The organism is Bacillus sp. SSR7 (assembly GCF_055902415.1).
Map to the genome: position 1 here is coordinate 1 of NZ_JBVVXV010000023.1, position 56600 is coordinate 56600.

At 39.1% G+C, this 56600-nt stretch carries 72 protein-coding genes and 2 other annotated features (1 of these 74 running past the window's edge); of the genes, 2 read left to right on the forward strand and 70 right to left on the reverse strand.

From position 1 onward, the window contains the following. Nucleotides 1-182: 182 nt before the first annotated feature. Nucleotides 183-401 carry a hypothetical protein gene (locus AC0NJG_RS26575; protein ID WP_000900296.1) on the reverse strand — a complete coding sequence of 73 codons (219 nt, stop codon included), beginning with the start codon at nt 399-401 and terminating at the stop codon, nt 183-185. A gap of 170 nt (nt 402-571) precedes the next feature. On the opposite strand from AC0NJG_RS26575, the gene pdaB reads away from it, so the two are divergent. Beyond that, nucleotides 572-1336: a polysaccharide deacetylase family sporulation protein PdaB gene (gene pdaB / locus AC0NJG_RS26580; protein WP_000464710.1), complete on the forward strand. Its 765-nt coding sequence runs from the start codon at nt 572-574 to the stop codon at nt 1334-1336. 103 nt (nt 1337-1439) lie between these two features. Here pdaB and kbaA read toward each other — a convergent pair whose 3' ends face one another. Continuing rightward, nucleotides 1440-2051 carry a KinB signaling pathway activation protein KbaA gene (gene kbaA, locus AC0NJG_RS26585; protein WP_048553548.1) on the reverse strand — a complete coding sequence of 204 codons (612 nt, stop codon included), beginning with the start codon at nt 2049-2051 and terminating at the stop codon, nt 1440-1442. A 139-nt stretch (nt 2052-2190) separates the two neighbouring features. On the opposite strand from kbaA, the gene gerD reads away from it, so the two are divergent. Further along, a complete protein-coding gene (gene gerD, locus AC0NJG_RS26590) occupies nt 2191-2808 on the forward strand; it encodes a spore germination protein GerD (protein WP_087951336.1) in 618 nt (205 codons plus the stop codon). A 56-nt stretch (nt 2809-2864) separates the two neighbouring features. On the opposite strand, the gene AC0NJG_RS26595 is transcribed toward gerD, so the two are convergent. The 68 genes from AC0NJG_RS26595 to AC0NJG_RS26930 form a co-directional block, all read right to left on the reverse strand. Next, the gene (locus AC0NJG_RS26595) at nt 2865-3932 is read right to left on the reverse strand and encodes an Mrp/NBP35 family ATP-binding protein (RefSeq protein WP_087951335.1); all 1068 of its coding nucleotides are present in this window, start codon (nt 3930-3932) and stop codon (nt 2865-2867) included. 144 nt (nt 3933-4076) lie between these two features. Further along, on the reverse strand, nt 4077-4790 hold the full coding sequence (gene cwlD, locus AC0NJG_RS26600; protein WP_000822436.1) for an N-acetylmuramoyl-L-alanine amidase CwlD: 714 nt from the start codon (nt 4788-4790) through the stop codon (nt 4077-4079). Between the two features lie 66 nt (nt 4791-4856). Beyond that, nucleotides 4857-5285 (reverse strand): DUF2521 family protein, encoded by a 429-nt coding sequence (locus AC0NJG_RS26605; protein ID WP_087951334.1) that lies wholly within the window; start codon nt 5283-5285, stop codon nt 4857-4859. Nucleotides 5286-5447: 162 nt separating this feature from the next. Beyond that, nucleotides 5448-5840 (reverse strand): 30S ribosomal protein S9, encoded by a 393-nt coding sequence (gene rpsI / locus AC0NJG_RS26610; RefSeq protein ID WP_000079986.1) that lies wholly within the window; start codon nt 5838-5840, stop codon nt 5448-5450. A gap of 21 nt (nt 5841-5861) precedes the next feature. Beyond that, on the reverse strand, nt 5862-6299 hold the full coding sequence (gene rplM / locus AC0NJG_RS26615; protein ID WP_001260793.1) for a 50S ribosomal protein L13: 438 nt from the start codon (nt 6297-6299) through the stop codon (nt 5862-5864). A gap of 152 nt (nt 6300-6451) precedes the next feature. After that, nucleotides 6452-7195: a tRNA pseudouridine(38-40) synthase TruA gene (gene truA, locus AC0NJG_RS26620; protein WP_087951339.1), complete on the reverse strand. Its 744-nt coding sequence runs from the start codon at nt 7193-7195 to the stop codon at nt 6452-6454. 14 nt (nt 7196-7209) lie between these two features. After that, nucleotides 7210-8004 (reverse strand): energy-coupling factor transporter transmembrane component T family protein, encoded by a 795-nt coding sequence (locus AC0NJG_RS26625; RefSeq protein ID WP_001186532.1) that lies wholly within the window; start codon nt 8002-8004, stop codon nt 7210-7212. Then, the gene (locus AC0NJG_RS26630) at nt 7992-8873 is read right to left on the reverse strand and encodes an energy-coupling factor ABC transporter ATP-binding protein (protein ID WP_087951333.1); all 882 of its coding nucleotides are present in this window, start codon (nt 8871-8873) and stop codon (nt 7992-7994) included. The genes AC0NJG_RS26625 and AC0NJG_RS26630 overlap by 13 nt, the downstream gene beginning before the upstream one ends. Beyond that, nucleotides 8849-9691, reverse strand: a complete 843-nt coding sequence (locus AC0NJG_RS26635) for an energy-coupling factor ABC transporter ATP-binding protein (RefSeq protein WP_139869733.1) — start codon at nt 9689-9691, stop codon at nt 8849-8851. Before AC0NJG_RS26635 ends, AC0NJG_RS26630 begins: the two co-directional genes overlap by 25 nt. A gap of 103 nt (nt 9692-9794) precedes the next feature. Further along, on the reverse strand, nt 9795-10157 hold the full coding sequence (rplQ, locus tag AC0NJG_RS26640) for a 50S ribosomal protein L17 (protein WP_000331490.1): 363 nt from the start codon (nt 10155-10157) through the stop codon (nt 9795-9797). Nucleotides 10158-10192: 35 nt separating this feature from the next. Further along, a complete protein-coding gene (locus AC0NJG_RS26645) occupies nt 10193-11137 on the reverse strand; it encodes a DNA-directed RNA polymerase subunit alpha (protein WP_000569643.1) in 945 nt (314 codons plus the stop codon). A gap of 180 nt (nt 11138-11317) precedes the next feature. Beyond that, nucleotides 11318-11707, reverse strand: coding sequence for a 30S ribosomal protein S11 (gene rpsK / locus AC0NJG_RS26650; RefSeq protein ID WP_000101799.1), 390 nt, complete (start codon nt 11705-11707; stop codon nt 11318-11320). A 24-nt stretch (nt 11708-11731) separates the two neighbouring features. Next, a complete protein-coding gene (gene rpsM / locus AC0NJG_RS26655; protein ID WP_000090788.1) occupies nt 11732-12097 on the reverse strand; it encodes a 30S ribosomal protein S13 in 366 nt (121 codons plus the stop codon). 21 nt (nt 12098-12118) lie between these two features. Beyond that, the gene (gene rpmJ, locus AC0NJG_RS26660) at nt 12119-12232 is read right to left on the reverse strand and encodes a 50S ribosomal protein L36 (protein ID WP_000868344.1); all 114 of its coding nucleotides are present in this window, start codon (nt 12230-12232) and stop codon (nt 12119-12121) included. A 35-nt stretch (nt 12233-12267) separates the two neighbouring features. Next, nucleotides 12268-12486 carry a translation initiation factor IF-1 gene (infA, locus tag AC0NJG_RS26665; RefSeq protein ID WP_001029884.1) on the reverse strand — a complete coding sequence of 73 codons (219 nt, stop codon included), beginning with the start codon at nt 12484-12486 and terminating at the stop codon, nt 12268-12270. A 68-nt stretch (nt 12487-12554) separates the two neighbouring features. After that, complete coding sequence (gene map, locus AC0NJG_RS26670) at nt 12555-13301, reverse strand: type I methionyl aminopeptidase (RefSeq protein ID WP_000582539.1); 747 nt, start codon at nt 13299-13301, stop codon at nt 12555-12557. Next, nucleotides 13301-13951 (reverse strand): adenylate kinase, encoded by a 651-nt coding sequence (locus AC0NJG_RS26675; RefSeq protein ID WP_001048992.1) that lies wholly within the window; start codon nt 13949-13951, stop codon nt 13301-13303. Before AC0NJG_RS26675 ends, map begins: the two co-directional genes overlap by 1 nt. 56 nt (nt 13952-14007) lie before the next feature. Then, nucleotides 14008-15309: a preprotein translocase subunit SecY gene (gene secY / locus AC0NJG_RS26680; protein ID WP_474063639.1), complete on the reverse strand. Its 1302-nt coding sequence runs from the start codon at nt 15307-15309 to the stop codon at nt 14008-14010. Beyond that, on the reverse strand, nt 15309-15749 hold the full coding sequence (gene rplO, locus AC0NJG_RS26685) for a 50S ribosomal protein L15 (protein ID WP_000766080.1): 441 nt from the start codon (nt 15747-15749) through the stop codon (nt 15309-15311). The genes secY and rplO overlap by 1 nt, the downstream gene beginning before the upstream one ends. Before the next feature lie 33 nt (nt 15750-15782). Then, the gene (gene rpmD, locus AC0NJG_RS26690; RefSeq protein WP_001085234.1) at nt 15783-15965 is read right to left on the reverse strand and encodes a 50S ribosomal protein L30; all 183 of its coding nucleotides are present in this window, start codon (nt 15963-15965) and stop codon (nt 15783-15785) included. A gap of 13 nt (nt 15966-15978) precedes the next feature. Further along, nucleotides 15979-16479 carry a 30S ribosomal protein S5 gene (rpsE, locus tag AC0NJG_RS26695; protein WP_000554646.1) on the reverse strand — a complete coding sequence of 167 codons (501 nt, stop codon included), beginning with the start codon at nt 16477-16479 and terminating at the stop codon, nt 15979-15981. A gap of 21 nt (nt 16480-16500) precedes the next feature. Beyond that, nucleotides 16501-16863 carry a 50S ribosomal protein L18 gene (gene rplR, locus AC0NJG_RS26700; protein ID WP_000628816.1) on the reverse strand — a complete coding sequence of 121 codons (363 nt, stop codon included), beginning with the start codon at nt 16861-16863 and terminating at the stop codon, nt 16501-16503. Nucleotides 16864-16894: 31 nt separating this feature from the next. Next, nucleotides 16895-17434 carry a 50S ribosomal protein L6 gene (rplF, locus tag AC0NJG_RS26705; protein ID WP_000086558.1) on the reverse strand — a complete coding sequence of 180 codons (540 nt, stop codon included), beginning with the start codon at nt 17432-17434 and terminating at the stop codon, nt 16895-16897. A gap of 32 nt (nt 17435-17466) precedes the next feature. Continuing rightward, nucleotides 17467-17865, reverse strand: a complete 399-nt coding sequence (gene rpsH / locus AC0NJG_RS26710) for a 30S ribosomal protein S8 (protein WP_000245511.1) — start codon at nt 17863-17865, stop codon at nt 17467-17469. 29 nt (nt 17866-17894) lie between these two features. Further along, a complete protein-coding gene (gene rpsN, locus AC0NJG_RS26715; RefSeq protein WP_001085700.1) occupies nt 17895-18080 on the reverse strand; it encodes a 30S ribosomal protein S14 in 186 nt (61 codons plus the stop codon). Between the two features lie 33 nt (nt 18081-18113). Further along, a complete protein-coding gene (gene rplE, locus AC0NJG_RS26720; RefSeq protein WP_001080831.1) occupies nt 18114-18653 on the reverse strand; it encodes a 50S ribosomal protein L5 in 540 nt (179 codons plus the stop codon). Between the two features lie 26 nt (nt 18654-18679). Continuing rightward, nucleotides 18680-18991 carry a 50S ribosomal protein L24 gene (gene rplX, locus AC0NJG_RS26725; protein WP_000558200.1) on the reverse strand — a complete coding sequence of 104 codons (312 nt, stop codon included), beginning with the start codon at nt 18989-18991 and terminating at the stop codon, nt 18680-18682. Between the two features lie 38 nt (nt 18992-19029). Next, nucleotides 19030-19398 carry a 50S ribosomal protein L14 gene (rplN, locus tag AC0NJG_RS26730; protein ID WP_000615912.1) on the reverse strand — a complete coding sequence of 123 codons (369 nt, stop codon included), beginning with the start codon at nt 19396-19398 and terminating at the stop codon, nt 19030-19032. 43 nt (nt 19399-19441) lie between these two features. Further along, nucleotides 19442-19705: a 30S ribosomal protein S17 gene (gene rpsQ / locus AC0NJG_RS26735; protein WP_000004106.1), complete on the reverse strand. Its 264-nt coding sequence runs from the start codon at nt 19703-19705 to the stop codon at nt 19442-19444. 20 nt (nt 19706-19725) lie between these two features. Beyond that, nucleotides 19726-19926, reverse strand: a complete 201-nt coding sequence (gene rpmC, locus AC0NJG_RS26740; protein WP_000855718.1) for a 50S ribosomal protein L29 — start codon at nt 19924-19926, stop codon at nt 19726-19728. Then, complete coding sequence (rplP, locus tag AC0NJG_RS26745) at nt 19916-20350, reverse strand: 50S ribosomal protein L16 (protein WP_000928971.1); 435 nt, start codon at nt 20348-20350, stop codon at nt 19916-19918. Before rplP ends, rpmC begins: the two co-directional genes overlap by 11 nt. Nucleotide 20351: 1 nt before the next feature. Beyond that, nucleotides 20352-21011, reverse strand: a complete 660-nt coding sequence (gene rpsC, locus AC0NJG_RS26750) for a 30S ribosomal protein S3 (RefSeq protein ID WP_000529956.1) — start codon at nt 21009-21011, stop codon at nt 20352-20354. 3 nt (nt 21012-21014) lie between these two features. Next, complete coding sequence (gene rplV, locus AC0NJG_RS26755) at nt 21015-21356, reverse strand: 50S ribosomal protein L22 (RefSeq protein ID WP_001148024.1); 342 nt, start codon at nt 21354-21356, stop codon at nt 21015-21017. A gap of 17 nt (nt 21357-21373) precedes the next feature. Next, nucleotides 21374-21652 carry a 30S ribosomal protein S19 gene (gene rpsS, locus AC0NJG_RS26760; protein WP_000124453.1) on the reverse strand — a complete coding sequence of 93 codons (279 nt, stop codon included), beginning with the start codon at nt 21650-21652 and terminating at the stop codon, nt 21374-21376. A 60-nt stretch (nt 21653-21712) separates the two neighbouring features. Then, nucleotides 21713-22543 carry a 50S ribosomal protein L2 gene (gene rplB, locus AC0NJG_RS26765; RefSeq protein ID WP_000511580.1) on the reverse strand — a complete coding sequence of 277 codons (831 nt, stop codon included), beginning with the start codon at nt 22541-22543 and terminating at the stop codon, nt 21713-21715. Between the two features lie 28 nt (nt 22544-22571). Further along, entirely contained in the window at nt 22572-22862 is a 291-nt protein-coding gene (gene rplW / locus AC0NJG_RS26770; protein ID WP_001205558.1) for a 50S ribosomal protein L23, read from the reverse strand. Next, a complete protein-coding gene (rplD, locus tag AC0NJG_RS26775; protein WP_001127258.1) occupies nt 22862-23485 on the reverse strand; it encodes a 50S ribosomal protein L4 in 624 nt (207 codons plus the stop codon). The genes rplW and rplD overlap by 1 nt, the downstream gene beginning before the upstream one ends. A 25-nt stretch (nt 23486-23510) precedes the next feature. Next, nucleotides 23511-24143, reverse strand: coding sequence for a 50S ribosomal protein L3 (rplC, locus tag AC0NJG_RS26780; RefSeq protein ID WP_000160207.1), 633 nt, complete (start codon nt 24141-24143; stop codon nt 23511-23513). Between the two features lie 34 nt (nt 24144-24177). Further along, the gene (gene rpsJ / locus AC0NJG_RS26785; RefSeq protein ID WP_001040596.1) at nt 24178-24486 is read right to left on the reverse strand and encodes a 30S ribosomal protein S10; all 309 of its coding nucleotides are present in this window, start codon (nt 24484-24486) and stop codon (nt 24178-24180) included. A gap of 400 nt (nt 24487-24886) precedes the next feature. Beyond that, nucleotides 24887-26074: an elongation factor Tu gene (gene tuf, locus AC0NJG_RS26790; RefSeq protein WP_001029614.1), complete on the reverse strand. Its 1188-nt coding sequence runs from the start codon at nt 26072-26074 to the stop codon at nt 24887-24889. A 117-nt stretch (nt 26075-26191) separates the two neighbouring features. Beyond that, on the reverse strand, nt 26192-28270 hold the full coding sequence (gene fusA / locus AC0NJG_RS26795; protein ID WP_087951331.1) for an elongation factor G: 2079 nt from the start codon (nt 28268-28270) through the stop codon (nt 26192-26194). A 209-nt stretch (nt 28271-28479) separates the two neighbouring features. Beyond that, nucleotides 28480-28950, reverse strand: a complete 471-nt coding sequence (gene rpsG / locus AC0NJG_RS26800) for a 30S ribosomal protein S7 (protein ID WP_001137493.1) — start codon at nt 28948-28950, stop codon at nt 28480-28482. Between the two features lie 29 nt (nt 28951-28979). Continuing rightward, on the reverse strand, nt 28980-29402 hold the full coding sequence (rpsL, locus tag AC0NJG_RS26805) for a 30S ribosomal protein S12 (RefSeq protein ID WP_001142340.1): 423 nt from the start codon (nt 29400-29402) through the stop codon (nt 28980-28982). Nucleotides 29403-29516: 114 nt separating this feature from the next. After that, a complete protein-coding gene (locus AC0NJG_RS26810; RefSeq protein WP_087951330.1) occupies nt 29517-29765 on the reverse strand; it encodes a ribosomal L7Ae/L30e/S12e/Gadd45 family protein in 249 nt (82 codons plus the stop codon). Nucleotides 29766-29878: 113 nt separating this feature from the next. Beyond that, entirely contained in the window at nt 29879-33490 is a 3612-nt protein-coding gene (rpoC, locus tag AC0NJG_RS26815) for a DNA-directed RNA polymerase subunit beta' (RefSeq protein ID WP_000567937.1), read from the reverse strand. 37 nt (nt 33491-33527) lie between these two features. After that, nucleotides 33528-37061 carry a DNA-directed RNA polymerase subunit beta gene (gene rpoB, locus AC0NJG_RS26820; RefSeq protein ID WP_474063640.1) on the reverse strand — a complete coding sequence of 1178 codons (3534 nt, stop codon included), beginning with the start codon at nt 37059-37061 and terminating at the stop codon, nt 33528-33530. Between the two features lie 293 nt (nt 37062-37354). Next, a complete protein-coding gene (locus AC0NJG_RS26825) occupies nt 37355-37954 on the reverse strand; it encodes a class I SAM-dependent methyltransferase (RefSeq protein WP_000763282.1) in 600 nt (199 codons plus the stop codon). Between the two features lie 76 nt (nt 37955-38030). Beyond that, the gene (gene rplL / locus AC0NJG_RS26830) at nt 38031-38390 is read right to left on the reverse strand and encodes a 50S ribosomal protein L7/L12 (protein ID WP_000159736.1); all 360 of its coding nucleotides are present in this window, start codon (nt 38388-38390) and stop codon (nt 38031-38033) included. Between the two features lie 67 nt (nt 38391-38457). After that, on the reverse strand, nt 38458-38958 hold the full coding sequence (gene rplJ / locus AC0NJG_RS26835) for a 50S ribosomal protein L10 (protein ID WP_000048716.1): 501 nt from the start codon (nt 38956-38958) through the stop codon (nt 38458-38460). Between the two features lie 39 nt (nt 38959-38997). Then, nucleotides 38998-39141 (reverse strand) — a sequence feature (ribosomal protein L10 leader region). 49 nt (nt 39142-39190) lie between these two features. Beyond that, a complete protein-coding gene (gene rplA, locus AC0NJG_RS26840; RefSeq protein ID WP_002020168.1) occupies nt 39191-39883 on the reverse strand; it encodes a 50S ribosomal protein L1 in 693 nt (230 codons plus the stop codon). A gap of 177 nt (nt 39884-40060) precedes the next feature. After that, nucleotides 40061-40486, reverse strand: a complete 426-nt coding sequence (rplK, locus tag AC0NJG_RS26845) for a 50S ribosomal protein L11 (RefSeq protein WP_001085872.1) — start codon at nt 40484-40486, stop codon at nt 40061-40063. 167 nt (nt 40487-40653) lie between these two features. Continuing rightward, a complete protein-coding gene (gene nusG, locus AC0NJG_RS26850) occupies nt 40654-41187 on the reverse strand; it encodes a transcription termination/antitermination protein NusG (RefSeq protein ID WP_000415794.1) in 534 nt (177 codons plus the stop codon). Between the two features lie 131 nt (nt 41188-41318). Then, nucleotides 41319-41498 (reverse strand): preprotein translocase subunit SecE, encoded by a 180-nt coding sequence (gene secE, locus AC0NJG_RS26855; protein WP_001241321.1) that lies wholly within the window; start codon nt 41496-41498, stop codon nt 41319-41321. A 32-nt stretch (nt 41499-41530) separates the two neighbouring features. Continuing rightward, nucleotides 41531-41677 (reverse strand): 50S ribosomal protein L33, encoded by a 147-nt coding sequence (gene rpmG / locus AC0NJG_RS26860; RefSeq protein WP_002070160.1) that lies wholly within the window; start codon nt 41675-41677, stop codon nt 41531-41533. Between the two features lie 128 nt (nt 41678-41805). Then, nucleotides 41806-42465 carry an RNA polymerase factor sigma-70 gene (locus tag AC0NJG_RS26865; RefSeq protein WP_000387198.1) on the reverse strand — a complete coding sequence of 220 codons (660 nt, stop codon included), beginning with the start codon at nt 42463-42465 and terminating at the stop codon, nt 41806-41808. Between the two features lie 67 nt (nt 42466-42532). Beyond that, entirely contained in the window at nt 42533-43045 is a 513-nt protein-coding gene (locus AC0NJG_RS26870; protein WP_000997883.1) for an NYN domain-containing protein, read from the reverse strand. Between the two features lie 3 nt (nt 43046-43048). Beyond that, complete coding sequence (gene rlmB, locus AC0NJG_RS26875) at nt 43049-43792, reverse strand: 23S rRNA (guanosine(2251)-2'-O)-methyltransferase RlmB (RefSeq protein WP_000093759.1); 744 nt, start codon at nt 43790-43792, stop codon at nt 43049-43051. Beyond that, nucleotides 43789-44196 (reverse strand): Mini-ribonuclease 3, encoded by a 408-nt coding sequence (locus AC0NJG_RS26880; protein ID WP_086384897.1) that lies wholly within the window; start codon nt 44194-44196, stop codon nt 43789-43791. The genes rlmB and AC0NJG_RS26880 overlap by 4 nt, the downstream gene beginning before the upstream one ends. Before the next feature lie 2 nt (nt 44197-44198). Beyond that, nucleotides 44199-45596 (reverse strand): cysteine--tRNA ligase, encoded by a 1398-nt coding sequence (cysS, locus tag AC0NJG_RS26885; RefSeq protein WP_001979540.1) that lies wholly within the window; start codon nt 45594-45596, stop codon nt 44199-44201. Beyond that, complete coding sequence (cysE, locus tag AC0NJG_RS26890) at nt 45577-46242, reverse strand: serine O-acetyltransferase (RefSeq protein ID WP_000476500.1); 666 nt, start codon at nt 46240-46242, stop codon at nt 45577-45579. Before cysE ends, cysS begins: the two co-directional genes overlap by 20 nt. A 291-nt stretch (nt 46243-46533) precedes the next feature. Next, nucleotides 46534-46777: a binding site (T-box leader), on the reverse strand. Nucleotides 46778-46824: 47 nt separating this feature from the next. Continuing rightward, a complete protein-coding gene (gltX, locus tag AC0NJG_RS26895) occupies nt 46825-48282 on the reverse strand; it encodes a glutamate--tRNA ligase (RefSeq protein WP_000415154.1) in 1458 nt (485 codons plus the stop codon). A gap of 89 nt (nt 48283-48371) precedes the next feature. Then, a complete protein-coding gene (gene ispF / locus AC0NJG_RS26900; RefSeq protein WP_000488386.1) occupies nt 48372-48848 on the reverse strand; it encodes a 2-C-methyl-D-erythritol 2,4-cyclodiphosphate synthase in 477 nt (158 codons plus the stop codon). Nucleotides 48849-48963: 115 nt separating this feature from the next. Continuing rightward, entirely contained in the window at nt 48964-49644 is a 681-nt protein-coding gene (ispD, locus tag AC0NJG_RS26905; protein WP_474063641.1) for a 2-C-methyl-D-erythritol 4-phosphate cytidylyltransferase, read from the reverse strand. A gap of 16 nt (nt 49645-49660) precedes the next feature. Continuing rightward, nucleotides 49661-50770, reverse strand: a complete 1110-nt coding sequence (locus AC0NJG_RS26910) for a PIN/TRAM domain-containing protein (RefSeq protein ID WP_000919684.1) — start codon at nt 50768-50770, stop codon at nt 49661-49663. A 160-nt stretch (nt 50771-50930) separates the two neighbouring features. After that, a complete protein-coding gene (gene disA / locus AC0NJG_RS26915; RefSeq protein WP_000392168.1) occupies nt 50931-52004 on the reverse strand; it encodes a DNA integrity scanning diadenylate cyclase DisA in 1074 nt (357 codons plus the stop codon). Nucleotides 52005-52007: 3 nt separating this feature from the next. Continuing rightward, nucleotides 52008-53384, reverse strand: coding sequence for a DNA repair protein RadA (gene radA, locus AC0NJG_RS26920; protein ID WP_001085212.1), 1377 nt, complete (start codon nt 53382-53384; stop codon nt 52008-52010). Nucleotides 53385-53480: 96 nt separating this feature from the next. Further along, a complete protein-coding gene (gene clpC / locus AC0NJG_RS26925) occupies nt 53481-55916 on the reverse strand; it encodes an ATP-dependent protease ATP-binding subunit ClpC (protein ID WP_000971179.1) in 2436 nt (811 codons plus the stop codon). Between the two features lie 12 nt (nt 55917-55928). Beyond that, on the reverse strand, nt 55929-56600 hold the 3' portion of the coding sequence (locus tag AC0NJG_RS26930; RefSeq protein ID WP_087951327.1) for a protein arginine kinase. The gene runs 402 nt beyond the window's last position; only the last 672 of its 1074 coding nucleotides appear in the window; the start codon falls outside the window, past its right edge; its stop codon occupies nt 55929-55931.

The window sequence follows — 56600 nt, forward strand, 5'->3', positions numbered from 1 at the left end:
GTTGTTTGTTTCGTTCAGTTTTCAAAGAACTACTTGGTCGCTCATTTGCGACTTCCTTATGTTAACATCTTCATTTTTCAATGTCAACTAAGTTTTTTAATTTCTTTTTTGTCGTCTTTTGCGTTTCCGCATCAGCGACGGTTATTAATTTATCATATAATAACCATTAGCGTCAACACTTTTTAATAAAAAGTTCTTTTTCTTACATAACGAATACATTCCTCTGCATTAGCGACTCTTCGAAACAAACAAAAAATGATTTTATATCTTTCTTCCATTGCCTTTTTTACAACGTCATGAATACGTTCATCTTCAAAATCAAATAAAAGTTCTTCTAACTCTCTCTTCAATATGTATTCCATTTCTTTTTTCTCTTCTTTCGTTAACATAAACCCAAGCAAATCATCACCTCAGTCATTTCTTACAGAGCAATAAGTATTAAGCCCATTTTCATTTAACAAAATCCTACCATCCATTATATCCACTACTTACGATATTAATCCCTTGTTCTCTTTTTTATATTTACAGCATATATGTAACTGAAAAGGATTGGACAAAGGGGCGTAATATTATGTTTTTCTTTTTTATTACGAGTAAAAGAAACTTTAAACACATTAGCTTAATAGTGATACTTTCCTTATTTACAGCATGGCTACTCTTTTTGAAAACATATTCACACGAGTCTGCTTTTTCAACCGCTACAGGACCTAAAGTTATTTACAAAGGCGACACCTCTAAAAAACAAGTTGCATTCACGTTTGATATTAGTTGGGGAGACAAAAAAGCAATTCCAATCCTTGATACACTTAAAGAAAGAGATATTAAGAATGCAACCTTCTTCCTTTCTGCTGCATGGGCAGAAAGACACCCTGATGTCGTTGAACGCATCATAAAAGATGGACATGAAATTGGTAGTATGGGTTATAATTACACGTCCTACACTTCTCTAGAGACAAATGAAATACGAAGAGATCTTCTGCGAGCACAAGATGTTTTTACAAAACTCGGTGTGAAACAAATCAAACTATTACGTCCACCTAGTGGAGACTTTAACAAGGCAACACTTAAAATAGCAGAATCACTCGGATACACTGTCGTTCATTGGAGTAATAACTCAAACGATTGGAAAAACCCTGGCGTAAACAATATCGTTTCCACCGTCTCTAATAATTTAAAAGGTGGAGATATCGTCTTATTACATGCATCCGATTCTGCCCTTCAAACAAATAAAGCTTTGCCACTGCTTCTACAGAAATTAAAGAGTGACGGCTATGAGCAAATATCCGTATCACAACTTATTTCCAACACAAGTACGAAAAGTAAAGATGTTCAATAATTCTTTACACATAAAAAGCTCTACTACCTTTCATTCAGGTAATAGAGCTTTTTCATCCCGATATTTTCATTCGTACAACTATCCTGCGTAAAAACTCTCCTAATTAGGCCGACTTACTCGTCTTTCCAATTAAACGATGTAATATAAGTAACTGATATGCATTACATAATAAAAGTGGTATCACCATTAAATATAACCAATCTGTATCATTAATTCGAAGCGCTGGTACCCACTCAAGAATTGTTACAACGACCATAAAAAACAAAGCTGGCACAAATGCCTTTTTATTCGTTTCCTTACTTTTTACATAAGCAACGATGGCTCCAAACATAAATAACACACCAGCAACAAGTATGTTATTCCCTAATGAAACTTCCCCATTTGCAATCAATACCGATCTTAAATACACGAAATCAAATAAAACGAATGCAATAAAGAAGAGCTGGACTATATTCCATAAAGAAGACGACCGGAACATTCCTAGTCCAAAACGGTGGATTGTTAAATAAGCAAAGAACCCCATTTGACTTATCACACTAAAAATAAATCCTACACCCATCAACCAGAAGGAAACTGCCAAAATTTCCTTTCCGTCGAAATTTTGAAAAAATTTAGCGTACTTGTCCCACTCTAAAACAAATCCAATAATAACCGTACTAACCCCACCAAGAAACAACGTCGTAAAAAATAGTCGTACCCACTTGCGGCTATTCACAACACATCCCCCATTATCCTTATATTTCTAATTAAATTGTATCAATGACAATTTCAAAAAGCTAGCCATGTTCATGTATAAATTCCTTAAAGATATTTATATTAAAAAGAGAGAACTGTGCTGAAAGGAGTTCCAACTTATGAAACGGATGCTGCTCGTTTTGACTTCTTCTTTTCTATTCCTTGTACTTGTAGCATGTGCACAAGAAAAAGAAGCAAAGTCCGAACTTGATTATGATCAAACGAAGAAAATGATTGTTGATATTTTAAAAACCGACCAAGGTAAGAAAGCCATTCAAGATGTGTTAACTGATGAAAAAATGAAACAAGCACTCATACTAGATGAAACAGTGGTAAAGAAAACGATTGAAGATGCAATGGTATCCGATAAAGGGCAACAATTCTGGGAAAAGCTCTTTAAAGACCCTGAGTTCTCATCGAAATTCGCTAAAAGTATGGGAAAAGAACAAACAGCCTTAATGAAAACATTACTAAAAGACCCTGAATACCAAGCAGGCGTTATAGAAATTATGAAAAACCCTGAAGTAGAAAAAATGATGTTACAAACGATGAAGAGCAAAGAATACCGGCAATATTTACAACAAGTACTAACAGAAACTGCTGAAAGCCCACTCTTCCAAGCTAAGATGATTGATATTATTAGTAAAGGTGTCCAAAAAGCCGAAAAAAGTGGTTCTGATAAAAAGGAAGCCGGCGGTGAAGGTGGTTCCCAAGCAGGTAAAAAGGAACAGCAGTAAAAATAATAACGATAATAATGAGTGGACAATATATGTATCATCCACTCATTATTATTTTATTTTTGTGCAACAGCTGTTTTATCAATTACCGTTTCAGCTATTGTGCGATAAATAAGACCTGTCGTATGCGTATCTTCATATACTGACGGCGCAAAATCTTCTTTATTCCAATCAGGTTGTTGAAGCGGGATTCGGCCAAGTACTTCTGTTTGAAGTTCTGTAGCTAATTTATCTCCTCCACCTCTTCCAAACACATATTCTTTTTCGCCAGTTGTTTTACTTTCAAAATAAGCCATATTTTCAACAACACCAAGAATACTATGTTCTGTACGTAAAGCCATTGCTCCGGCACGTGCTGCTACAAATGCCGCTGTTGGATGGGGTGTTGTGACAATAATCTCTTTACAAGCCGGCAACATCGAATGTAAGTCTAGCGCAACATCACCTGTACCTGGTGGTAAATCTAAAACTAAATAATCTAAATCGCCCCATTCTACTTCTGTAAAGAAATGATTTAACATTTTCCCAAGCATAGGCCCTCTCCAAATAACCGGTGCATTATCTTCTACAAAGAACCCCATTGAGATTACCTTTACACCTAGACGCTCCACTGGAATGATTTTATCTCCTCTTACTACAGGGCGTTTTTCTATCCCCATCATATCAGGTACGCTAAAACCATAAATATCAGCATCAATGATACCAACCTTTTTCCCTAAACGAGCTAGAGCGATAGCAAGGTTAACAGAAACTGTTGATTTTCCTACTCCACCTTTTCCACTCGCCACTGCTAAAAATGTCGTTTTCGAATTTGGTGACAATAAGGATTCAGTTTGCTCTTCTTCTTGTTCTGGTGCAAACTGAGCTAATTCCTCTTCTGTAAATTCTGCAAAGCGAAGCCCTACTGTTGCTGCTCCCAGTTCTTTTACTAACTTTACAATTCCAGATTGCAATTGCATTTGTTCCGCTGTACCGGTTTTTACAATTGCAATTTTCACACTTACATGTCCCTTCTCAGGCTTGACTGTTACCTCTTTAATTGCCCCTGTTTCTTTTAACGTTTTATGTAAAAACGGATCTACAATCCCCTCTAGCGCTTCCACTACTTGTTCTTTCGTTACCATAATTAGCCCAGCCCCCTGTATGAAAAATAACATAATGTTAATTAAATATATCTCTCTTCACTTTTTAAATAAATGCGTTTACATTTCCAGTATAACATATTTTCGGAAAACTTCGTTAACGAGAGAAACGCAAAAAAATCCTCCTTATTCTGGAGGATTTCCTTTTTCCGTGAAATAACGTAATATACCACGATATACTGCAGCCGCTACCTTTTGCTGATATTTCTCCGAATTTAACATATATCTTTCATTTACATTCGATAAAAAGCCAGCTTCAATTAAAGCGCCTGGTGTTTTCGCATACTTTAATAAATACACATGAGAAATTGTTTTAGCAGAACGATTTGTATTCTCTAAACTCGTTCTCAACTCAGCTTGTATAAATTTCGCAGCACGTTCATTTTCAATTGAAGAACGGTAATAGAACGTTTGTGCGCCTTTCGATCCACTACTCGTTAAAGCATTTAAATGGATACTTGCAAAAAAGTCTACATCGGGTTTATTAATAATCTCTACACGTTTTTTTAAATCTTCTGCTTTACGTCTACTATATGACTTTGTATCTTTCTGGGCTAAATCATAATCTCCCTCACGTGTTAAAATAACTAGTGCACCTTGTTCTTGTAAATAATCTTGTACCTTCTTTGTAATCTCAAGCGTAATATCTTTTTCTACAATATCCTTGCCACCAACAGCCCCTCCGTCTGGTCCACCATGCCCAGCATCTAATACGATTACTTTCCCTGATAAGGGTAAATTCCAAGCTCGCCACGATTTTGTAATTTGAAATTCTTGTTTTACTAAAAAAAACAAAATAACCGCAGCGAGTGCAAAAGAGATAATTCGAATTCTCTTCATACCTTTCCTCCTCCAGCTAGTCCCTCTAATTACTTATATGGGACAAGAGGAAAGTTTATGCTTGTCTTAATGAAGCTTTAATCGATATCTTCTTTCACCTTTTTCATATCCTTCCTGCCACCATAAGCCGATAAACTGCTGGCAAGATTCAAAAAGTAATTCCTCATCTTGTAACTTAATCTCCCGCATAGTCATGCTCGTTAAAAATTGAAATAGTGTTTCCGTTAATTGTCGCTCTTCTTCTAAGGCCCTATATTTCACATCAAAGAACGATTCGCCATAATAACCAAATTTGCTATACCTCGCTCCTAATAAATACGATTCTATCCCTAATTCAATGCAGTAATCTTCATACTGACGATGAAGTTCCTGCATCTGAAAGGCATCTCTAATATTTGAACGTAATGTTTTTAATGATAATTCCCGCAGCATCTTCCGCTCATATTTCAACTGCTTTTCTTTTTGTTTTTCTTGTAAGCTGACAATGACATTCATAGTACTTATAAACCTCCCTAATACGTATTAGTCTAAACTTCTAAAGAAGAAGCATACGCGAGAGGATAGCACTAAAATATTCCAAACTACAAAAATTTCAAAAGAGGAATGAAACATAAAAAAACCCCAACCAAAATGGTTGGGGTTTGTAGTTCGCAAAAATTAACGTTTTGAGAACTGAGGTGCACGACGTGCGCCTTTAAGACCGTATTTTTTACGCTCTTTCATACGTGCGTCACGAGTTAATAGACCTGCACGTTTTAGTGTTAGACGGTATTCTGGATCAGCTTTTAATAAAGCGCGAGAAATACCGTGACGAATAGCACCAGCTTGACCAGTGTATCCACCACCATTTACGTTTACAAGTACATCGTAGTTACCTAAAGTTTCTGTTGCAACTAGAGGTTGTTTCACTACTTCACGTAATGCAGCAAATGGGATATAGTTTTCAAAATCACGACCGTTAATGATAACGCGTCCTTCGCCTGGAACTAGGCGTACGCGCGCTACTGAACTCTTACGACGTCCAGTGCCATAGTATTGAACCTGTGCCAAAGTAAGCCCTCCTTTAATTGATTATCCGCGAAGTTCGTAAACTTCTGGTTTTTGTGCTTGGTGTGGATGCTCTGCTCCAGCATACACGTTTAGTTTCTTAGAAACTTGACGGCCTAAGCGTCCTTTTGGAAGCATGCCTTTAATTGCAAGCTCTAACATTTGTACAGGGTAGTTTGTACGCATTTCAAGAGCTGTTCTTTGTTTAAGTCCACCTGGGTGGTTAGTGTGACGGTAGTAAATTTTATCGTTTAATTTATTACCTGTTAAATGAATTTTCTCAGCGTTAATAATAATTACATGATCACCCGTGTCAACGTGTGGTGTAAATGTAGGTTTGTTTTTACCACGTAAAATGGATGCTACTTCACTAGCAAGGCGACCTAAAGTTTGACCTTCAGCATCAACCACATACCATTTACGCTCAACTTCGTTAGCTTTTGCCATAAAAGTCGTACGCATGTGTTTCCCTCCTCGTTATCTTTTCCATAGAAAAAATCTATTGTTTATCTTAAACACGATTTCCTTCCGGGGCTAATCGTGGTTTTAGAAACAATACCATATGTTATGATATACTTTTGAGTTTCTAATGTCAAGCAAATGTTACACCAGGATTAGTTGTTATAGTTTACCTGCCATAAATAAAGCCCATGACCAGGAGCCATCTTTCCAGCAAACTGACGATTTTGTTTCGCTAGAATCTCTGGAATGCTATCCGGATCAAGCTTTCCTTGCCCTACGCTCAGTAACGTACCAACAATAATCCTGACCATATTATATAAAAATCCATTACCTACAAAACGAAAAATTAATTCGTCGTCTTGCTCAATTAGCTCAATTTCATAAATTGTTCTCACTTTATCTTTTTTGTCAGTTTTTGCCGAACAAAAAGAAGTGAAATCATGCGTTCCAATAAAATAAGGGATCGCTTTTCTTATAGCGTTTATTTCGAGCGGATATGGATATTGATATACGTAATTTCTACGGAATACATCCGCAGTCTTTGATAATAATACACGATAACGATATTCTTTTCTCTCGACACCGTAACGTGCATGAAATTCTTCTGTTTTTTTCTCTACCTGTGTGATAACAATATCATCTGGTAACATTGTGTTTAATGCATTGCTCCATTGCCACTCTTTAAGAGACAACGGTGTATCAAAGTGTATCACTTGTCCTTTAGCATGAACAGTAGAATCTGTTCTGCCCGATGCCTGAACACGGACAAGTTCCCCTTTATGCAATTTCTGTAAAGCTTTCTCTATTTCTTGTTGAACAGTACGATGCTGCGGTTGAATTTGATAACCACAAAAATGCATGCCATCATATGCAACCGTACATTTTATTCTATCCATTTCTTTATTCTCCATTACGATCGCACCCATGCCAAAATACAAGCTAAACAAAGTAAGCTTATAATCGTTACTGTATCGCTTGTTTTCCAGCGTAGTTGCCTGAATTTAGTACGTCCTTCGCCACTTTGATATCCACGGGCTTCCATAGCAATTGCTAAGTCCTCTGCACGTTTAAAAGCACTGATAAATAGAGGAACGAGTAGTGAAATGATAGCTTTCATCCTATCTTTTATCGGTCCCCCTGCAAAATCAATACCACGTGACGATTGTGCCTTCATTATTTTACTCGTTTCATCCATTAATGTCGGAATAAAACGAAGAGAAATTGACATCATTAATGCGATTTCATGAACAGGAACTTTTATACGCTTCAACGGCTTTAATAACGTCTCCAAACCATCTGTAATCTCAATGGGTGTCGTCGTTAACGTTAATAATGTCGTCATTAAAATAATAACGAAGAATCGTATAGAAATGTATATTCCTTGCTCTAATCCTTTTTCATGTATCGAAAACCAACCAAGCTGGAATAGTACTTCCCCTTCTTTATTTGTAAAAATATGCAGGAAAAATGTAAAAAGAAAAATCCATAGAATTGGTTTTAAGCCCGAAAGTACATAACGAATCGGCACTTTTGCAAAAAATAAAGCAATGAGTGCATATAAAAATAAAAATCCATATGAAATCGCATTATTTGCTAAGAAAACAACAAATACATATAAAAAGACAATCAGCAGCTTCGTACGTGGATCAAGTTGATGAATAAGAGAATTCCCTGGAATATATCTTCCAATAATCAACTGCTGCATGATTCATGACCACCTTTTCGTAACACCTGCACAACTTCATGAGTAAGATCCTCTAAAGATAAGGTAGCCTTTGGGATTGAAATGCCAAACTTCTCTTCAATTGCACGTTTATACTTTAAAGACATAGGAAGATCCACGCCAATTTTCTCTAGTTCATCAGCATGTGAAAATACTTCCTCTGCACTTCCTTGCAAAAAGACCGTTCCTTTATGCATGACTACAATCTGCTCGGCATATTTAGCAGCATCCTCCATATTATGCGTTACAAGGATAACTGTAAGGCCTTTCTCCTTATGTAGCTTATAAAACATCTCCATAAGTTCATTTTGCCCTTTTGGATCTAGTCCTGCTGTAGGTTCATCTAATACAAGCACTTCGGGTTCCATCGCTAATACGCCTGCTATCGCAACACGCCTCATTTGCCCACCACTTAACTCAAATGGTGAACGTACTAACAGTTCTGGTTCTAACCCTACAAGTTCAATTGCCTCTCTTGCCTTTTGCTGCGCTTCTTCTACAGATACACCAAAATTAGTAGGTCCGAAGCAAATATCTTTCTCCACAGTCTCTTCAAACAACTGATGTTCTGGAAATTGAAAGACAACCCCTACCTTTTTACGTAGTGGCTTTAGCTTTTTTTCTTTCTTTCCTGCCGAAATGAAATGTTCACCAATTTGAACTGTGCCATTTGTCGGCTGCAATAAACCATTTAAATGTTGAATCATCGTCGACTTACCTGAACCAGTATGACCGATAATGGCATAATAGCCCCCACTTGGAAACGACACGTCTACATCATAAAGTGCGCGTCTTTCAAATGGAGTTTTATATTGATAACGATGTTCTACTTTTTGGAATGTAATCTCCAAAGTTCGTTCACCAAGCTTTCCATTGTAAGATGCGTATTTTGCAAGAGAATTTCATTTCTTTTTAATAATTCTGCTATTTTCACTGAAAATGGTACATCTAATCCAATTTCTTGGAGCATATGAGAGGACTTGAAAATTTGTTCTGGAGTCCCTTCCTCTAATATCTCTCCCTTATTTAAAATAATGACACGGTCTGACTGTGCCGCTTCTTCTAAATCGTGAGTAATTGATAACACGGTAATACCTTTTTCATTAACAAGTTGTCTAACCGTTTCTACCACTTCACGTCTCCCTTGAGGGTCTAGCATTGACGTTGCTTCATCTAATATCAAAATAGATGGCTGAAGTGCTAAAACGCCTGCTATTGCTACTCGCTGCTTTTGCCCACCAGATAACGAATGTGGCTCATCATTAAGAAAATCTTCCATACGGACTAGTCGTAAGGCCTGATCTAATCTTTCTACCATTTGCTCTCTTGGCATTCCGATATTCTCTAAACCAAAGACAACGTCATCTTGCACTGTTGTTCCAACAAATTGATTATCTGGATTTTGAAATACCATCCCAATTTGTTTTCGAACATCCCATACCGTTTCCTCTGACAAAACCATTGCATCATTTACTGTAATTGTCCCTGCTTCCGGCAAAAACAAACCATTCAATAATTTTGCAAGTGTAGACTTCCCAGAACCGTTTTGTCCAATAACAGATACCCATTCTCCTTCATATAAGGAGAATGAAACATCTTTTAATGCATAAGTGGCTGCACCAGGATATTGAAATGATATATTTTCTGTCCGAAGTTTCTCTTTTTTCAATACAAGGCACCCTTTCCTTCGCCAAGTAAGCCTATTTTTATATTTAAAAAAAAGGGCCATGACCAGTTTCTTGAAAAGAACTGTCCTGCCCTTTTAATTATCATTATACTAACTCGATAATTACCATTGGTGCTGCGTCTCCGCGACGTGGACCAATTTTTGCAATACGAGTGTATCCGCCTTGGCGCTCAGCATAGCGTGGAGCTACATCAGCGAATAGTTTTTGAAGTGCATCTTGACCAGTCTCAGCGTTAGCTACTTCATTGCGAATGAAAGCTGCTGCTTGACGACGAGCATGAAGATCTCCGCGTTTACCTAAAGTGATCATTTTTTCCACTACAGAACGAAGTTCTTTTGCACGAGTTTCTGTCGTTTGGATGCGCTCGTTGATAATTAAATCAGTAGCTAAGTCACGTAACATAGCTTTACGTTGCGCACTTGTACGGCCTAATTTTCTGTATGCCATTCGTAGTTCCCTCCTTTGTTGATGGGTTTAAATCCTCAGTCGTCTTTACGTAAACCTAAACCTAATTCCTCAAGTTTATGTTTAACTTCTTCTAAGGATTTACGTCCTAAGTTACGAACTTTCATCATATCTTCTTCTGTTTTGTTCGCAAGCTCTTGTACAGTATTAATTCCTGCACGTTTTAGGCAATTATAAGAACGAACAGAAAGGTCTAGTTCTTCGATAGTCATCTCAAGAACTTTCTCTTTTTGATCTTCTTCCTTCTCGACCATAATCTCAGCATTTTGTGCTTCATCAGTTAAACCAACAAAGATATTTAAATGCTCAGTTAAGATTTTGGCACCTAAAGAGATAGCTTCTTTTGGCCCGATGCTTCCATCCGTCCATACATCAAGCGTAAGCTTATCATAATTAGCCACTTGTCCGACACGTGTCTTTTCCACTTGGTAAGTCACACGTGATACTGGAGTATAAATAGAATCAATAGGAATTACTCCTATTGGTTGATCTTCGCTTTTATTTGCATCAGCTGGCGTATACCCACGGCCACGCTTTGCAGTTAAACGCACGCGGAAATGCGCATCTTTTGCTAACGTTGCAATGTGTAAATCTGGATTTAAGATTTCTACATCACTATCGTGAGTAATATCAGCAGCTGTGACAATACCTTCGCCCTGCACATCAATTTCCAACGTCTTCTCTTCTTCAGAGTAGATTTTAAGAGCTAACTTTTTCAAGTTTAAGATGATCGTTGTAACGTCTTCTACTACGCCCTCAACTGTTGAAAATTCATGTAATACGCCATCGATTTGGATAGCAGTAACAGCGGCACCAGGGAGTGAAGATAAAAGAATACGACGTAAGGAGTTACCCAACGTAGTACCATATCCACGCTCAAGCGGTTCAATTACGAATTTACCATATTTAGCATCTTCGTTAAGTTCAACCGTTTCGATTTTCGGCTTTTCGATTTCAATCATTAACTAAACCCTCCTTCAAAACGTCGAAACCCCGGTTAAACAAAGGTATAACCCCTGTCTAACCGAAAGTCCCCCTTAGGCAGTTCCCGATTGTGCACAACAAGCGATGTTTCTGTACGAAATTTCTCGATAATGCATCATATCCATTATAGACAAAAGGGAAAATTCTATACAGAAAAATTACACACGACGACGTTTTGGTGGACGACATCCATTATGAGGAACTGGAGTAACATCTCTAATTGCTGTTACTTCTAGACCTGCAGCTTGAAGAGCACGAATTGCAGCTTCACGACCAGCACCAGGACCTTTAACAGTAACCTCTAAAGTTTTTAAACCGTGCTCCATTGCAGCTTTAGCAGCAGTTTCAGCAGCCATTTGCGCAGCGAATGGAGTAGATTTACGAGATCCACGGAAACCAAGTGCACCAGCACTAGACCAAGAAAGTGCGTTACCGTGAGTATCTGTAAGTGTTACGATTGTGTTGTTGAAAGTAGAACGAATATGAGCTACACCAGCTTCAATATTCTTTTTCACACGTTTTTTACGAGTGTTTGTTTTACGTGCCATTGTTAGTTCAACCTCCTTTACTTATTATTTCTTTTTATTTGCTACTGTACGACGTGGACCTTTACGTGTACGAGCATTGTTTTTAGAGTTTTGACCACGAACTGGTAAACCACGACGGTGACGAAGACCACGGTAAGAACCGATCTCCATTAGACGTTTGATGTTAAGAGATACTTCACGACGAAGGTCTCCCTCAACTTTAATACGATCGATGATATCACGGATACGTCCTAATTCGTCTTCCGTTAAATCACGAACTCGTGTTTCTTCAGAAATACCTGCTTCTGCAAGAATTTTTTCAGCAGTTGTGCGACCAATGCCGAATACGTAAGTTAAAGAAATAACAACGCGTTTGTCTCGAGGAATATCTACACCTGCGATACGTGCCATTACGAATGCACCTCCTTCTGATTAACCTTGTTTTTGTTTATGTTTAGGGTTTTCACAAATAACCATTACTTTTCCACGTCTACGAATAACTTTACATTTTTCGCAGATTGGTTTAACTGACGGTCTTACTTTCATGTCTCGAACCTCCTTAAAGATTACGGAGTGCTATATTATTTAAAACGGTACGTAATACGACCACGATTTAAATCGTACGGAGATAATTCTACCGTAACTTTGTCTCCTGGTAAAATACGAATGAAGTTCATACGGATTTTACCAGAAACGTGAGCCAATACGACATGCCCATTCTCTAATTCTACTTTGAACATAGCATTTGGCAACGTTTCAAGAACGGTACCTTCGACTTCAATTACATCATCTTTAGCCATTCAATAGTTCTCCCTTCATCAAATCAGTAACATTTTACACTGCTCTGAAATCCCGGAGAGCCAGCTACTTATAAAGTGGTAAGGATTTCGTATCCTGCTTCTGTAAGAGCAATCGTGTGCTCAAAATGGGCACACCATTTACCATCTACCGTTACCACTGTCCAGTCATCAGATAGTGTTTTTACATATCGTCTTCCTTGATTCACCATCGGCTCAACACAGATGACCATTCCCGGCTTTAATCTAGGGCCTCTATTTGGTGGACCATAGTGCGGGATTTGAGGGTCCTCATGTAAGTCTTGCCCGATTCCGTGACCAACATACTCCCTAACGATCGAGAATCCATTCTCTTCAGCATGGGTTTGAACCGCATGTGAGATATTTGATAATCTCTCGCCTGGTTTTACTTGTTCTAGACCAAGATACAACGATTTTTCTGTGACATCAAGTAGCTTTTGAACAGATTCAGAAATGTTTCCAACTGGATACGTCCATGCAGAATCTCCATGGTACCCATTGTATTTCGCACCAATATCGATACTGATGATATCGCCCTCTTTGAGCTTGCGCTTTCCTGGAATTCCGTGTACAAGCTCTTCATTTACAGAAGCACATATGCTCCCCGGAAATCCGTTGTATCCTTTAAAAGATGGCGTAGCACCATATTTTTGAATCGTCTTTTCCGCTATTTGATCGAGCTCTTTCGTTGTAATTCCTGGAGTAATGTGTTGTTTTAACTCTTGATGAGTTAAAGCAACGATCCTGCCAGCTTCTCGCATGATTTCTATCTCGCGAGGAGTTTTGCAGATTATCATTACGCTAAGCCTCCGATGAGAACATCGATATCAGCAAATACTTTATTGATATCTTGCTCACCATTAATGCTTTGTAGGTAACCAAGCTCCTCGTAGAAATCAAGCAAAGGTTTAGTTTGCTTAATATTTACATCTAAGCGATTTGCTACAGTTTCTTCATTGTCATCAGAGCGTTGATATAATTCGCCACCACATTTATCACACACGTCAGCTTTTGCTGGCGCATTGAATTCTAAGTGGTAAGTCGCACCGCACTCTTTACAAATGCGACGGCCTGTAAGGCGTTTTAATAACAACCCTGAATCCACATTAATGTTTAAAACATAGTCGATTTTTTTGCCAAGATCTTTCATAATCTCTTCAAGAGCTGATGCTTGTGCAACAGTTCGTGGGAAACCATCTAATAAGAAGCCTCTTACGCAGTCTTCTTGACTTAAACGTTCACGAACGATTCCGATTGTAACTTCATCTGGAACAAGTGCACCTTTATCAATAAAAGATTTTGCTTGTAAACCCATTTCAGTTTCAGCCTTCATAGCTGCACGGAACATATCTCCTGTTGAGATGTGAGGGATGTTATACTTGGCAACAATCTGTTCGGCTTGTGTACCTTTACCAGCACCAGGAAGCCCCATTAAAATTAAGTTCATCCTTGTTCCCCCTCAGAGTACATGAGCATGTAGGGAAGACAATACTTCCCACTTACTCACTGCTTGATAAACCCTTTGTAATGGCGTTTTACCAGTTGGCTTTCTAGCTGCTTCATTGTTTCTAAAGCAACGCCGACAACGATTAACATACTCGTTCCACCGATCTGTGCAGATGGAGGAAGATTTCCCAGCTTCGTAAAGATAACTGGTAAGATTGCAATCGCTGCTAGGAAAATTGATCCTACAAAGGTCAAACGATACAAGATTTTTGTTAGATATTGTTCCGTATTCTTACCCGGACGATTACCTGGAACATATCCACCTTGTTTGTTTAGATTCTCTGACATTTGCTCTGGATTAACCTGAACAAACGCATAGAAATATGTGAAGGCTACAATGAGCGCAACATATATGATCATTCCCACTGGGTGAGAATAGTTAAAGTTTGCAATAATCCACTGCGATACATCATGTTTCGGGAAGAACTGTGCAATAGTCGGAGGCGTAATTAAGAATGAAACAGCAAAAATTACTGGAATAACACCAGCACTATTTACCTTAAGCGGTAAATGTGTGTTTTGTGCTCCAGCATAACCACCATTTCCTCCTGTTACACGCTTCGCATATTGAATTGGGATCTTTCTAACAGCCTGTTGAATGAAAATAACACCCACAATAACTGCTAGCACAGCTAGTAAGATCAATGCAACTTTAACGATACTCATGAACAATTGATCTCCGATATTTTGAAACTGTTGCTGATACACTTGAGATATAACACTTGGGATCGCTGCGGCAATACCACCAAAGATTAGGATGGAAATACCATTACCTACACCTTTAGCTGTAATCTGTTCACCTAACCACATTAAAAATGCAGTACCAGCAGTCAGTACCGTAGCAATGTATAAATAAGTGCTCCAACCAGGATTCAAAATTAATTGTCCACCTACCATACCGTTAAAACCGATTGACATACCAAACCCCTGAATAAACGCAAGAACAATTGTAAAATAACGCGTGAATTGCGTTAATTTACGACGGCCCATTTCACCTTGCTTCGCCCATTCCGAAAATTTAGGAACAACATCCATCTGCAATAATTGCACGATGATGGATGCTGTAATATACGGCATGATTCCCATCGCAAAGATGGAGAAGTTTTTCAAGGCTCCACCGCCAAATGTATTTAGAATACCTAAAGCATTTAATTGATCTTGTGCCTTCAGTACGTCTCCATTTGTAAATGGCACGGGGATAAACGTGCCAATCCTGAATACGATTAACATCGCTAAAGTGAATAATATTTTACGTCTTATCTCAGCAACGCGCATAAAGTTGGAGATTGTACGAAACATTAGATCACCTCAACTGATCCGCCAGCTGCTTCAATTGCTTCTTTAGCACTTGAAGAGAACTTGTGCGCTTTAACAGTTAGTTTTTTCTCTACTGCGCCGCTTGCAAGAATTTTAACACCGTCGTTTAATTTGCTGATAACGCCAGTTTCCAGCAATAATTCAGGTGTTACTTCTGTACCATCTTCAAAACGATTTAACGTTGATAAGTTTACAATAGCAAACTCTTTACGGTTAATGTTTGTGAAGCCGCGTTTTGGTAAACGACGGAATAATGGAGTTTGACCACCTTCGAAGCCAAGACGAACACCGCCGCCAGAACGTGCGTTTTGTCCTTTATGACCTTTACCAGCAGTTTTACCGTTACCAGAACCGATACCACGACCGACACGGTTACGTACTTTACGAGAACCTTCTGCAGGTTTTAATTCATGAAGTTTCATTCCCAGGCACCTCCTTATATTAATGAGTTATCCTTAAGCTTCTTTTACAGTTACAAGGTGAGAAACTTTGTTGATCATACCAAGAATAGCAGGAGTTTCTTCCTTAACTACAGTTGAATTCAACTTTTTAAGACCTAAAGCTTCTACCGTCGCACGTTGATCTTGTGGACGACCAATTACACTACGAGTGAGGGTAATTTCTAACTTTTTCGCCATTTGTTTTCCCTCCTTAACCTAGTAGCTCTTCTACAGATTTACCGCGTAATTTTGCAACATCTTCAGCGCGCTTAAGTTCGCTTAATCCGTTCACAGTAGCGCGAATCATGTTGATTGGTGTGTTAGAACCAAGAGATTTCGAAAGAATATCTTGTACACCTGCTAATTCAAGGACCGCACGAACAGGTCCACCAGCAATAACACCAGTACCCTCAGCAGCAGGCTTTAAGAATACTTCACCAGCGCCAAAATGACCGTTGATTGTGTGTGGAATTGTTGTACCAACTAATGGTACAGCGATTAAGTTTTTCTTAGCGTCTTCGATAGCTTTGCGGATTGCGTCTGGTACCTCTTGTGCTTTACCAGTACCGAATCCAACATGACCGTTTTTATCGCCAACTACAACTAGTGCAGCAAAGCGGAAACGACGACCACCCTTAACAACTTTCGCGACACGATTTATCGTAACTACACGTTCTTCAAGTTCTAATTTACTTGGGTCAATGCGATGCATCAATTTTCCCTCCTTTGACCATTAAAATTGTAATCCAGCCTCACGAGCAGCTTCAGCTAGAGCTTTAACACGGCCATGGTATAAGTAACCACCGCGATCAAATACTACTTCTTTAACGCCTTTCTCTACAGCACGCTTAGCAACTGATTCTCCAACTTTCGTAGCAGCTTCAATATTGCTAGTACCGTTAAGAGCAAGGTCTTTATCAAGAGTAGATGCACTTACTAACGTTACACCATTCACATCATCAATAACTTGAGCGTAAATATGTTGGTTAGAACGGAACACGTTTAAACGTGGACGCTCTGCAGTACCAGTAAGTTTAGCACGTACACGTGCATGTCTTTTCTTACGAGTCGCATTTTTATCAGCTTTAGTGATCATTCTTGTCACTCCTTTCTCTCACCTAACGGGTTTACTTAGCAGTTTTACCTTCTTTACGACGAACAACTTCGCCTTCGTAACGAATACCTTTACCTTTGTAAGGCTCAGGAGCACGTACAGCACGGATGTTAGCAGCGAATTCGCCAACACGTTGCTTGTCGATACCTTTGATTACGATCTTAGTTGGTGCAGGTACTTCAACTTCAAGACCTGCTTCCGGAGTCATTTCTACTGGATGAGAATAACCTACGCTTAATACAAGTTTATCACCTTGTTTTTGAGCACGGTAACCAACACCGACTAATTCAAGTCCGCGTGCGAAACCTTCAGTTACACCTTCAACCATGTTTCCGATTAAAGCACGAGTTGTACCGTGTAATGCACGGTGTTCCTTCTGTTCAGATGGACGCTCAACTGTTAATGTATTCTCTTCAATTTTGATAAGCATATCAGCATTGAAAGTACGAGTTAATTCACCTTTAGGGCCTTTTACTGTTACAGTATTGTCTTCTGCAACTGTAATAGTAACACCTGCAGGGATTTCAAGAATCTTTTTACCAATACGAGACATGTGGTCACACCTCCGTTCGTTTTAAATATATATTACCAAACGTATGCTACTACTTCTCCACCAGTTTGTAATTGACGAGCGTCTTTGTCTGTCATTACTCCCTTAGATGTAGAAACAAGAGCGATACCTAATCCGTTAAGTACACGTGGTACTTCGTCAGCTTTAGCGTAAACGCGTAAGCCAGGTTTACTGATACGTTTTAATCCAGTGATTACACGTTCATTGTTTGCACCATATTTCAGGAAAATACGAAGGATACCTTGTTTGTTATCCTCGATGTATTCTACATCACGAATGAAACCTTCACGTTTTAAAAGTTCAGCGATCTCTTTTTTGATTTTAGAAGCAGGAACCTCTAATTTCTCATGACGTACCATGTTCGCATTACGGATGCGAGTAAGCATGTCTGCAATTGGATCTGTCATCACCATGTGTTTTACCTCCTTCCCATTTGTGGGTTTTACCAACTAGCTTTTTTAACACCAGGAATTTGACCTTTATATGCAAGTTCACGGAAACAAATACGGCAAAGTTTAAATTTGCGGTATACAGAATGCGGACGACCGCAGCGTTCGCAACGTGTATACTCTTGTACTTTAAACTTAGGAGTACGCTTTTGTTTCGCTATCATAGATTTTTTAGCCACGTTTTCGCCTCCTCTACTTAGCGTTGGCTTCCATTATTTTTGGAATGGCATACCGAATTGTGTTAACAGTTCACGAGCTTCTTCATCAGTTTTCGCTGTAGTAACGATTACGATGTCCATACCGCGGACTTTGCTTACTTTATCATAATCAATCTCAGGGAAAATAAGTTGCTCTTTAACACCTAATGTATAGTTTCCACGACCATCGAATGATTTCTTAGAAACACCACGGAAATCACGTACACGTGGTAAAGAAACTGATACTAATTTGTCGAAGAACTCATACATTTGCTCGCCGCGTAAAGTTACTTTCGCACCGATTGGCATACCTTCACGAAGACGGAAACCAGCGATTGATTTTTTAGCACGCGTTACAACAGGTTTTTGACCTGTGATTTGTGTTAATTCTTCTACTGCGTTGTCTAACGCTTTTGAGTTAGATACCGCGTCACCAACACCAGTGTTGATTACGATCTTTTCGATTTTTGGTACCTGCATTACAGATTTATAGTTAAACTTGCTCACTAGAGCAGGAGTAATTTCCTTTTGGAACTTCTCTTTAAGGCGATTCAATGAAGTGACCTCCTTTCTTAAGAAAATTATTTATCTAATAATTCACCAGATTTTTTTGCGATACGAACTTTTTTACCATCTTCTACTTTGAAGCCTACGCGAGTAGGTTCACCTGTTTTCGGATCTAAAATCATAACGTTAGAAACGTGAATAGGTGCTTCTTTAGTAATAATTCCACCTTGTGGATTTAATTGAGATGGCTTAGAGTGCTTCTTAACGATATTGACACCCTCAACGATAACACGGTTTTGCTTTGGGAAAGCCACAAGGATAACGCCTTGTTTTCCTTTGTCTTTACCAGTGATTACCTGTACTTTATCACCTTTTTTTACATGCATCTTAATTCTGCACCTCCTTAGCAAGGCAATACCTTAAATTATAGAACTTCTGGAGCTAAAGAAACGATCTTCATGAAGTTGCTATCACGTAATTCACGAGCTACTGGTCCGAAGATACGAGTACCACGTGGGCTCTTATCGTCTTTAATGATAACCGCTGCGTTTTCATCAAATTTGATGTAAGAACCATCCGGACGACGAGCACCGCTCTTCGTACGTACTACTACTGCTTTAACAACGTCACCTTTTTTAACAACGCCACCTGGTGTTGCTTGTTTTACCGTAGCAACGATAATGTCACCAATGTTAGCATATTTACGACCAGAGCCGCCTAATACTTTAATTGTTAAAAGTTCACGTGCACCAGAGTTGTCAGCAACTTTCAAACGAGATTCTTGTTGGATCATGTTATGAAACCTCCCTTCGGACTAAAAATTCCGATTCGTCTATTTAGATAATAACCGCTTCTTCAACGATTTCAACTAAACGGAAACGCTTAGTAGCAGAAAGCGGGCGAGTTTCCATGATTTTTACGATATCGCCAAGTTTCGCTTGGTTTTGCTCATCATGGGCTTTGTACTTCTTAGAATACTTAACACGTTTTCCGTACAAGGAATGAGTTTTGTAAGTTTCAACTAAAACTGTAATCGTTTTGTCCATTTTGTCAGACACTACACGACCAGTATAAACTTTGCGTTGGTTACGTTCGCTCACTATGCAAACCTCCCCTCAATTTATCGATTAATTCCGATCTCTCTTTCACGAACTACAGTTTTCATACGAGCAATTGCCTTACGCACTTCACGAATGCGAGTTGGATTCTCTAATTGTCCTGTAGCAAGTTGGAAGCGAAGATTAAACAACTCTTCCTTTAAAGCTTTAACTTTTGTTTCGATTTCGGCAGTGGTTAATTCACGAATATCATTAGTTTTCATTAGATTCACCACCATTTTCTTCACGTTTTACGAATTTACATTTCACAGGTAACTTGTGAGCTGCAAGACGTAATGCTTCGCGTGCTACCTCTTCAGATACACCCGCGATTTCGAACATAATTTTCCCAGGTTTTACTACTGCTACCCAGCCTTCTGGTGCCCCTTTACCGGAACCCATACGTACTTCTAGAGGTTTTGCAGTGTAAGGTTTAGAAGGGAAAATTTTAATCCATACTTTACCGCCACGTTTCATGTAACGAGTCATTGCACGACGAGCAGCTTCGATTTGACGGTTTGTAATCCATGAAGCAGCTTGTGCTTGTAAACCGAATTCACCGAAAGCTACTTCAGTTCCACCTTTAGCACGACCACGCATTTTACCACGATGCTCTCTACGATATTTTACGCGTTTTGGCATTAACATATTATTTTCCTCCTTCCTCAGAAGCTTTCTTTTTTGTAGGAAGGACTTCTCCACGGTAGATCCATACTTTTACGCCTAATTTACCGTATGTTGTATCAGCTTCAACTGCTGCATAGTCAATATCAGCGCGAAGTGTATGAAGTGGAACAGTTCCTTCACTGTAAGATTCTGCACGAGCGATATCAGCTCCGCCAAGACGACCAGAAACCTGTGTTTTAATACCTTTAGCACCTGCACGCATAGCACGTTGAATAACTTGCTTTTGTGCACGACGGAATGATACACGGTTTTCTAATTGACGAGCGATGTTTTCGCCTACTAATTTAGCGTTAAGATCAGCTCTCTTAACTTCTAAAATGTTGATGTGTACACGCTTGCCTGTTAATTGGTTAAGAGCTTTACGAAGTGCTTCAACTTCAGTACCACCTTTACCAATTACCATACCAGGTTTTGCAGTGTGAATTGTAACATTTACACGATTTGCTGCACGTTCGATTTCTACTTTAGCAACAGCAGAATCTTTTAAGCGTACATTAATGTACTCACGGATTTTGATGTCTTCATGTAATAATGTAGCGTAATCTTTCTCAGCGAACCAACGAGATTCCCAGTCACGGATAACGCCGACACGAAGACCAATTGGATTAACCTTTTGACCCATCGATTATCCCTCCTTCTTTTCTGATACCACAACTGTGATGTGGCTTGTGCGTTTGTTAATTTGGCTTGCACGACCCATTGCACGTGGACGGAAACGTTTTAACGTTGGACCTTCGTCAACGAAAACTTTCTCAACAACTAGGTTGTTAATGTCCATTTCATAATTGTGCTCTGCATTTGCGATTGCAGATTTTAAAACTTTTTCTACAACTGGAGAAGCAGTTTTTGGTGTGTGGTTAAGGATAGCAATCGCTTCACCCACTTGCTTACCTCGGATTAAGTCTACAACTAAACGAACTTTACGAGGAGCAATACGAACTGTTCTCGCTACTGCTTTAGCTTGCATTGAAGTGCCTCCTCTCATTATCTTCTAGTTTTCTTATCGTCAGCATCATGACCTTTATACGTACGAGTTGGTGCGAATTCACCTAACTTGTGGCCTACCATGTCTTCAGTAACATATACAGGTACATGTTTACGACCGTCATATACAGCGATTGTGTGACCGATGAACTGAGGGAAGATCGTTGAACGACGAGACCAAGTTTTAACAACTTGCTTTTGCTCAGTTTCATTTAGCTTTGCAATTTTACTCATTAAATGATCATCGACAAATGGTCCTTTTTTCAAGCTACGAGCCATTTTGGTGCCTCCCTTCGTGATTGCCGTACGGTTCTTAAAGTGAACCGTACTACAATCCCATTATTTTTTACGACGACGAACGATGAATTTGTCAGACGCTTTGTTTTTCTTACGAGTTTTGAATCCAAGAGTTGGTTTACCCCATGGAGACATTGGAGACTTACGTCCGATTGGTGAACGTCCTTCACCACCACCGTGTGGGTGATCAACTGGGTTCATTACAGAACCACGAACAGTTGGGCGCTTACCTAACCAGCGAGAGCGACCAGCTTTACCGATCTTGATAAGTTCGTGTGACTCGTTACCAACTTGACCTACAGTTGCACGGCAAGCAGATAATACAAGACGCACTTCACCAGAAGTTAAACGTACAAGAACGTATTTACCTTCTTTACCAAGTACTTGTGCAGATGTACCAGCAGAACGAACTAATTGTCCACCACGACCTGGTTTAAGCTCGATGTTATGAACAACAGTACCTACTGGAATGTTGATTAATGGTAATGCGTTACCGATTTTAATGTCAGCTTCAGCGCCAGACATAATTTCCATACCTACTTCTAAGTTCTTAGGAGCAAGAATGTAACGTTTTTCACCGTCAACGTAGTTAATTAATGCGATATTCGCAGAGCGGTTTGGATCGTATTCGATCGTAGCAACGCGTCCTGGAATTCCATCTTTGTTACGTTTGAAGTCGATGATACGGTATTGACGCTTGTGTCCGCCACCTTGATGACGTACAGTGATTTTACCTTGGTTATTACGACCAGCCTTTTTGCTTAAAGGAGCAAGTAAAGACTTTTCGGGTCTGTCAGTCGTGATTTCAGCGAAATCATTCGTAGTCATGTTACGACGACCGTTAGTAGTTGGATTATACTTTTTAATTCCCATCTCAATTTCCCTCCTTCTTTAGTAAGAATTAAACGCCTTGGAAGATTTCGATTTCTTTGCTGTCAGCAGTTAGCTTAACGATTGCTTTACGACGACGGCTAGTAAAACCAGCGTGACGACCAACGCGTTTTGCTTTCGGCTTGTAGTTCATGATGTTCACTTTTTCTACTTTAACACCAAAGATCGCTTCTAGAGCATCTTTAACTTCTGTTTTATTAGATTTAACGTCCACATCGAACGTGTATTTTTTTTCAGCCATCATTTCCATAGAACGTTCAGTGATAACTGGGCGCTTAATGATATCACGAGGATCTCTCATTATGCAAGCACCTCCTCTACTTTTTCCACTGCCGCTTTTGTCATGATTAGCTTATCATGATGAAGCACGTCTAAAACGTTTACGCCATCAGCAGTGATTACTGTTACTCCAGGGATATTGCGAGCAGATAACTCTACAGATTCGTTTGCATCAGCAGTTACGATAAGAGCTTTCTTCTCAACAGTTAATCCTTTAAGTACTGCTAGCATATCTTTTGTTTTTGGTGCATTTAACACTAGGTCTTCAAGAACTACAATGTTGTTCTCAACTACTTTAGTAGCTAATGCAGATTTGATTGCTAAACGACGAACTTTCTTAGGAAGTTTGTACGCATAGCTTCTTGGTGTAGGTCCGAATACCGTACCACCACCACGCCATTGAGGAGAGCGGATAGACCCTTGACGAGCACGTCCAGTTCCTTTTTGACGCCATGGTTTACGACCACCACCGCGAACTTCAGAGCGAGTTTTTACTTTGTGTGTACCTTGACGTAAAGATGCACGTTGCATCATTACAGCTTCGAAAAGTACAGCTTCATTTGGTTCGATACCGAAAATAGCTTCAGCTAATTCGATTTCACCAACCTGTGAACCAGTTTGGTTATATACAGTAACTTTTGGCATTGGAATTCCTCCTTCCTATTGTGAATTATTTGCTAACCTTCACAGCGCCTTGAACAACTACAAGAGATTTCTTAGCACCTGGAACGTTACCTTTTACTAGTAATAAGTTGCGCTCAGTGTCAACTTGAACGATTTCTAAGTTTTGGATAGTAACTTGGTCTCCACCCATACGTCCAGCAAGTTTTTTGCCTTTGAATACACGGTTCGGAGCAACTGGGCCCATTGAACCTGGACGACGGTGATAGCGAGAACCATGAGACATAGGTCCGCGAGATTGTCCGTGGCGTTTGATAACACCTTGGAAACCTTTACCTTTAGAAATTCCTGTTACATCAACGATTTCACCTGTAGCGAATACGTCAACTTTTACCTCTTGACCAACCTCTAATCCGTCCACGTCTGCATCGCGGATTTCGCGAATGAAGCGCTTAGGAGTTGTAGATGCTTTAGCAGTGTGGCCTTGTTCAGGTTTGTTAGTTAACTTTTCACGCTTATCTTCAAATCCTAACTGAATTGCGTTGTAGCCATCAGTTTCAGTTGTTTTCTTTTGAAGAACAACGTTTGGATTAGCAGCGATAACTGTTACTGGGATTAACTCACCGTTCTCAGCAAATACTTGAGTCATACCGATCTTTCTTCCTAAGATTCCTTTGGTCATGAGTTACACCTCCTACATTTTTAAGTTATATAAATTATAGTTTGATTTCGATATCTACACCAGATGGTAAGTCTAAACGCATTAATGAATCTACTGTTTGTGGAGTAGGACTCACGATGTCGATTAGACGTTTGTGCGTGCGCATTTCGAATTGCTCACGAGAATCTTTGTACTTATGAACAGCACGAAGAATTGTGTAAACAGTTTTTTCAGTTGGTAATGGGATCGGACCAGAAACTGTTGCCCCAGAACGCTTAGCTGTTTCTACAATTTTCTCAGCTGACTGATCAAGAATACGGTGATCGTAAGCTTTTAAACGGATACGAATTTTTTCTTTTGCCATTATTTTCCCTCCTTCGTTCGCCTATTTCTAAAATAGACCTTCTCCATGGAAATTTCCCCACACCATGCCATGGCAAAGCGGCCGGGTGTGTCAGCAACCTTCCACTTCATCGCAGTCAAAGACCAACATTGTCTATTATACAATGTTATTCGTCTAGATGCAAGCATCTTTTTGTTTGCATCTGCTTTTCTCTACTTTTGCTATTATACATGGCACTTTAAAGAATTTCAAGTTTTCATCTAGCAGAATTCATTTTACAGTTTCTGGATTTTGGTTTTGTTGATTTTATATTACTATAGAAGAAACTCGTCAAAACATGAAATAATCATTTTGTTTATTATATAAACGCAAACAAAAACCCCAAGGGAAAATCCCTCGGGGTTTTTTATATCAGTTAAGATTACTCAACGATAGTAGCAACTACACCGTAACCTACTGTACGTCCACCTTCACGAATAGAGAATTTAGTTCCCTCTTCGATAGCGATTGGAGCGATAAGTTCGATAGTCATTTCGATGTTGTCACCAGGCATTACCATTTCAGTACCTTCTGGTAATTGGATGATACCAGTTACGTCAGTTGTACGGAAGTAGAACTGAGGACGGTAGTTAGCGAAGAATGGAGTGTGACGTCCACCTTCTTCTTTAGATAATACGAAAACTTCAGCTTTGAATTTAGCGTGAGCTTTTACAGAACCGCTTTTTGCAAGTACTTGTCCACGTTGGATGTCTTCACGAGCAACCCCACGAAGTAAAGCACCGATGTTGTCTCCAGCTTGAGCTTGGTCAAGAAGTTTACGGAACATCTCTACACCAGTTACAGTTGTAGAAGCATTTTCTTCAGCAAGACCGATGATTTCTACTACGTCACCAACTTTAACGATACCGCGCTCAACACGACCAGTAGCAACTGTACCACGACCTGTGATAGAGAATACGTCCTCTACAGGCATTAAGAATGGTTTGTCAGTTTCACGTTCTGGAGTTGGGATGTAAGCATCAACTTCAGCCATTAATTCAATGATTTTTGCTTCCCAATCAGCTTCTCCTTGAAGAGCTTTAAGAGCAGAACCTTTGATTACAGGAATGTCGTCGCCTGGGAATCCGTATTCAGATAATAGGTCGCGAACTTCCATTTCTACTAATTCTAATAATTCTTCGTCGTCTACCATGTCGCATTTGTTTAAGAATACAACGATGTAAGGTACACCTACTTGACGAGAAAGAAGGATGTGCTCACGAGTTTGAGGCATTGGGCCATCAGCAGCAGATACTACTAAGATACCGCCGTCCATTTGAGCAGCACCAGTGATCATGTTTTTAACATAGTCAGCGTGACCTGGGCAGTCAACGTGTGCATAGTGACGAGTTTCAGTTTCGTACTCAACGTGTGCAGTTGAGATTGTGATACCGCGCTCTCTTTCTTCTGGAGCAGCATCGATTTGATCGTATCCGCGTGCTTCAGCACCACCAGCTTTTGCAAGTACTGTAGTGATCGCAGCAGTTAATGTAGTTTTACCATGGTCAACGTGGCCGATTGTACCGATGTTAACATGGGGTTTAGAACGTTCGAATTTAGCTTTAGCCATTCTAAATTCCTCCTTAGTTTATATAGGTTATTTTATATTTAGGCTAGAAAGTGAAACTTGCGTCCCACTTTCTAAGCTTACATAAGTAGTTATACGTGAAGAATCGATAAAAATCAATTATTCACCTTTATTTTTTTTGATAATTTCTTCAGAAACAGACTTTGGTACTTCTTCATAGTGGTCAAACACCATAGAGAATGTTCCGCGTCCTTGAGTGTTAGAACGTAATGACGTTGCATAACCGAACATTTCAGAAAGTGGAACCATAGCGCGAACAACTTGAGCGTTACCGCGAGCTTCCATACCTTCTACACGTCCACGACGAGATGTTACGTCACCCATAATGTCACCCATGTACTCTTCAGGAATTACAACTTCAACTTTCATCATTGGCTCAAGAATTACTGGGTTACATTTAGAAACCGCAGCTTTAAGTGCCATAGATGCAGCGATTTTGAACGCCATCTCAGATGAATCGACATCATGGTAAGATCCGTCAACTAATGCAGCTTTAATGTCTACTACTGGATATCCAGCAAGTACACCATTTTTAAGTGCATCTTCAAGACCTGCGCCTACAGCTGGGATGTATTCACGTGGAACAACACCACCGACGATCTTGTTTTCGAATTCGAATCCTTTACCTTCTTCGTTAGGTTCAAACTCAATCCAAACGTGACCGAATTGTCCACGTCCACCAGATTGACGAGCGAACTTACCTTCAACTTTCGCAGCAGCGCGGAAAGTCTCACGGTATGCTACCTGAGGAGCACCAACGTTTGCTTCAACTTTGAATTCACGGCGCATACGGTCAACGATGATATCAAGGTGAAGTTCACCCATACCAGCGATGATTGTTTGGCCAGTTTCTTGGTCAGTGTGAGCACGGAATGTTGGATCTTCTTCAGAAAGCTTAGATAATGCTGTACCCATTTTATCTTGGTCAGCTTTTGATTTTGGTTCGATAGCTACAGAGATAACTGGCTCTGGGAATTCCATAGACTCAAGGATAACAAGGCTCTTCTCGTCACAAAGAGTATCACCAGTAGTAGTATCTTTTAAACCTACAGCAGCAGCGATATCACCAGCGTAAACTGTTGAAATCTCTTCACGGCTGTTAGCGTGCATTTGTAGGATACGACCTACACGCTCACGCTTACCTTTAGTTGAGTTTTTCACGTATGATCCAGAGTTTAACACACCAGAGTACACACGGAAGAACGTTAACTTACCAACATAAGGGTCAGTCATGATTTTGAATGCTAAAGCTGCGAATGGTTCTTCATCGCTAGACTTACGTTCTACTTCTTCATCTGTATCCGGAAGAGTACCTTTAATAGCAGGTACGTCTAATGGAGATGGTAGGTAGTCGATAACTGCGTCTAACAGAATTTGAACACCTTTGTTTTTGAATGCAGAACCACAGATTACTGGGAAGAATTCTACAGAAGTTGTAGCCTTACGGATACCAGCTTTAAGCTCTTCTACAGTGATTTCTTCACCTTCTAGGTACTTCATCATCATTTCTTCATCAAGCTCAGCTACCGCTTCAATAAGTTTTCCACGGTATTCTTCAGCTAGTTCTTTATGCTCTTCAGGAATTTCAACACGTTGAATGTCTGTTCCTAAATCGTTACCGTACATGTAAGCACATTCTTCAACAAGGTCAATGATACCATTGAACTCATCTTCAGCACCGATTGGTAACTGAATTGGGTGTGCGTTTGCTTGTAAACGATCGTGGATTGTTCCTACAGAGTATAAGAAGTCAGCACCGATTTTATCCATTTTGTTAACGAATACGATACGAGGTACGCCGTAAGTAGTAGCCTGACGCCAAACAGTTTCTGTTTGTGGTTCTACACCAGATTGTGCATCAAGTACTGCTACCGCGCCATCAAGTACGCGTAAAGAACGTTCTACTTCTACTGTGAAGTCTACGTGACCTGGAGTGTCAATGATGTTTACACGGTGACCTTTCCATTGTGCTGTAGTTGCAGCAGAAGTAATTGTGATACCACGCTCTTGCTCTTGCTCCATCCAGTCCATCTGAGATGCACCTTCGTGAGTTTCACCGATTTTGTGAATACGTCCTGTGTAGTACAGAATACGCTCAGTAGCTGTTGTTTTACCAGCATCGATGTGAGCCATGATACCAATATTACGAGTGTTTTCTAAAGAGAACTCTCTTGCCATTTGGTGTCTTGCTCCTTCCATATATGGATTGGATTTTTTTTATTTTAAGTAGCAAAAAAGCCACTTTATATTGTTACACATGTCAGTATGTCCAGTACCCTCATTATGTAAAACGAGCGCCCAACGAAAGGGAGAGGCATTCTCCCTCTCCACACTTCCATAAGCGACAAATAAAGCGGTTTATGCTTACATTTATTTTACGTTGAATCCTACCAACGGTAATGAGCAAATGCTTTGTTAGCTTCTGCCATTTTATGAGTATCTTCACGTTTCTTAACAGATGCACCAGCGTTGTTAGCTGCATCTAAGATTTCGTTAGCAAGACGCTCTTCCATAGTTTTTTCACCACGAAGACGAGCGTAGTTTACTAACCAACGAAGACCTAAAGTTGTACGGCGTTCTGGACGAACCTCAACTGGAACTTGGTAGTTAGCACCACCAACACGACGAGCGCGTACTTCAAGAACAGGCATAATGTTCTTAAGAGCTTGCTCGAATACTTCCATTGGCTCTTTACCAGTACGTTCGCTTACGATATCGAACGCATTATAAAGAATTGTTTGAGATTTACCTTTTTTACCGTCAACCATCATTTTGTTGATAAGGCGTGTTACTAGCTTCGAATTGTACATTGGATCTGGTAACACGTCACGTTTTGCAACAGGTCCTTTACGAGGCATATTGAGTTCCTCCTTTCATTAAAAAGTTATTATTTCTTAGCCGCTTTTGGCTTTTTAGTACCGTATTTAGAACGGCCTTGCATACGCTTGTCAACACCAGCTGTATCAAGCGCACCACGAACGATGTGGTAACGTACCCCTGGTAAGTCTTTTACACGACCACCGCGAATTAATACTACGCTGTGCTCTTGTAAGTTGTGACCGATACCTGGGATGTATGCTGTTACCTCAATACCATTTGTTAAACGAACACGAGCATATTTACGTAACGCTGAGTTAGGTTTCTTTGGAGTCATTGTACCAACACGAGTACATACACCACGTTTTTGAGGTGCAGAGATATCAGTTGATTTTTTCTTTAAAGAGTTAAAACCTTTGTTTAACGCAGGTGATTTAGATTTCCATACTTTATCAGTACGACCATTTCTCACTAATTGGTTAATAGTAGGCATTTGATTATCCTCCCTTCGCATGTTTGTATGACCACATATCCAGGTGGTTCATTATTAGTTGAAAACAAAGTTTTTGCAAGGGAGAGCAAATGCTCTCTCCTCACAAAAACAGTTTTAACTTATTATTCCTATTGCTGAAGCTCCCACTTGAATCCCCGCAACTTTTCCAAGTTTACGAACTGATTCAACTTTTATTATGGGTATGTTATGTTGCAATGCAGTGCGAATGATAACATGGGTTAACCGCATATCAGCATCTTCTGCAATAACAACTTCTTTAACTATACCATTTTTGATTGCTTCCAATGTGCGTTTATGACCAACGACCACATTTTCAGCATTTGACACTTTTTGATAAGACATATAAATATCCTCCAAAGCATCGTTCAGGAGCAACCTTGCTTATAGTAACATTTTGACTCATACAATGTCAACTAGGATTAACTGTTTTTATACAAAATTTACGACGGAAAATTTTACTGTTCCACATAAACTTCATCGTTTTCTACATTCATGTCATCTTGTGTTGTTTTAACAAGATCCACTTTGCGATAACGATTCATACCTGTTCCAGCAGGAACAAGTTTACCGATAATAACATTTTCTTTCAATCCTAGAAGCTCATCGCGTTTACCCTTAATCGCTGCATCAGTTAAGACACGAGTTGTTTCTTGGAACGATGCTGCAGATAAGAATGAATCTGTTTCAAGTGAAGCTTTTGTAATACCAAGTAGAACAGGTCTAGCTGTTGCTGGTTGTTTACCTTGCAGTAACACCTTCGCATTCGCATCAGTAAACTGATGGATATCTAGTAATGTTCCTGGTAATACATCTGTTTCACCTGCATCACTTACACGTACTTTACGTAACATTTGGCGTACCATTACTTCTACGTGTTTGTCACCAATTTCTACCCCTTGCATACGGTATACTTTTTGAACTTCACGTAATAAGTATTCTTGAACTGCCGTAATGTCCGTTACTTTTAGTAATTCTTTCGGATCAATAGAACCTTCTGTTAACTCTTTACCGTGGCTAATTTTCTGTCCTGGAATTACTTTCAGACGAGCACCGTAAGGAATAGCATACGTACGAGCTTCAACTTCACCCTGTACAACTACTTCTTGGCGATCTTTAACATCGTTGATCGCTGCGATAACACCGTCGATTTCACTGATAACAGCCTGACCTTTCGGATTACGAGCTTCGAAGATCTCTTGGATACGAGGTAAACCTTGAGTGATATCATCTCCGGCAACCCCACCTGTATGGAACGTACGCATCGTTAACTGTGTACCTGGCTCACCGATAGATTGAGCTGCGATAATACCTACCGCTTCCCCTACTTCTACATCTGTTCCAGTTGCTAAGTTACGACCGTAACACTTCTTACATACACCGTGGCGAGTGTTACACGTGAACGCTGAACGAATGTTTACAGTTTCAACACCCGAATTTTCAACGATATGAGCGATATCTTCAGTAATTAATTGATTTTCAGCAACTAATACTTCACCTGTTTCAGGATGTTTTACAGTTTTTCTTGCAAAACGTCCAACAAGACGATCATATAATGACTCGATAACTTCATTACCCTCTTTAATCGCACCAATTAATAAACCGCGATCTGTTCCACAATCATCTTCACGAACGATTACATCTTGTGCAACGTCAACAAGACGACGTGTTAAGTAACCAGAATCGGCAGTTTTCAGTGCTGTATCGGCAAGACCTTTACGTGCACCATGCGTAGAGATGAAGTACTCAAGTACTGTTAAACCTTCACGGAAACTTGATTTGATTGGAAGTTCGATGATACGACCAGATGGATTGGCCATCAGACCACGCATACCAGCAAGCTGAGTAAAGTTCGATGCGTTACCACGGGCACCGGAATCACTCATCATGAAGATTGGGTTGCGTTTATTCAAGGACTTCATCAGTTTTCCTTGGATAACATCTTTTGCATTACTCCAAATAGAGATAACGCGATCGTAACGTTCTTCTTCCGTGATTAAACCGCGACGGAATTGTTTAATTACATTATCTACTTTTGCTTGTGCTTCGTGGAGAATTTCATCTTTTTCGCCTAATACAAGAATGTCAGATACCCCAACTGTAATACCAGCTTTTGTAGAGTACTTGAATCCTAAGTTTTTCATACGGTCAAGCATGCGAGACGTTTCTGTAATTTTGAAACGTTTAAACACTTCCGCAATGATGTTACCAAGGATTTTCTTGCTGAATGGCGCCACTTCTTCGCGACTAGCAATAATCTCTTTAATGTTCGCACCTTTTTCAACGAAATATTTCGCTGGTGTTTCTTTTTCAAGGTTTGAATTTGTTGGTTCATTAATATAAGGGAACGACTCTGGTAAGATTTCGTTAAATATTAATTTACCAACTGTTGTTAATAGAAGCATACTCTTTTGCTCTTCAGTAAATGTTGCGTTGTTTACTGCGCTTGCAGCTACTGCAACACGTGTATGAAGATGTACATATCCATTTTGGTATGCAAGTAATGCTTCGTTTGCATCTTTGAAGACCATACCTTCACCGATTGCGCCTTCACGCTCAAGTGTTAAGTAGTAGTTACCTAATACCATATCCTGAGATGGAGTAACAACTGGTTTACCGTCTTTCGGGTTCAAGATGTTTTGTGCCGCTAACATAAGAAGACGAGCTTCTGCTTGTGCTTCTGATGATAAAGGTACGTGAACGGCCATTTGGTCACCGTCAAAGTCCGCGTTGTATGCAGTACATACAAGTGGGTGAAGACGGATTGCGCGACCTTCTACTAATGTAGGTTCAAACGCCTGAATACCAAGACGGTGAAGTGTTGGTGCGCGGTTTAGAAGTACTGGATGTTCTTTAATCACAGATTCTAAAACGTCCCAAACTTCAGGTTGTACACGCTCGATTTTACGTTTCGCACTCTTAATGTTGTGTGCTAATCCTTTTTCAACTAACTCTTTCATTACGAAAGGTTTGAACAGTTCAAGTGCCATCTCTTTCGGTAATCCACATTGATACATCTTTAAGTTCGGTCCTACAACGATTACAGAACGACCAGAGTAGTCAACACGTTTACCTAATAAGTTTTGACGGAAACGTCCTTGTTTACCTTTAAGCATGTGAGATAGTGATTTTAATGGACGGTTACCTGGTCCAGTAACTGGACGGCCACGACGACCATTATCGATTAATGCGTCTACAGCTTCTTGTAACATACGTTTTTCGTTTTGAACGATAATGCTTGGTGCACCTAAGTCCAATAGACGTTTTAAACGGTTGTTACGGTTAATTACACGACGGTATAAGTCGTTTAAGTCAGAAGTAGCAAAACGTCCACCATCTAACTGTACCATTGGGCGTAGTTCTGGTGGGATTACTGGTAGAACATCTAAGATCATCCAAGATGGCTCATTTCCAGAGTTACGGAATGCTTCTAATACTTCTAGACGTTTAATAGCACGAGTACGGCGTTGTCCTTGTGCTGTTTTTAATTCTTCTTTTAAGAAGTCTACTTCTTTATCTAAATCGATGTCTTGTAATAGCTTTTTAATCGCTTCTGCACCCATAGCAGCTTGGAATGTGCTACCATATCGATCACGATATGCACGGTATTCTTTTTCAGAAAGTAATTGCTTCTTATCAAGTGGTGTATCTCCACTTTCTGTTACAACATAAGAAGCGAAATAAATTACTTCTTCAAGCGCGCGAGGGGACATGTCTAAGACAAGTCCCATGCGGCTCGGGATACCTTTGAAATACCAAATATGAGATACAGGAGCAGCTAATTCGATATGACCCATACGTTCACGACGTACTTTCGCACGCGTTACTTCAACGCCACATCGATCACAAACTACACCTTTATAACGTACACGTTTGTATTTTCCGCAATGACATTCCCAGTCCTTTTGTGGTCCGAAAATACGCTCACAGAACAAGCCATCTTTTTCAGGCTTTAACGTACGATAGTTAATTGTTTCTGGTTTCTTAACTTCACCGTATGACCAAGAACGAATCTTGTCAGGTGAAGCAAGTCCAATCTTCATATATTCAAAGTTATTTACATCTATCAAGGGGCCTACCTCCCTTTTAGTCTACAGGTTATCCCAATTATTCCTTAGTTGTCTCAACTTCGACATTCAATTTGTCTGCTGATTGATGATCATCGTCATCTTCCGTATCACGCATTTCAATTTCTGTATCGTCGCTAGACATCATTTTAACGTCCATACCTAAACTTTGCAGCTCTTTAATCAATACTTTGAATGATTCAGGAACGCCTGGTTCTGGAACATTTTCGCCTTTAACAATTGCTTCATACGTCTTAACACGTCCAACAACATCATCAGACTTCACTGTTAAGATTTCTTGAAGAGTATAAGCAGCACCATAAGCTTCAAGTGCCCAAACCTCCATCTCACCGAAACGCTGTCCACCGAACTGAGCTTTACCTCCAAGAGGCTGCTGCGTTACAAGTGAGTATGGTCCAGTAGAACGAGCATGAAGTTTATCGTCAACCATGTGCGCAAGTTTGATCATATACATGACACCAACAGATACACGGTTATCGAATGGTTCACCAGTACGTCCGTCATACAGGATTGTTTTCGCGTCATTTGCCATACCAGCTTCTTCAATTGTGCCCCAAACATCTTCCTCACGAGCACCATCGAATACTGGTGTTGCAATGTGAATGCCAAGGTATCTTGCTGCCATACCAAGATGAAGCTCTAATACCTGACCGATATTCATACGAGATGGTACCCCTAATGGGTTTAACATGATATCGATTGGCGTACCGTCTGGTAAGTAAGGCATATCTTCTTCTGGTAAAATACGAGAGATAACACCTTTGTTACCGTGACGTCCGGCCATTTTGTCACCTTCAGAAATTTTACGTTTTTGAACGATATATGCACGCACAAGTTGATTCACGCCTGGTGGCAATTCATCGCCATCTTCACGGTTGAATACTTTTACGTCTAAGATAATACCGCCACCACCGTGTGGTACACGTAGTGATGTATCACGTACTTCACGCGCTTTTTCTCCAAAGATAGCATGTAATAGACGTTCTTCAGCTGTTAATTCTGTTACACCTTTAGGTGTTACTTTACCAACAAGTAAATCTCCATCTTTTACTTCTGCACCAACGCGAATGATACCGCGCTCGTCAAGGTTGCGTAATGCATCTTCCCCAACGTTTGGAATGTCACGTGTAATTTCTTCTGGTCCAAGCTTCGTATCACGAGCTTCTGACTCATATTCTTCAATATGAATAGAAGTGTACACATCATCTTTTACAAGGCGCTCACTCATGATGATCGCATCCTCGTAGTTATAACCGTCCCAAGTCATGAAGCCAACAAGCACGTTACGTCCAAGTGCTAGTTCACCTAATTCCATAGAAGGACCATCCGCAAGGATTTCACCTTTTACAACTTCATTTCCAACACTTACGATTGGACGTTGGTTGTAGCAAGTTCCTTGGTTAGAACGAATGAATTTTTGCATTTTGTAGCGATCTAAGTCGCCTTTTACTGTTTGACCGTCAACTTCTACATAGCGACGTACCCAAACTTCACGTGCTTCTACGCGTTCAACAACACCAGGGTGTTTACAGATTACTGCAGCACCTGAGTCTTTTGCTGATACGTACTCCATACCTGTACCTACAATCGGAGATTCCGGATTCATTAACGGAACCGCCTGACGTTGCATGTTCGCTCCCATAAGTGCGCGGTTAGAGTCATCGTTTTCTAAGAACGGAATACAAGCTGTCGCTGCCGACACTACTTGTTTTGGTGATACATCCATGTAGTCGATGCGTTCTTTATTTGTGACAATGTTTTCACCACGGAAACGAGCTACGATATCTTCATCAAGGAATTCTCCTTCTTCAGATAATTTCATATTCGCTTGGGCTACAACATAATTATCTTCTTCATCTGCTGTTAAATAATCAACATGCCCTGTTACAAGACCAGTTTCTGGGTCAACACGACGGTATGGTGTTTCAATGAAACCAAACTCATTTACTTTCGCGAACGAAGATAATGAGTTAATTAAACCGATGTTTGGTCCCTCTGGTGTTTCAATCGGACACATACGACCATAGTGAGAGTAGTGAACGTCACGTACTTCAAAGCCTGCGCGCTCACGCGTTAAACCACCAGGTCCTAATGCAAATAGTCTTCGTTTGTGAGTTAACTCTGCTAATGGGTTTGTTTGGTCCATGAACTGAGATAACTGAGAACTTCCGAAGAACTCTTTAATAGATGCAATAACAGGACGAATATTAATTAGTGCCTGTGGTGTAATTGCATTTGTATCTTGGATCGACATTCTCTCACGAACAACACGTTCCATACGAGAAAGACCGATACGGAATTGATTTTGTAATAACTCTCCAACAGAACGCAGACGACGGTTCCCTAAGTGGTCAATATCATCTGTATCCCCTACTTTGTATAGTAGGTTGAAGAAGTAACTGATAGAAGCAAGAATATCACCTGGTGTGATGTGTTTTACATCACGAGTAATATTTGCATTACCGATTACATTAATTACGCGCTCGCCTTCTGACTCAGGAGCATAAATCTTAATAGATTGCAGCTCAACATCGCCTTCTACCACTCCACCCATTGGCTTCGCTGTTTTGAATCCAATGTTTTTCTCTAAGTAAGGTAAAATGCGATCAAGTGTACGACGATCTAAGATTGTTCCTTCTGCCGCTAAAATTTCACCAGTTTCTGGATCCACTAATGTTTCAGCTAAACGTTGATTAAACAATCTGTTTTTAATGTGTAACTTCTTGTTGATCTTGTAGCGACCTACATTTGCTAAATCGTAGCGCTTTGGATCAAAGAAACGAGACACAAGTAAGCTCTTAGCATTTTCTACTGTTGGTGGTTCACCAGGACGTAGACGCTCATAAATTTCAAGCAATGCTTTTTCTGTGCTATCTGTGTTGTCTTTTTCTAATGTGTTGCTTAAGTATTCGTTATCACCTAAAAGCTCGGTGATTTCTTGATCAGAGCCAAACCCTAATGCGCGTAACAAAACAGTTACAGGAAGTTTACGCGTACGGTCAATACGCACATATACAACATCCTTAGCATCTGTCTCATACTCTAACCAAGCTCCGCGGTTTGGAATTACAGTAGCAGTAAAACCACGTTTTCCGTTTTTATCCACTTTGCCACTATAGTATACGCTTGGAGAGCGAACTAACTGGGAAACGATAACACGTTCTGCACCGTTAATTACGAATGTTCCAGTCTCTGTCATGAGTGGGAAATCTCCCATGAACACATCTTGTTCTTTTACTTCACCAGTTTCCTTGTTGATTAGACGCACTTTTACACGAAGTGGTGCTGCATACGTCACATCACGCTCTTTGCATTCGTCTACAGAGTATTTAGGTTCACCTAAGCTGTAGTCGATAAATTCAAGCGATAGATTTCCCGTAAAGTCTTCAATCGGAGAAATGTCTTGGAACATTTCTCGCAAACCCTCATCAAGAAACCACTGATAAGAAGAGGTTTGAATTTCGATAAGATTTGGTAACTCTAATACTTCACTAATACGGGCATAACTTCTTCGTTGGCGGTGGCGTCCGTATTGAACTAGTTGACCTGTCAACTGCTTCACCCCTCAAATCATGAGTATTATAAATGCACAAAAAAATTTGTGCAAAATCACAAATAAATACAACTACTGCTATTTAGCGTAGTCTTTTTTCTCTTAAAGATAAATACGTTGAGTCTTTCTACCTGCTCAAAAAAGAAAAATGGCTTCTATAAGAAAACCATCATTCTGTTTCATAATCTGCTGATTTTACTATCTTTTCCAAGAGAAACAAAAATATACATCTTTCTCAACGCAGAAAATCATATATTGGCATTGTATAATGTTAACATAGCCAAAAATAACCGTCAACGTTTTTTTGATTTTATGATATAATATCCTTTTTTCTTTTCTACAACTTCGACTTCAGAAAACACTTCTTCTAGTTTCTTCAGTGCAGATGGTGCACCTTGTTTCTTTTGAATAACAATCCACAACTCTCCACCTGGAACTAAATGCTCTACAGCTTTTTCTAAAATCTCATGCACGATATCTTTACCTGCACGAATTGGAGGATTAGATAGAATAGCAGCATACATACCATCTACGTTTTCATAGACGCTACTTTGAAAAATGTGCACATTTCCAATTCTATTGTTAGCGGCATTTTCTTTCGCAAGCTCAAGCGCCCTTTCATTCACATCCACCATGTGAACTTTACGGTCTTGAAACTCTTTCGCCAACGATAAACCAATCGGTCCATATCCACATCCTACGTCTAATATATCACCTTTAATATCTGGCACTTGAAACGCTTCAATTAAAAGACGAGAACCAAAGTCCACTTCGTTTTTCGAGAACACCCCACGGTCAGATAAGAAAGTAAATTGAGATCCACGAAGCGTAAATTCCCATCGCTTACGATCACTTTTACTAGAAGGGTCGTTAGAAAAATAATGGTCTGCCATATGGCCACCTCTTTTCTTTACAGTTAAAAAAAAAGCTCGCATGAGAGCGAGCTTTTTTTAAAGCATCAAAAGTTAATTACTTAACTTCTACAGCAGCGCCAACTTCTTCAAGTTTAGCTTTGATTTCTTCAGCTTCTTCTTTAGCAGCAGCTTCTTTGATTACTTTTGGAGTGTTGTCAACTAATTCTTTAGCTTCTTTTAAGCCAAGACCAGTGATTTCACGAACAACTTTGATAACTTTGATTTTTTGTGCACCAGCGCTAGTTAGTTCCACATCAAATTCAGTTTTCTCAGCAGCAGCTTCTCCAGCGCCACCAGCAACAGCTACAGGAGCAGCAGCAGTTACGCCGAATTCTTCCTCGATAGCTTTTACTAAGTCGTTAAGTTCTAATACAGTCATAGATTTAACTGCTTCAATGATTTGTTCTTTAGTCATTGTAAATATCCTCCCTTAAATAGGTTTGTATTGTTTTATCGATAATACGTAATTATCTTTTAAAAAATTAAGCGCCTTGCTCTTCCTTTTGGTCTGCAACTGCTTTAGTAGCAAGTGCAAGGTTACGGATTGGAGCTTGAAGAACGCTAAGAAGCATAGAAAGTAAGCCTTCACGTGATGGAAGAGTAGCGATAGCTTTAACCTCATCAAGTGTTACAAGTTTACCTTCGATTACGCCCGCTTTAATTTCTAAAGCTTCATGATCTTTAGCGAAGTCGTTTAATACTTTCGCAGGAGCAACTACATCCTCGTTACTGAACGCGATTGCGTTTGGTCCTGTTAAGAATTCATTTAACTCAGCCATTTCAGCAGATTCTGCAGCACGACGAGTTAGAGAGTTTTTGTAAACTTTGAACTCAACGCCAGCTTCACGTAATTGCTTACGTAATTCTGTTGCTTCAGAAACTGTTAAACCACGGTAGTCAACAACGATTGTAGATTTACTAGCGCGAAGTTTGTCCGCGATTTCAGTTACAACTTGTTGTTTAGTTTCGATTACTTTGCTCATGTTATTACACCTCCTGTAGATTATATAGAAGATGTACCGAAAGTGCACTAAAAACCTCCATGCCCAACTTGTAGACATGGAGGCATATAGTCACAGAAAAAAATTCCGCTTCGTATATTAACACCTAGGTAGGAAATTAAGTCTATTGACACCTACTGTCTACGGTACACTATTTAAATTCACAACATAAATGATTATATAAAAACTTCTTTATGAAGTCAACTTCCAAAATTTACGCTAATGTAGAAACGTCTACACGTACGCCAGGTCCCATTGTAGAAGCAACTGTTACGTTCTTCATGTAAGTACCTTTTGCAGCAGCTGGCTTAACTTTTTGTAAAGTGTCAGCAATTGTTCTGAAGTTTTCTACTAATTTAGCATCTTCGAAAGATACTTTACCGATTGGAACGTGGATGTTACCAGCTTTATCAACGCGGTATTCAACTTTACCAGCTTTGATTTCGTTAACAGCTTTAGTTACATCGAAAGTAACTGTTCCAGTTTTAGGGTTTGGCATTAAACCTTTAGGTCCTAATACGCGACCAAGTTTACCAACTTCACCCATCATGTCAGGAGTTGCTACTACTACATCGAAATCGAACCAACCTTGTTGGATTTTACCGATGTAATCAGCATCGCCTACGAAGTCAGCTCCAGCAGCTTCAGCTTCTTTAGCTTTTTCACCTTTAGCGAATACTAATACACGTTGTACTTTACCAGTACCGTGTGGAAGAACAACTGCACCACGGATTTGTTGGTCAGCTTTCTTAGGGTCAACACCTAAACGGAATGCAGCTTCTACAGTTGCATCAAATTTAGCTGTGTTTGTTTTCTTTACTAATTCTACTGCTTCTGTTGCAGAGTAAGCAGCTGCACGATCAACAAGCTTTGCAGCTTCTACGTACTTTTTACCTCTTTTAGCCATTTTTATTTCCTCCTCGAATGTGGTTTTAGCGGAATAACCTCCCACGTTTACGCTTATTTTCAGGTATAACCTGAGGATGCGCGCCATCCATTTATTTAAAAACGATAATCATTTACGATAATAAAGGTTGCGAATTGGAATTCCAGACCCGCAACCTTTTTTAAAAAACAAATCGAATTAGTCTTCGATAACGATGCCCATACTGCGTGCAGTACCTTCAACCATACGCATTGCAGCTTCTACGCTAGCAGCGTTTAGGTCAGGCATTTTAGTTTCAGCGATTTCGCGTACTTTATCACGCTTAACAGTTGCCACTTTATTACGGTTTGGTTCACCAGAACCAGACTCAATACCAGCTACTTTCTTAAGAAGAACAGCAGCAGGAGGAGTTTTAGTAATGAAAGTGAATGAACGGTCCTCAAATACCGTAATTTCAACAGGGATGATAAGACCAGCTTGATCTGCTGTACGAGCGTTAAACTCTTTACAGAAGCCCATGATGTTAACACCTGCTTGTCCTAATGCTGGACCAACTGGTGGAGCTGGGTTAGCTTTACCTGCAGGAATTTGAAGCTTTACCATTTTAATTACCTTTTTAGCCACGAGACACACCTCCTTAAGTCCGTGATGTGGTCAATTGGACAGTGATTTGCCCTCCCACGTCATATTTTATCTGTAAGGATAAAATCTTTCAAAAAACGTCTCCGATAACGAAGACGTACTGACTTAAAAGATATTATCACTTTTTACAATTCATTTCAAGTTTCATTTTATAATTTTTCAATTTGATGGAAGTCAAGTTCAACTGGAGTCTCGCGACCAAACATGTCCACAAGCACGCTAACCTTCTTCTTCTCCACATCAATTTCTTCGATAGCACCTGTATAATCTGCGAATGGTCCCTCATTTACACGTACTGTCTCATGAAGTTCAAAGTCGAAATCAACCACTTCGTTGTCCATTCCCATATGTTTCATAATGGTAACAACTTCCTCTTCTAATAGAGGTGATGGTTTAGATCCAGAACCAGAAGAACCAACGAACCCAGTTACACCTGGTGTGTTACGTACAACATACCAAGAGTCATCAGTCATGATTAATTCTACTAATACATAACCTGGGAACACTTTTCTTTTCATTAATTTTTCTTTACCGTTTTTCATTTCTACTTCTACTTCTTCCGGGACAACAACACGGAAAATTTTATCTTGCATACCCATTGATTCTACACGTTTCTCTAGGTTTGCTTTTACTTTATTTTCATATCCAGAATAAGTATGGACAACATACCAACTTTTTTCCATTCATTTAGGACGAGCGTCCTTCCCTCCCTGACGTACATTTTTTTGCACAAATGAAAAAACCCGTTCACCGGGCTTTTACACAGTTCTTATAAATAACATTATATCATGGATAAGTGCTTCTTATTCAAGAATTAACCAAGAATTAACCGAATTAAAGAAGAAATGCCCATATCAACAACGGCGAAGAAAATCGCAAAGAAGACAACTGTAGCGATAACAGTCGCTGTTGAACGGAGTAATTCATCTTTTTTAGGCCAACTTACTTTTTTCATTTCGCGACCTACATCGCCGAAAAAGTTCGTTAAACGCATCTACGGGACCTCCAGTGTATTATTTCAATTATTTATTTTGTTTCCTTGTGAACTGTATGCTGATTGCATGTTTTACAAAATTTCTTTATTTCAAGTCGCTCTACTGAGCTCGTATCTTTCATCGTAGAGTAGTTTCGATTTTTACACTCTTCACATGAGAGTACAACTTTTTTCCTCATTAGTTACACCAACCTTGTAACATTATGTCCCTAAAAATGTATCATACAATAAAAGACAATGTCAATGTCATGCCTTTTGTACTCCCTACAAAAAGAAAACAGGTGATTTTTTACACCTGTAGTACTTGTTATGAATTTAAAGTGGTACTCTCTCTCATTTCCATATATCGTTCCAATTTCCGCTTTACTCTCTGTAAAGCGTTATCAATAGATTTCACATGTCTATTTAACTGTTCCGAAATCTCTTGATAAGAACGGCCGTCTAGATATAAAGAAAGCACTTTCCTTTCTAAATCGCTTAATAATTCAGATATTTTAGATTCTATGTCTGTATATTCTTCCTGACTTATAATCATTTCTTCAGGATCAGTTACCTTCGCTTCCGAAATAACATCTAATAATGTCCGATCAGATTCCTCGTCATAAATCGGTTTATCTAAAGACACATATGAATTTAACGGAATATGCTTTTGCCTGGTTGCTGTTTTAATAGCGGTAATAATTTGTCGAGTGATACACAGTTCAGCAAATGCTTTGAATGAAGACAGCTTGTCCTCCTTATAATCACGAATCGCTTTAAACAATCCAATCATACCTTCTTGAACAATATCTTCTCGATCGGCACCCACTAAGAAATAAGATCTCGATTTCGCGCGAACAAAGTTCTTATATTTGTGAATCAAATATTCTAGAGCGTCAGTATTACCTTTTCGAACTAACTCAACGATTGCCTCATCTTCTAAATCACGAAATGTAACGTCGCCTACACTTACGAAGCCTGCTTCCACCTTGATCCCTCCGACCGCTATTTATTTAGCAATATTATACAGTAAAAAGACAAAGAGCGTCAATGCTTCAACGCTCTCCTCTTCTTAATTTTTCTAACTTTTCTGTAATATCTTTACTAAATATCTTTCGCATGGCGGGTTGTTTTTCTTTTGTGTCTTGTGTACGCCTTCTTACTTGTTGCTCCATCGCTTGTACTTCCAACTCTAATTCACGCGCAGATTTCCGAAGCGCACCTTGAGCAAATATAACCCACTGTTCCGTATAATCAGAAGTCGCAACATATATTTGCGTATTTATATTCCTAAGCTCAATCGCAAGTTGCTCTATCTTTTCATCTGCCGTTTGATTCTTCCTCGTGAATATAACTTCCACACGCGATTGTTTCATCTTTTTTTCAATACCGTGGACTGTATAAGCATCAAAAACGATCATTACCTTTGTCCCTGTGTAACCTTGGTAATCCGCCATCTTATCAATCAGTGCATCTCTTGATGATTGCAAATCTACATCCCGTAGTTTCTTCAAGTCTCCCCAAGCTCCAATAATGTTGTAACCGTCAACGATTAAAATATCGTTCATTTTTTATTTACCAATTTCGTTACGTTTACGATATACCTCATACATTAACAAACTTGCGGCCACTGAAGCATTTAAGGATGTAACTTTACCAACCATCGGTAAAGTAATTAAGAAATCACATTTTTCACCAATAATACGACTCATACCTTTTCCTTCACTTCCAATTACTAATCCAATTGGCATTTTACCATCTAAATTACGGTAATCCGTTTTCCCTTTTGCATCTGTACCAGCAATCCAAAGTCCACGTTCTTTTAATTCATCGATTGTACGAGATAAATTCGTTACGCGTGCAACAGGAATATATTCAATTGCCCCAGTAGACGCTTTCGCAACTGATGCAGTAAGTCCCACAGCTCTTCTTTTCGGAATTATAATTCCATGAGCTCCTGTTGCGTCCGCAGTACGCATAATAGAACCTAGGTTATGCGGGTCTTCAATTTCATCTAGAATTAAGAAGAACGGATCTTCATTACGCTTCTCTGCTACTTTGAATAAATCTTCTAACTCAGCATATTGATATGCGGCCACTTGAGCAATTACACCTTGATGGTTGCCCTCAACTAATTGATCTAACTTCTTTTTTGGTGCATGTTGTAAAATAATCTTATTTTCTTTCGCTAGTGCTAGTACAATTTGTACTTGTCCTTTGGCAGCACCTTCTGCGATCCAAATTTTATTAATATCTCTCCCTGATCGTAACGCTTCAATTACAGGGTTACGTCCAATAATATATTCACTACTCATGATGATGTGCCCCCTTCCTTTTCTTCTAGAACAGCAATTGCTTTATATACAATTTCTTCTAATCTTTCACGATTATTTAATAAGTGATGATAGCCAATTAACGCTTCAAAGGCTGTACTATGTCGATATGTTTGTACATCTGTATTTTTCGGAACAGTACCTGAATTTGCATTACGCCCTCTTCTTAGTACTGCTTCTTCTTCCTCAGTTAAAAATGCTGTCTCTAATAAATGATAAACAACTTTCGCCTGTGCTTTTGCCGAAACAAAGCTTGTCCCTAATCGATGCAACTGATTAGGACGAACCTTCCCTTTTTGAAGTAGGTGATAGCGGATATATTGTTCATATACCGCATCACCCATATATGCTAACGCTAAGCTGTTTAATTGCTTTGCATCAATCATTCTTATCCTCTTTTCCATCTTGTACCTTGAGCGGTATCTTCTAAAATAATATTACGATTTTTTAAATCATCGCGAATTTGATCTGATAATGCAAAATCACGATTTTTACGAGCTTCAATACGTTTTTGAATAAGCGCCTCAATTTCTTCATCTAGTAAATCTTCTTGCGCTAATTCTAACCCTAAAATATCAAATAATGTTTCAAGTTGTTTTACGTATGCTTCAATTACCACTGTAGACGTATGCTCTTCCAGTAAATATTGATTTGCATGATTTGCTACATTATATAATTCAGTGATTGCATTAGCAGTATTGAAGTCATCGTTCATCGCTTCTTCAAATGCAGTTTGGAATTTTTCCAGATCAGCTAACCATTTCTCATTATGATCTGTTAAATCCGTACTACTTTCCATACGATGTTTTAAATTACCGTAAGCTGTTTTAATTCTTTCCAGTCCGTTATTTGTGCTTTGTAATAACTCTTCACTGAAATTAATTGGGTGACGATAATGTACTGATAGCATAAAGAATCTAATTAACTGCGGATCATATTGCTTAATGATATCGTGAACTAAAATGAAGTTCCCAAGTGACTTAGACATTTTCTCATTATTAATATTAATATATCCATTGTGCATCCAATAACGTGCAAATGTTTTTCCTGTTAATGCCTCAGACTGCGCGATTTCATTCTCATGATGAGGAAATGCCAAGTCTTGACCACCAGCGTGAATATCAATTGTGTCCCCTAAGTATTTACGTGCCATTGCCGAGCATTCGATATGCCAGCCTGGACGACCTTGACCCCAAGGGCTTTCCCAGAAGATTTCTCCTTCTTTCGCAGCTTTCCATAGAGCAAAATCAAGAGGGTCTTGTTTCTTTTCCCCTACTTCAATACGCGCACCGTGACGTAAGTCCGCGATCGGTTGATGTGATAACTTACCGTACCCTTCGAATTCCTTCGTTCTAAAGTACACATCCCCTTCTGATTCATATGCATATCCTTTATTCACAAGTTCTTGAATAAACTCAATAATAATATCCATATTTTCTGTTACACGCGGATGAACTGTTGCATGTTTGCAACCTAATGCCGTTACATCTTCAAAGTACGCTTCCACGAAACGGTCCGCAATTGTCGGCACATCTTCACCTAACTCATTTGCTGCTTTAATTAATTTATCATCTACATCAGTAAAGTTAGATACATACTGCACATCGTACCCTTTATATTCTAAATAACGGCGCACTGTATCAAATACCATAGGTGGTCTTGCATTCCCGATGTGAATATAGTTATAAACTGTAGGTCCGCATACATACATCTTTACCTTATTTTCTTCTAATGGAGTAAACTCTTCCTTTTGACGTGTTAACGTATTATAAATGTGAATAGTCATTTTTATCCTTCCTTTCTACCTTTACTTCAAGTTGTTTTTTCAATTTATCAAGTTCTACTTCCATGACCTTTAATTTATCAAAAATTGGGTCTGGAAGGTCGGAATGATTTAATTCTTGACCGATCTTTACTCCATTTTGAATAACGACTCGGCCAGGTATACCTACAACTGTAGAATGTGCAGGGACTTCTTTTAATACGACAGAACCTGCTCCAATTTTAGAGTTCTCTCCAACTGTAATAGAACCCAGTACTTTAGCACCTGTTGCAATTAATACATTATCCTGAATTGTAGGGTGCCTCTTTCCCTTTTCTTTACCCGTACCACCTAATGTAACTCCTTGATAGATCGTTACATTATCACCAATTTCGCACGTTTCTCCAATTACAACCCCCATTCCATGGTCAATGAAAAAACGACGACCAATTGTTGCTCCTGGATGAATCTCAATGCCAGTAAAGAAACGACTAACTTGTGAGATCCAACGTGCAATAAAGAAGAAATTCTTTTTATAAAAAGCATGTGCAATTCGATGGGCCCAAACTGCATGTAATCCAGAGTAAGTCAAAATGACTTCGAAATAACTTCTTGCCGCTGGATCCTGTTCAAAAACGACTTCAATATCTTCCCGAAGCCTCTTAAACATCGACGTTCCCTCCCCTTTATGGGCTGCTTTTTCGAGTGAACTAACTCCCTACTTATCCCCCTAAATCTTTATACACGTGGATAAAGTGAAACTTTAATCAGTGGGGGTTTTCTTCACCCCCCACTGATTATCAGCCCTCACCAATCGGATTTTTATGGGCAGCCCGACCCCCACCTAACTTCTTTGCTTTCGCTGAATTTTGAGGTGGGGGTCTTACTGCCCATTAAAGTCGGATAAAACTTATACTCATACCCAGTTTTACGGTATAAAAAAAGACGCCTCTGTCATATTGACAGAGACGCCTTATAAGCGCGGTTCCACTCTGTTTAGGCTAAAAAAAGCCTCAAACTCATCTCTGATAACGGTGTACACCGCTTCTGCTTACTTTATCCTAAGACGTTTCGCAAAACCATTTGCTGTTCAGCAGAAGACTCGAAGGGGCATTTCAAAAATCCGCTTATAAACCACTTCCAGCCTAAGGTGGTTCTCTCTGTAAAAAGCCTGATTTTCTACTTCTCCTTCTCGTCGCTTTTCCTTATTAGGTTTTAAGTATACTTATTATATTTCTAAACCTAGAAAATGTTAACCAATTACTTTTTGAAGACGATTTAAAACTTTTTCTTTTCCAAGAAGTGCAATAGCATTAGGAAGCTCTGGGCCGTGTGTTTGACCAGTAGTTGCAACACGGATTGGCATAAATAAGTTTTTACCTTTATGACCTGTTTCCTTTTGAACCGCTTTAATAGCTGCCTTAATTGCTGCCGGTTCCATAGCTTCTAGTGCTTCTACTTGACCAGCAAATGCACGAAGTACTTCAGGTACTTGTTCACCTTTTAATACTTCTTGTCCTTCTTCTTCATAATCAACATGATCTTTGAAGAACATTTCAGAAAGCTCTACAATTTCAGCTCCAAAGCTCATTTGTTCATGATATAACGCAATTACATCACGAATCCAAGCTTGTTCTTGTTCACTTAAAGTTTCACCTATACGTCCAGCTTTCACTAAATGCGGTAAGCTTAATTCTACCACCGTATCTAAATCTTGCTTTTTCATATATTGGTTGTTCATCCATTTTAGTTTTTGAGAATCAAATAATGCAGGTGATTTTGATAAACGAGCTGCATCGAACATTTTGATAAACTCTTCTTGAGAGAAGATTTCTTCTTCTCCTACTGGCGACCAACCTAGTAGTGCAATAAAGTTAAAGATTGCTTCTGGAAGATATCCAAGCTCTTTATATTGCTCAATAAATTGAATAATAGATTCATCACGCTTACTTAATTTTTTACGGCTTTCATTTACAATTAAAGTCATATGACCGAATTGTGGAATATCCCAACCGAAAGCTTCATAAATCATCATTTGTTTTGGCGTGTTTGAAATATGATCATCACCACGAAGTACGTGTGTAATTTCCATTAAGTGATCATCTACTGCTACTGCAAAGTTATAAGTTGGAATCCCATCTTTTTTCACGATAACGAAATCACCGAAATCATTTGAATGGAATGCAACTTCATCTTTTACAATATCTTTAAATGTGTAATCACGGTCAGCTGGTACACGGAAACGAATACTTGGAATACGTCCCTCAGCTTCAAATTCTTTCACTTGCGCTTCAGTTAAATCACGGTGGTTACCTGCATAACGAGGTGTTTCACCACGAGCAATTTGCCCTTCGCGTTCTGCTTCTAGCTCTTCTTCTGTCATGTAACATTTGTAAGCTAAACCACGCTCTAATAAATCTTCATATAACTTTTTATAAATATCTAGACGCTCTGTTTGACGATATGGTCCAAATTCACCACCAACATCAACACCTTCATCCCAGTCCATACCGAGCCATTTCAAGTATTTTAATTGGCTTTCTTCTCCACCAGCAACATTACGTTTTACATCAGTATCTTCAATACGAATAATAAACTTACCATCTTGATGACGAGCAAATAAATAATTAAATAATGCCGTACGCGCATTTCCGATATGTAAGTGTCCTGTTGGACTTGGCGCATAGCGCACTCTCACTTGCTTTTCCATAATTGGTACACCTTCCATTCTTAATGTCAACACATTCTATAATTGTACACCAAAAAAATGTGATTATCCATCTTACGAATTAAAAACCATTATTTTTTCTGTAATAAAACAACTGCTTGAGAAGCAATTCCTTCTTCTCTACCTGTAAATCCTAATTTTTCTGTTGTTGTTGCCTTTACATTGATATTATCAATAGACGTTTCTAATAGTTCACTAATGCGTTTACGCATACTTTCAATATGTGGTGCCATTTTTGGCTTTTGAGCAATAATTGTACAATCTAAATTTCCTAATTCATAACCTTGTTCACGCACAAATTCCCAAACCTTTTGCAACAATACAGCTGAATCAGCATCTTTAAAGGCAGGGTCTGTATCAGGGAAATGTTTTCCGATATCTCCTGCTGCAATTGCACCTAAACACGCGTCCGCGATCGTATGTAACAATACGTCTGCATCAGAGTGACCGATTAATCCTTTTTCATGAGGAATTGTAATCCCGCCAATAATTAACGGTCTACCTTCCGCAAATTCATGTACATCAAAACCTTGTCCAATTCGAAACATTTTTTACATCCTCCTCGAGCTAAACTACTGAGCTTTATGATTCTATATTATATCGCTATCCTTATAAAGAAAAGCCCGGCTGTTGCCGAGCTTTTCTTCTCTATAATCATTGCTATCATTTCTTTTGAACGTGAAGAAAACTTTCAGCAATTAGTAAATCCTCTGGAGTCGTCACTTTAATATTATAGTAACTCCCCCCTACTACACCTACTTGCTTCCCGATACGTTCTACGAGACTTGCATCATCTGTACCAAGAAAACAACTCTGTTTCGCACTTCTATGAGCTTCTAACAAAAGAGAAACAGAGAACCCTTGTGGTGTTTGTACAGCTTTAAGCTGAGATCTTTCTACCGTTTCAACAACAACACCCTGCTCTACTTTCTTAACAGTATCTTTCACTGGCACCGCACAAATGGAAGCTCCATATTTTTCTGCTGCAGTTAATACATCTTGAATCACTTTATTCGTTACGAACGGGCGCGCACCGTCATGTACAAGAACATACTCAACATCACTCGTATGCTGAATCGCGTTATATACACTATCTTGTCTTTCAGCTCCACCTTGAATAAATTGTACTGGCTTTTCAACCGGATACTTCTGCATTAACTCTTCAAAATACGGACGCTCTTCTTCGTTAATTGCCATAATAATATTTTTACATGCTTTATCCTTTTCAAAAGCACGTAACGTATGCACAATAATTGGTACTTCATTAATAAGTAAGAACAACTTATTTTTGCCAGCACCCATCCGCTTTCCTTGACCCGCTGCTGGAATAATTAATGTATACATATTAATAATCCTCTACTTATAATGCTTTTTCTAATAATTTACGTTTGGCAAAAATCATACGCCCCGCCGATGTTTGTAACACACTCGTAACGAGTACATCGAGTTGTGAGCCTACATATTCTCTACCATCTTCTACTACAATCATTGTGCCATCATCTAAATATGCCACACCTTGATTTTGTTCTTTTCCATCTTTTACAACATAAACACTTAGTTCTTCACCTGGGAGTACAACAGGTTTAATTGCATTAGCTAAATCGTTAATATTTAACACCGTTACCCCTTGTAATTCAGAGACCTTGTTTAAGTTGAAGTCATTCGTTACTACCGTTCCACCAGTGATTTTCGCTAACTTTACAAGTTTGCTATCCACTTCCTGAATATCATCGAAATCACCTTCATAAATTTCTACCGGAATCGGCATCTCTTTTTGAATACGATTTAAAATATCTAATCCTCTGCGACCACGATTACGTTTTAAAGCATCAGAAGAATCGGCAATGTGCTGAAGTTCTTCTAACACGAATTGTGGAATGACAATTGTTCCCTCTAAAAACTTTGTTTGGCAAATATCAGCAATACGTCCATCGATAATTACACTTGTATCAAGAATTTTCCAATGCGCTAAAGATTCTTCTACCTCATTTTCTGGTTCTTCATTCTCACTATTATTATTTTTCTTCTTCCCACGTTGTGGTAATGTAAATAATCCTAGCAATTCATTCCTCTTTTTAAACCCTACTTGGAATCCTAAATATCCTAGTAAAAGAGTAAAGAACACTTGCAACACTGTACTAATAACTGGAATTGTAAATTCACGAATTGGTATTAAAATTAAATACGCAACAATAAGCCCAGAGATTAAACCTAATGTACCAAATAAAACATCTGCTACAGGCGCCTTTACAAGAGCCTCTTCAATATGCTTAATAAGTTGAACAATATAATCTACAAGCCAAAATGTTGTTAAAAATAAAATAATTGCACCAATAATTGCACGAACATACGATCCTTCCAATAAAGGAACGGCACCGATGTCTAATACATTAATAACCTTTGGGATTAAGTAAATCCCTAACGCTCCCCCGATTACTAAAAAGAAGAGCTGTACAATCCGTTTTAACATCCAACCACCTCCTACTCATTATTAACCATTGTTTCGCTAATCAAAACGCCGAATGCAAAAGCGGACGTGTTTTTTTATAAATAGTTTTATTTACCAATATATCATATCATATACCAAAAATGTTCTAGTGTCGTTATATTATGGAATCAATGTAATATTCTTAATTGTGTCTACTCATATAGAGATGCTCTTGAATTCTTTTTAGGCCTTCTCGTATTTTCTTCGCCCTGACTTCTCCAATTCCTTCTACATCATCTAATTCATTAATAGTTGCACGACAAACACCCTGCAAGGTTTTAAATCGATTAATTAAATTTTCAATGATAAGTGGTGGAACACGCGAAATTTTGCTTGTGATTCGGTATCCTCTCGGCGTCACACTTTCTTCTAAACTCGTTTGTCCCGGGTATCCGAGCAATTTAACTAAATCACTATCCTCTAGAAGTTGTGTATTCGCAAGCTCTTGTAACTTTTTCAAAATTTGATGATGGTCTTGTGTTTTTTCTTGATAGTAATCTTTAATTAATAGCGCTGCCTCTGCTTCTAAGTCGGCTAGTAGTTCCGTAAGTTGTAAACGAATTAACCTACCTTCTGTTCCCAATTCATGAATATAGCTCAATATTTCATTTTTAATACGTAGTACCATTTCAACACTATGTAAAACATGAACCACCTCGGACATTGTAACAACCTCTTCAAATTCTAGAATGCCCAAATTCGTAATCCCATCATTCCATACAGCCTTATATTTTTCTAACGTTTGAATAGCTTGGTTTGCCTTTGTTAAAATAACACCTATATCTTTTAGTGTATAACGTAAATTCCCTTGGTATAGCGTAATTACGTTACGTCTTTGTGAAATAGCCACAACAAGGCTACCTGTCTGCTTTGCTACGCGCTCCGCCGTTCGGTGGCGCATACCTGTCTCAATAGAGTCGATAGATGACTCTGGAACTAACTGTGCGTTCGCAATCAAAATTTTACTTCCAGTTTCATTTAAAATAAGTGCCCCATCCATTTTTGCTAATTCGTATAAACTAGCCGGAGAAAATGCACAATTAATATGAAAACCTCCATCAACAATACTTTTAATCTGCTCATTATATCCAAGAACAATTAATCCCCCTGTTTGTGCGCGAAGTACATTATCTATCCCTTCGCGCAGTGGTGTTCCCGGGGCCACAAGTTGTAAAATATTAATCATACTTTTGACACGTTGCTTGTTTTCTTCCATAGCCTAGCCTCCTAATGTCAAACGAAGCGCTTCTCCTAAATTAGATACACCAACTACCTCAATCCCATCTGGAATTGTCCATCCTCCCAAGTTTTTTCTAGGAATAATAGCACGTTGAAATCCTAATTTAGCTGCTTCTTGTACACGTTGTTCGATTCTTGATACTCTTCTTATTTCTCCAGTTAATCCTACTTCTCCTATTACTGCATCGGTTGGTGCCGTTGATTTATCTCTAAAACTTGAAGCTATACTTAAAGCGACAGCTAAATCAATTGCTGGTTCATCTAACTTCAAACCACCTGCTACTTTTAAATATGCATCCTGATTTTGCAATAATAAGCCTGTTCTTTTTTCTAGCACTGCCATAATAAGCGATACACGATTATGATCAATTCCCGTTGCCATTCTTCGCGGGTTTCCAAAACTAGTAGGGGAGATTAATGCTTGTATTTCTACTAAAACTGGTCTTGTTCCTTCCATTGAGGCAACCACTGTTGATCCTGCAACCCCAACTGGTCTTTCCTCAAGAAAAATTTCAGAAGGGTTTAATACTTCTGCAAGGCCAAGCTCTTTCATTTCAAAAATACCCATTTCATTCGTAGAACCAAAACGATTCTTTACTGCTCGCAAAATACGGTATGTATGATGACGGTCTCCTTCAAAGTAAAGAACTGCATCGACCATATGTTCTAACATACGAGGTCCTGCAATCGCTCCCTCTTTTGTCACATGTCCAACGATAAAAATAGGGATTCCTTTCGTTTTTGCAAGTTTCATTAATTCCGCTGTACATTCACGAACTTGTGCCACACTTCCCGGCGCTGATGTTACTTCAGGTAGATGTATTGTTTGAATAGAGTCAATAACAACAAAGGCTGGGTTCACCTCTTCAATATGTGTTGCAATTCGCTGTAAATCCGTCTCTGATACAACAAATAGATTACTACCATTTACATGTAAACGATCCGCACGCAGTTTAATCTGTTTTGCTGATTCTTCACCTGATATATATAGGACATCATATGAAGAATCTGCTAATTGCGATGATATTTGTAACAGTAACGTTGATTTTCCAATCCCGGGGTCTCCACCAATCAGTACTAAGGATCCATCTACAATCCCGCCACCAAGTACACGGTTAAATTCTTGAAATTTTGTTTCAATACGCGCCTCAGACTTTGTTTCCACTTCTGTTAGACGCCTTGGTTTTGTTACTTCTGTTTGAATTGCATTGGCATAATTAAGGCGCCTTGATGATACAACCGGTTCCATCTCTTCAACAAGCGTATTCCATTGACCACATCCAGGGCATTTCCCCATATATTTTGGTGACTGATACCCACACTCTTGACATGTAAATTTTGTTTTCTTTTTAGCCATATCGTTTTATATCTCACTTCACTTTCATCTATAAACAATTTATCCTTGTCGTACAAGAAAGAGGGCTATCTCGTAGCCCTCTTAGTTTGTCTATACTTATTTTACCTTTTCAGCACTATGAATGACAAATGATTCTCCTTCAACATCAAAGATAACTTTTTGTCCTTTCTCAATAGCACCTTTTAAAAGTTCTTCCGATAGTCTATCTTCTACATGTTTCTGAATTGCTCTACGAAGCGGACGAGCACCGTACTCTCGGTCAAACCCTTTATCAGCAATAGCCGAAATCGCTCCTTCTGTTAAATGCAATTCAATTTCTTGCTCTTTTAAGCGATTTACTAACTGATTTACCATAAGTGTTACAATCTCTTGAATATGTTTTTTCTCAAGCATATGGAACACGATAATTTCATCAATACGGTTTAAGAATTCTGGACGGAATGCCTTTTTCAGTTCATCCATTACTTTACCTTTCATATCTGAATAATCGCGGCTCTCATCTTGTACGTTAAATCCAAGATGTTTATTACGTTTTAACGCTTCTGCACCAACGTTAGATGTCATAATAACAATTGTATTACGGAAATCAACTGTACGCCCTTTAGAATCTGTTAAGCGACCATCTTCTAATACTTGTAGTAAAATGTTAAACACATCAGGATGAGCTTTCTCTACTTCATCTAATAAGACAACTGAATATGGCTTACGGCGAACCTTTTCTGTTAATTGTCCACCTTCTTCATATCCAACATATCCTGGAGGAGATCCAACTAAACGAGAAGTAGAATGCTTCTCCATGTACTCAGACATATCGATGCGAATCATTGCATCCTCATCACCGAACATAGATTCTGCCAACGCTCTTGCTAGCTCCGTTTTACCTACACCTGTTGGTCCTAAGAAAATAAATGAACCAATCGGACGTTTCGGATCTTTCAAGCCTGCTCTAGCACGACGAACAGCTTTCGCTACAGCTACTACCGCTTCATCTTGACCGATCACACGATCGTGAAGAATTGATTCTAAGTTTAATAATTTATCAGTCTCTGTTTGTGCAAGTTTAGAAACCGGGATACGAGTCCACGTAGAAACGACATTTGCAATATCTTCTACTGTCACTTCTGAGTTTTCTTTTCCTTGTTGCTCTTTCCATTGACGCTTCGTATCTTCTAACTTCTCACGTAAGCGTTGTTCCATATCACGTAACGAAGCAGCTTTTTCAAATTCTTGACTTTGTACAGCTGCATCTTTTTCTTTCCTAATTTCCTCAAGCTTCACTTCAAGCTCTTTTAGATTTGGTGGTGTTGTATAAGAGCGTAAGCGCACCTTTGAAGCAGCTTCATCAATTAAATCAATTGCTTTATCTGGTAAGAAACGATCTGTAATGTAACGATCTGAAAGCTTTACAGCTGCATCAATTGCATCATCTGTAATAGATACGCGGTGATGTGCCTCATAACGATCGCGTAAACCTTTCAAAATTTGAGTTGATTCATCTAAACTTGGCTCATCAACATGAATTGGTTGGAAACGTCTCTCTAAAGCTGCGTCTTTTTCAATATATTTGCGATATTCATCTAACGTTGTCGCCCCAATACATTGTAATTCTCCACGAGCTAAAGATGGTTTTAAAATGTTAGATGCGTCAATAGCACCTTCTGCGCCGCCTGCACCAATTAATGTATGAAGTTCATCAATAAATAGAATGATATTTCCTGCTTGGCGGATTTCATCCATTACTTTCTTCAAACGGTCTTCAAATTCACCACGGTATTTCGTTCCGGCTACCACTGTGCCCATATCTAGTGTCATAACACGCTTATCTCTTAAAGTTTCAGGAACTTCATTATTTACGATTTGTTGTGCTAATCCTTCTGCAATTGCCGTTTTACCTACACCAGGCTCCCCAATTAATACAGGGTTGTTTTTTGTTCTACGACTTAAAACTTCAATTACACGTTGAATTTCTTTACCACGTCCAATAACAGGATCTAAACGATTTTCACGTGCAACAACTGTTAAATCACGTGCTAAGCTATCAAGTGTTGGTGTATTTGCATTTGTTGAAGAACCACCTTGATGACCTGAACTTGCTTCATTACTTCCAAGAAGTTGCAATACTTGTTGTCTTGCCTTATTTAAGCTAACACCTAAGTTATTTAAAACACGTGCTGCTACCCCTTCACCTTCGCGGATTAAACCAAGTAAGATATGTTCTGTTCCAACATAAGAATGACCTAATTTGCGAGCTTCATCCATAGACAACTCAATAACCTTTTTAGCACGCGGTGTATAATGTACAGTTTGAGAAGCTTCTGTTCCGCGCCCAATTAACGCTTCTACCTCTTTTTGAACTTTCTCCGGGCTTAATCCAAGAGCAATCAACGCTTTTGCTGCAATCCCTTCACCTTCGCGGACAAGCCCAAGTAAAATATGTTCTGTTCCAATATTGTTATGCCCAATACGAATCGCTTCCTCTTGAGATAAAGCTAATACTTTCTGTGCTCTTTCTGTAAATCTTCCAAACATCATAGAAATCGCCTCCTACTTGCGCTTAGTTTTTTCAATACGTAATCGCTCACGGATTAAGGTTGCTCTTCGATAATCTCTTTCTTCTGGTCCTAAAGGTCCTCCTGCATATTGTTGTAAAATGCCTGGTTGTGTAAGAACCATTAGCTCAGTCAAAATATTTCTCGATATACCTTTTATATATCCTAAATCAATACCAAGTCGTAAATCTGATAAGCAATTGGCTGCTTCCGCAGATTGAATTAAACGACTGTTGGCTAGTATGCCATAAGAGCGATAAACTTTATCTTCAAGCTCAATACTTGAATTTTGTACAATTAATTCTCTAGCCATCTTTTCTTGCTGTATGATTTGTTGAATGACACTCTTTAAATCTGCAATAATATCTTCTTCAGATTTTCCTAGCGTCATTTGGTTTGACACTTGAAATATATTACCTAACGCTTCGCTACCTTCACCGTATATTCCTCTTACTACTAACCCTAATTTTTGAATTACTTGTATAATACGGCTAATTCTTTTCGTCAAAACGAGCCCCGGTAAATGAATCATTACAGAAGCCCTCAATCCTGTACCAACATTAGTAGGGCAGCTTGTAATATATCCAAGTGATTCATCAAAAGCATATTCAACCTCTTTCTCAATCCAATTATCTATTTGATTGGCACTTTGAAGAGCCTCTGATAA

Excerpts from the sequence above, each read along its gene's own strand:
- pdaB (WP_000464710.1), top strand. The coding sequence starts at position 572 with ATGTTTTTCTTTTTTATTACGAGTAAAAGAAACTTTAAACACATTAGC.
- gerD (WP_087951336.1), top strand. The coding sequence starts at position 2,191 with ATGAAACGGATGCTGCTCGTTTTGACTTCTTCTTTTCTATTCCTTGTA.
- AC0NJG_RS26595 (WP_087951335.1), bottom strand. The coding sequence starts at position 3,932 with ATGGTAACGAAAGAACAAGTAGTGGAAGCGCTAGAGGGGATTGTAGAT.
- cwlD (WP_000822436.1), bottom strand. The coding sequence starts at position 4,790 with ATGAAGAGAATTCGAATTATCTCTTTTGCACTCGCTGCGGTTATTTTG.
- AC0NJG_RS26605 (WP_087951334.1), bottom strand. The coding sequence starts at position 5,285 with ATGAATGTCATTGTCAGCTTACAAGAAAAACAAAAAGAAAAGCAGTTG.
- rplM (WP_001260793.1), bottom strand. The coding sequence starts at position 6,299 with ATGCGTACGACTTTTATGGCAAAAGCTAACGAAGTTGAGCGTAAATGG.
- truA (WP_087951339.1), bottom strand. The coding sequence starts at position 7,195 with ATGGATAGAATAAAATGTACGGTTGCATATGATGGCATGCATTTTTGT.
- AC0NJG_RS26625 (WP_001186532.1), bottom strand. The coding sequence starts at position 8,004 with ATGCAGCAGTTGATTATTGGAAGATATATTCCAGGGAATTCTCTTATT.
- rplQ (WP_000331490.1), bottom strand. The coding sequence starts at position 10,157 with ATGGCATACAGAAAATTAGGCCGTACAAGTGCGCAACGTAAAGCTATG.
- AC0NJG_RS26645 (WP_000569643.1), bottom strand. The coding sequence starts at position 11,137 with ATGATTGAAATCGAAAAGCCGAAAATCGAAACGGTTGAACTTAACGAA.
- rpsK (WP_000101799.1), bottom strand. The coding sequence starts at position 11,707 with ATGGCACGTAAAACAAACACTCGTAAAAAACGTGTGAAAAAGAATATT.
- rpsM (WP_000090788.1), bottom strand. The coding sequence starts at position 12,097 with ATGGCACGTATCGCAGGTGTAGATATTCCTCGAGACAAACGCGTTGTT.
- rpmJ (WP_000868344.1), bottom strand. The coding sequence starts at position 12,232 with ATGAAAGTAAGACCGTCAGTTAAACCAATCTGCGAAAAATGTAAAGTT.
- infA (WP_001029884.1), bottom strand. The coding sequence starts at position 12,486 with ATGGCTAAAGATGATGTAATTGAAGTCGAAGGTACCGTTCTTGAAACG.
- map (WP_000582539.1), bottom strand. The coding sequence starts at position 13,301 with ATGATAATCTGCAAAACTCCTCGCGAGATAGAAATCATGCGAGAAGCT.
- AC0NJG_RS26675 (WP_001048992.1), bottom strand. The coding sequence starts at position 13,951 with ATGAACTTAATTTTAATGGGGCTTCCTGGTGCTGGTAAAGGTACACAA.
- secY (WP_474063639.1), bottom strand. The coding sequence starts at position 15,309 with ATGTTTCGTACAATCTCCAACTTTATGCGCGTTGCTGAGATAAGACGT.
- rplO (WP_000766080.1), bottom strand. The coding sequence starts at position 15,749 with ATGAAACTTCATGAATTAAAACCTGCAGAAGGTTCTCGTAAAGTACGT.
- rpmD (WP_001085234.1), bottom strand. The coding sequence starts at position 15,965 with ATGGCGAAAAAGTTAGAAATTACCCTCACTCGTAGTGTAATTGGTCGT.
- rpsE (WP_000554646.1), bottom strand. The coding sequence starts at position 16,479 with ATGCATCGCATTGACCCAAGTAAATTAGAACTTGAAGAACGTGTAGTT.
- rplR (WP_000628816.1), bottom strand. The coding sequence starts at position 16,863 with ATGATCACTAAAGCTGATAAAAATGCGACTCGTAAGAAAAGACATGCA.
- rplF (WP_000086558.1), bottom strand. The coding sequence starts at position 17,434 with ATGTCTCGTATTGGTAAAAAGATTCTTGAAATCCCTGCAGGTGTTACT.
- rpsH (WP_000245511.1), bottom strand. The coding sequence starts at position 17,865 with ATGGTGATGACAGATCCAATTGCAGACATGCTTACTCGCATCCGTAAT.
- rplX (WP_000558200.1), bottom strand. The coding sequence starts at position 18,991 with ATGCATGTAAAAAAAGGTGATAAAGTACAGGTAATCACTGGTAAAGAC.
- rplN (WP_000615912.1), bottom strand. The coding sequence starts at position 19,398 with ATGATCCAACAAGAATCTCGTTTGAAAGTTGCTGACAACTCTGGTGCA.
- rpmC (WP_000855718.1), bottom strand. The coding sequence starts at position 19,926 with ATGAAAACTAATGATATTCGTGAATTAACCACTGCCGAAATCGAAACA.
- rplP (WP_000928971.1), bottom strand. The coding sequence starts at position 20,350 with ATGTTAATGCCAAAACGCGTAAAATATCGTAGAGAGCATCGTGGTAAA.
- rpsC (WP_000529956.1), bottom strand. The coding sequence starts at position 21,011 with ATGGGTCAAAAGGTTAATCCAATTGGTCTTCGTGTCGGCGTTATCCGT.
- rplV (WP_001148024.1), bottom strand. The coding sequence starts at position 21,356 with ATGCAAGCTAAAGCAGTAGCGAGAACAGTTCGTATTGCTCCTCGTAAA.
- rpsS (WP_000124453.1), bottom strand. The coding sequence starts at position 21,652 with ATGGCTCGTAGCTTGAAAAAAGGACCATTTGTCGATGATCATTTAATG.
- rplB (WP_000511580.1), bottom strand. The coding sequence starts at position 22,543 with ATGGGAATTAAAAAGTATAATCCAACTACTAACGGTCGTCGTAACATG.
- rplW (WP_001205558.1), bottom strand. The coding sequence starts at position 22,862 with ATGAGAGATCCTCGTGATATCATTAAGCGCCCAGTTATCACTGAACGT.
- rplD (WP_001127258.1), bottom strand. The coding sequence starts at position 23,485 with ATGCCAAAAGTTACTGTATATAACCAAACTGGTTCACAGGTTGGTGAA.
- rplC (WP_000160207.1), bottom strand. The coding sequence starts at position 24,143 with ATGACCAAAGGAATCTTAGGAAGAAAGATCGGTATGACTCAAGTATTT.
- rpsJ (WP_001040596.1), bottom strand. The coding sequence starts at position 24,486 with ATGGCAAAAGAAAAAATTCGTATCCGTTTAAAAGCTTACGATCACCGT.
- tuf (WP_001029614.1), bottom strand. The coding sequence starts at position 26,074 with ATGGCTAAAGCTAAATTCGAACGTTCTAAACCCCATGTTAACATCGGT.
- fusA (WP_087951331.1), bottom strand. The coding sequence starts at position 28,270 with ATGGCAAGAGAGTTCTCTTTAGAAAACACTCGTAATATTGGTATCATG.
- rpsG (WP_001137493.1), bottom strand. The coding sequence starts at position 28,950 with ATGCCTCGTAAAGGACCTGTTGCAAAACGTGACGTGTTACCAGATCCA.
- rpsL (WP_001142340.1), bottom strand. The coding sequence starts at position 29,402 with ATGCCTACTATTAACCAATTAGTGAGAAATGGTCGTACTGATAAAGTA.
- AC0NJG_RS26810 (WP_087951330.1), bottom strand. The coding sequence starts at position 29,765 with ATGTCTTATCAAAAAGTGTCAAATGCTGAAAATGTGGTCGTTGGTCAT.
- AC0NJG_RS26825 (WP_000763282.1), bottom strand. The coding sequence starts at position 37,954 with ATGGCAGACCATTATTTTTCTAACGACCCTTCTAGTAAAAGTGATCGT.
- rplL (WP_000159736.1), bottom strand. The coding sequence starts at position 38,390 with ATGACTAAAGAACAAATCATTGAAGCAGTTAAATCTATGACTGTATTA.
- rplJ (WP_000048716.1), bottom strand. The coding sequence starts at position 38,958 with ATGAGCAAAGTAATCGAAACTAAACAACAAGTTGTAACTGAAATCGCG.
- rplA (WP_002020168.1), bottom strand. The coding sequence starts at position 39,883 with ATGGCTAAAAGAGGTAAAAAGTACGTAGAAGCTGCAAAGCTTGTTGAT.
- nusG (WP_000415794.1), bottom strand. The coding sequence starts at position 41,187 with ATGGAAAAAAGTTGGTATGTTGTCCATACTTATTCTGGATATGAAAAT.
- secE (WP_001241321.1), bottom strand. The coding sequence starts at position 41,498 with ATGCGTTTAACGAACTTTTTCGGCGATGTAGGTCGCGAAATGAAAAAA.
- rpmG (WP_002070160.1), bottom strand. The coding sequence starts at position 41,677 with ATGAGGAAAAAAGTTGTACTCTCATGTGAAGAGTGTAAAAATCGAAAC.
- AC0NJG_RS26870 (WP_000997883.1), bottom strand. The coding sequence starts at position 43,045 with ATGAACGATATTTTAATCGTTGACGGTTACAACATTATTGGAGCTTGG.
- rlmB (WP_000093759.1), bottom strand. The coding sequence starts at position 43,792 with ATGAGTAGTGAATATATTATTGGACGTAACCCTGTAATTGAAGCGTTA.
- AC0NJG_RS26880 (WP_086384897.1), bottom strand. The coding sequence starts at position 44,196 with ATGATTGATGCAAAGCAATTAAACAGCTTAGCGTTAGCATATATGGGT.
- cysS (WP_001979540.1), bottom strand. The coding sequence starts at position 45,596 with ATGACTATTCACATTTATAATACGTTAACACGTCAAAAGGAAGAGTTT.
- cysE (WP_000476500.1), bottom strand. The coding sequence starts at position 46,242 with ATGTTTAAGAGGCTTCGGGAAGATATTGAAGTCGTTTTTGAACAGGAT.
- gltX (WP_000415154.1), bottom strand. The coding sequence starts at position 48,282 with ATGGAAAAGCAAGTGAGAGTGCGCTATGCGCCAAGTCCAACAGGACAC.
- ispF (WP_000488386.1), bottom strand. The coding sequence starts at position 48,848 with ATGTTTCGAATTGGACAAGGTTTTGATGTACATGAATTTGCGGAAGGT.
- ispD (WP_474063641.1), bottom strand. The coding sequence starts at position 49,644 with ATGTATACATTAATTATTCCAGCAGCGGGTCAAGGAAAGCGGATGGGT.
- AC0NJG_RS26910 (WP_000919684.1), bottom strand. The coding sequence starts at position 50,770 with ATGTTAAAACGGATTGTACAGCTCTTCTTTTTAGTAATCGGGGGAGCG.
- disA (WP_000392168.1), bottom strand. The coding sequence starts at position 52,004 with ATGGAAGAAAACAAGCAACGTGTCAAAAGTATGATTAATATTTTACAA.
- radA (WP_001085212.1), bottom strand. The coding sequence starts at position 53,384 with ATGGCTAAAAAGAAAACAAAATTTACATGTCAAGAGTGTGGGTATCAG.
- clpC (WP_000971179.1), bottom strand. The coding sequence starts at position 55,916 with ATGATGTTTGGAAGATTTACAGAAAGAGCACAGAAAGTATTAGCTTTA.